The sequence below is a fragment of the Pseudomonas syringae genome (genome assembly GCF_021605415.1).
In the GTDB taxonomy this organism is placed as follows: Bacteria; Pseudomonadota; Gammaproteobacteria; order Pseudomonadales; family Pseudomonadaceae; genus Aquipseudomonas; species Aquipseudomonas syringae_S.
In genome coordinates this window covers 1-56,139 of sequence record NZ_WKEQ01000034.1, presented here as the reverse complement: position 1 = coordinate 56,139, position 56,139 = coordinate 1, and the positions used below count along the sequence as shown (strand labels likewise).

At 58.5% G+C, this 56,139-nt stretch carries 52 protein-coding genes (1 of these 52 only partly in view); 19 read left to right on the top strand and 33 right to left on the bottom strand.

All coding sequences use genetic code 11. The features are described 5' to 3' along the window. Window positions 1-146: the 3' portion of a hypothetical protein gene (locus tag GIW69_RS21075; RefSeq protein ID WP_236484714.1), read on the top strand. It extends 61 nt beyond the left edge of the window; only the last 146 of its 207 coding nucleotides appear in the window; its start codon lies beyond the left edge, outside the window; the stop codon is at window positions 144-146. A gap of 52 nt (window positions 147-198) precedes the next feature. Here GIW69_RS21075 and pdeM read toward each other — a convergent pair whose 3' ends face one another. The 11 genes from pdeM to GIW69_RS21020 form a co-directional block, all read right to left on the bottom strand. Next, complete coding sequence (pdeM, locus tag GIW69_RS21070; RefSeq protein WP_236484713.1) at window positions 199-855, bottom strand: ligase-associated DNA damage response endonuclease PdeM; 657 nt, start codon at window positions 853-855, stop codon at window positions 199-201. Then, window positions 852-3,341: a ligase-associated DNA damage response DEXH box helicase gene (locus GIW69_RS21065; protein WP_236484712.1), complete on the bottom strand. Its 2,490-nt coding sequence runs from the start codon at window positions 3,339-3,341 to the stop codon at window positions 852-854. Before GIW69_RS21065 ends, pdeM begins: the two co-directional genes overlap by 4 nt. A 151-nt stretch (window positions 3,342-3,492) precedes the next feature. Next, window positions 3,493-4,257 (bottom strand): ATP-binding cassette domain-containing protein, encoded by a 765-nt coding sequence (locus GIW69_RS21060; protein WP_236484711.1) that lies wholly within the window; start codon window positions 4,255-4,257, stop codon window positions 3,493-3,495. Window positions 4,258-4,270: 13 nt separating this feature from the next. Then, complete coding sequence (locus GIW69_RS21055) at window positions 4,271-5,389, bottom strand: succinylglutamate desuccinylase/aspartoacylase family protein (protein ID WP_236484710.1); 1,119 nt, start codon at window positions 5,387-5,389, stop codon at window positions 4,271-4,273. Between the two features lie 12 nt (window positions 5,390-5,401). Next, window positions 5,402-6,112, bottom strand: a complete 711-nt coding sequence (locus GIW69_RS21050; protein ID WP_236484709.1) for an ABC transporter permease — start codon at window positions 6,110-6,112, stop codon at window positions 5,402-5,404. Beyond that, window positions 6,109-6,837, bottom strand: a complete 729-nt coding sequence (locus GIW69_RS21045) for an ABC transporter permease (protein ID WP_236484708.1) — start codon at window positions 6,835-6,837, stop codon at window positions 6,109-6,111. The genes GIW69_RS21050 and GIW69_RS21045 overlap by 4 nt, the downstream gene beginning before the upstream one ends. A 56-nt stretch (window positions 6,838-6,893) precedes the next feature. Continuing rightward, a complete protein-coding gene (locus GIW69_RS21040; protein ID WP_236484707.1) occupies window positions 6,894-7,676 on the bottom strand; it encodes a transporter substrate-binding domain-containing protein in 783 nt (260 codons plus the stop codon). Window positions 7,677-7,935: 259 nt separating this feature from the next. Next, window positions 7,936-9,624, bottom strand: a complete 1,689-nt coding sequence (locus GIW69_RS21035; protein ID WP_236484706.1) for an ATP-dependent DNA ligase — start codon at window positions 9,622-9,624, stop codon at window positions 7,936-7,938. After that, window positions 9,621-10,655, bottom strand: a complete 1,035-nt coding sequence (locus GIW69_RS21030) for a ligase-associated DNA damage response exonuclease (RefSeq protein WP_236484705.1) — start codon at window positions 10,653-10,655, stop codon at window positions 9,621-9,623. Before GIW69_RS21030 ends, GIW69_RS21035 begins: the two co-directional genes overlap by 4 nt. A gap of 179 nt (window positions 10,656-10,834) precedes the next feature. Then, entirely contained in the window at window positions 10,835-13,285 is a 2,451-nt protein-coding gene (locus GIW69_RS21025; protein WP_236484704.1) for a penicillin acylase family protein, read from the bottom strand. Window positions 13,286-13,423: 138 nt separating this feature from the next. Continuing rightward, the gene (locus GIW69_RS21020) at window positions 13,424-14,068 is read right to left on the bottom strand and encodes a glutathione binding-like protein (protein WP_236484703.1); all 645 of its coding nucleotides are present in this window, start codon (window positions 14,066-14,068) and stop codon (window positions 13,424-13,426) included. 146 nt (window positions 14,069-14,214) lie between these two features. Between GIW69_RS21020 and GIW69_RS21015 the strand changes: the two genes are divergently transcribed. Beyond that, the gene (locus GIW69_RS21015; protein WP_236484702.1) at window positions 14,215-14,772 is read left to right on the top strand and encodes a cysteine hydrolase family protein; all 558 of its coding nucleotides are present in this window, start codon (window positions 14,215-14,217) and stop codon (window positions 14,770-14,772) included. A gap of 200 nt (window positions 14,773-14,972) precedes the next feature. On the opposite strand, the gene GIW69_RS21010 is transcribed toward GIW69_RS21015, so the two are convergent. The 3 genes from GIW69_RS21010 to GIW69_RS21000 form a co-directional block, all read right to left on the bottom strand. Then, entirely contained in the window at window positions 14,973-15,182 is a 210-nt protein-coding gene (locus GIW69_RS21010; RefSeq protein ID WP_007906737.1) for an SEC-C metal-binding domain-containing protein, read from the bottom strand. 5 nt (window positions 15,183-15,187) lie between these two features. Further along, window positions 15,188-15,673, bottom strand: a complete 486-nt coding sequence (locus GIW69_RS21005; protein WP_236484701.1) for an LEA type 2 family protein — start codon at window positions 15,671-15,673, stop codon at window positions 15,188-15,190. Window positions 15,674-15,766: 93 nt separating this feature from the next. After that, window positions 15,767-16,240, bottom strand: coding sequence for a YchJ family protein (locus tag GIW69_RS21000; protein WP_236484700.1), 474 nt, complete (start codon window positions 16,238-16,240; stop codon window positions 15,767-15,769). Window positions 16,241-16,692: 452 nt separating this feature from the next. Here GIW69_RS21000 and GIW69_RS20995 point away from each other — a divergent pair, with 452 nt between their 5' ends. Further along, window positions 16,693-18,018 (top strand): hypothetical protein, encoded by a 1,326-nt coding sequence (locus tag GIW69_RS20995; RefSeq protein ID WP_236484699.1) that lies wholly within the window; start codon window positions 16,693-16,695, stop codon window positions 18,016-18,018. Window positions 18,019-18,286: 268 nt separating this feature from the next. Here GIW69_RS20995 and GIW69_RS20990 read toward each other — a convergent pair whose 3' ends face one another. The 5 genes from GIW69_RS20990 to GIW69_RS20970 form a co-directional block, all read right to left on the bottom strand. Then, a complete protein-coding gene (locus tag GIW69_RS20990; protein WP_236484698.1) occupies window positions 18,287-19,396 on the bottom strand; it encodes a hypothetical protein in 1,110 nt (369 codons plus the stop codon). 682 nt (window positions 19,397-20,078) lie between these two features. After that, on the bottom strand, window positions 20,079-20,585 hold the full coding sequence (locus GIW69_RS20985) for an HNH endonuclease (protein WP_236484697.1): 507 nt from the start codon (window positions 20,583-20,585) through the stop codon (window positions 20,079-20,081). 151 nt (window positions 20,586-20,736) lie between these two features. Then, a complete protein-coding gene (locus GIW69_RS20980) occupies window positions 20,737-21,339 on the bottom strand; it encodes a hypothetical protein (protein ID WP_236484696.1) in 603 nt (200 codons plus the stop codon). Between the two features lie 28 nt (window positions 21,340-21,367). Beyond that, window positions 21,368-22,660, bottom strand: coding sequence for a site-specific integrase (locus GIW69_RS20975; protein WP_236484695.1), 1,293 nt, complete (start codon window positions 22,658-22,660; stop codon window positions 21,368-21,370). Between the two features lie 227 nt (window positions 22,661-22,887). Then, window positions 22,888-23,385, bottom strand: a complete 498-nt coding sequence (locus tag GIW69_RS20970) for a DUF6231 family protein (protein WP_236484694.1) — start codon at window positions 23,383-23,385, stop codon at window positions 22,888-22,890. Window positions 23,386-23,584: 199 nt separating this feature from the next. Between GIW69_RS20970 and GIW69_RS20965 the strand changes: the two genes are divergently transcribed. The 4 genes from GIW69_RS20965 to GIW69_RS20950 all read left to right on the top strand — a co-directional run bounded on the left by GIW69_RS20965 (window position 23,585) and on the right by GIW69_RS20950 (window position 26,284). Then, window positions 23,585-24,280: a PA1041 family peptidoglycan-binding anchor lipoprotein gene (locus GIW69_RS20965; protein ID WP_236484693.1), complete on the top strand. Its 696-nt coding sequence runs from the start codon at window positions 23,585-23,587 to the stop codon at window positions 24,278-24,280. A gap of 88 nt (window positions 24,281-24,368) precedes the next feature. Further along, entirely contained in the window at window positions 24,369-25,091 is a 723-nt protein-coding gene (locus GIW69_RS20960) for a PA1041 family peptidoglycan-binding anchor lipoprotein (RefSeq protein ID WP_236484692.1), read from the top strand. 160 nt (window positions 25,092-25,251) lie between these two features. Then, the gene (locus GIW69_RS20955; protein ID WP_236484723.1) at window positions 25,252-25,533 is read left to right on the top strand and encodes a DUF1145 domain-containing protein; all 282 of its coding nucleotides are present in this window, start codon (window positions 25,252-25,254) and stop codon (window positions 25,531-25,533) included. Next, window positions 25,526-26,284 (top strand): collagen-like domain-containing protein, encoded by a 759-nt coding sequence (locus tag GIW69_RS20950; protein WP_236484691.1) that lies wholly within the window; start codon window positions 25,526-25,528, stop codon window positions 26,282-26,284. The genes GIW69_RS20955 and GIW69_RS20950 overlap by 8 nt, the downstream gene beginning before the upstream one ends. A gap of 40 nt (window positions 26,285-26,324) precedes the next feature. On the opposite strand, the gene GIW69_RS20945 is transcribed toward GIW69_RS20950, so the two are convergent. Beyond that, window positions 26,325-26,789, bottom strand: coding sequence for a CopD family protein (locus tag GIW69_RS20945; RefSeq protein ID WP_236484690.1), 465 nt, complete (start codon window positions 26,787-26,789; stop codon window positions 26,325-26,327). Window positions 26,790-26,887: 98 nt separating this feature from the next. Here GIW69_RS20945 and dinG point away from each other — a divergent pair, with 98 nt between their 5' ends. The 6 genes from dinG (at window position 26,888) to GIW69_RS20915 (ending at window position 35,470) form a co-directional block, all read left to right on the top strand. Beyond that, window positions 26,888-29,032: an ATP-dependent DNA helicase DinG gene (gene dinG, locus GIW69_RS20940; protein WP_236484689.1), complete on the top strand. Its 2,145-nt coding sequence runs from the start codon at window positions 26,888-26,890 to the stop codon at window positions 29,030-29,032. 95 nt (window positions 29,033-29,127) lie between these two features. Next, window positions 29,128-31,617: a beta-galactosidase gene (locus GIW69_RS20935; protein ID WP_236484688.1), complete on the top strand. Its 2,490-nt coding sequence runs from the start codon at window positions 29,128-29,130 to the stop codon at window positions 31,615-31,617. 137 nt (window positions 31,618-31,754) lie between these two features. Next, entirely contained in the window at window positions 31,755-32,900 is a 1,146-nt protein-coding gene (locus tag GIW69_RS20930; protein ID WP_236484687.1) for a serine hydrolase domain-containing protein, read from the top strand. Between the two features lie 113 nt (window positions 32,901-33,013). After that, entirely contained in the window at window positions 33,014-34,111 is a 1,098-nt protein-coding gene (locus tag GIW69_RS20925; protein ID WP_236484686.1) for an OmpA family protein, read from the top strand. Window positions 34,112-34,135: 24 nt separating this feature from the next. After that, window positions 34,136-34,783, top strand: a complete 648-nt coding sequence (pdxH, locus tag GIW69_RS20920; RefSeq protein WP_236484685.1) for a pyridoxamine 5'-phosphate oxidase — start codon at window positions 34,136-34,138, stop codon at window positions 34,781-34,783. Window positions 34,784-35,005: 222 nt separating this feature from the next. Further along, window positions 35,006-35,470, top strand: coding sequence for an outer membrane lipoprotein (locus GIW69_RS20915; RefSeq protein WP_016771369.1), 465 nt, complete (start codon window positions 35,006-35,008; stop codon window positions 35,468-35,470). Between the two features lie 146 nt (window positions 35,471-35,616). Here the strand turns inward: GIW69_RS20915 and GIW69_RS20910 are convergent, their stop codons facing one another. The 3 genes from GIW69_RS20910 to nhaA form a co-directional block, all read right to left on the bottom strand. Continuing rightward, window positions 35,617-35,865, bottom strand: a complete 249-nt coding sequence (locus GIW69_RS20910) for a pyocin S6 family toxin immunity protein (RefSeq protein WP_236484684.1) — start codon at window positions 35,863-35,865, stop codon at window positions 35,617-35,619. Between the two features lie 21 nt (window positions 35,866-35,886). Further along, complete coding sequence (locus GIW69_RS20905; RefSeq protein ID WP_236484683.1) at window positions 35,887-37,074, bottom strand: S-type pyocin domain-containing protein; 1,188 nt, start codon at window positions 37,072-37,074, stop codon at window positions 35,887-35,889. Between the two features lie 120 nt (window positions 37,075-37,194). Then, window positions 37,195-38,382 carry a Na+/H+ antiporter NhaA gene (gene nhaA / locus GIW69_RS20900; RefSeq protein ID WP_236484682.1) on the bottom strand — a complete coding sequence of 396 codons (1,188 nt, stop codon included), beginning with the start codon at window positions 38,380-38,382 and terminating at the stop codon, window positions 37,195-37,197. Window positions 38,383-38,633: 251 nt separating this feature from the next. On the opposite strand from nhaA, the gene GIW69_RS20895 reads away from it, so the two are divergent. Further along, window positions 38,634-39,728, top strand: coding sequence for a PLP-dependent cysteine synthase family protein (locus tag GIW69_RS20895; protein WP_236484681.1), 1,095 nt, complete (start codon window positions 38,634-38,636; stop codon window positions 39,726-39,728). Between the two features lie 92 nt (window positions 39,729-39,820). Here the strand turns inward: GIW69_RS20895 and GIW69_RS20890 are convergent, their stop codons facing one another. The 3 genes from GIW69_RS20890 to GIW69_RS20880 all read right to left on the bottom strand — a co-directional run bounded on the left by GIW69_RS20890 (window position 39,821) and on the right by GIW69_RS20880 (window position 42,893). Continuing rightward, on the bottom strand, window positions 39,821-41,434 hold the full coding sequence (locus tag GIW69_RS20890) for an NAD(P)/FAD-dependent oxidoreductase (RefSeq protein ID WP_236484680.1): 1,614 nt from the start codon (window positions 41,432-41,434) through the stop codon (window positions 39,821-39,823). A gap of 95 nt (window positions 41,435-41,529) precedes the next feature. Next, on the bottom strand, window positions 41,530-42,183 hold the full coding sequence (locus GIW69_RS20885; RefSeq protein ID WP_236484679.1) for a hypothetical protein: 654 nt from the start codon (window positions 42,181-42,183) through the stop codon (window positions 41,530-41,532). A gap of 110 nt (window positions 42,184-42,293) precedes the next feature. After that, entirely contained in the window at window positions 42,294-42,893 is a 600-nt protein-coding gene (locus tag GIW69_RS20880; RefSeq protein WP_236484678.1) for a short chain dehydrogenase, read from the bottom strand. Window positions 42,894-42,997: 104 nt separating this feature from the next. On the opposite strand from GIW69_RS20880, the gene GIW69_RS20875 reads away from it, so the two are divergent. After that, a complete protein-coding gene (locus tag GIW69_RS20875; RefSeq protein ID WP_236484677.1) occupies window positions 42,998-43,912 on the top strand; it encodes a LysR family transcriptional regulator in 915 nt (304 codons plus the stop codon). A 266-nt stretch (window positions 43,913-44,178) separates the two neighbouring features. After that, window positions 44,179-44,409, top strand: coding sequence for an acyl carrier protein (gene acpP / locus GIW69_RS20870; RefSeq protein ID WP_236484676.1), 231 nt, complete (start codon window positions 44,179-44,181; stop codon window positions 44,407-44,409). Between the two features lie 97 nt (window positions 44,410-44,506). Here acpP and GIW69_RS20865 read toward each other — a convergent pair whose 3' ends face one another. The 5 genes from GIW69_RS20865 to GIW69_RS20845 all read right to left on the bottom strand — a co-directional run bounded on the left by GIW69_RS20865 (window position 44,507) and on the right by GIW69_RS20845 (window position 49,509). Continuing rightward, window positions 44,507-45,208: an ABC transporter ATP-binding protein gene (locus tag GIW69_RS20865; protein WP_236484675.1), complete on the bottom strand. Its 702-nt coding sequence runs from the start codon at window positions 45,206-45,208 to the stop codon at window positions 44,507-44,509. After that, window positions 45,209-45,976 (bottom strand): high-affinity branched-chain amino acid ABC transporter ATP-binding protein LivG, encoded by a 768-nt coding sequence (gene livG / locus GIW69_RS20860; protein ID WP_007918535.1) that lies wholly within the window; start codon window positions 45,974-45,976, stop codon window positions 45,209-45,211. Beyond that, window positions 45,973-47,229 (bottom strand): high-affinity branched-chain amino acid ABC transporter permease LivM, encoded by a 1,257-nt coding sequence (locus tag GIW69_RS20855; RefSeq protein WP_236484674.1) that lies wholly within the window; start codon window positions 47,227-47,229, stop codon window positions 45,973-45,975. Before GIW69_RS20855 ends, livG begins: the two co-directional genes overlap by 4 nt. Further along, a complete protein-coding gene (livH, locus tag GIW69_RS20850; protein WP_236484673.1) occupies window positions 47,226-48,149 on the bottom strand; it encodes a high-affinity branched-chain amino acid ABC transporter permease LivH in 924 nt (307 codons plus the stop codon). The genes GIW69_RS20855 and livH overlap by 4 nt, the downstream gene beginning before the upstream one ends. 232 nt (window positions 48,150-48,381) lie before the next feature. Then, entirely contained in the window at window positions 48,382-49,509 is a 1,128-nt protein-coding gene (locus GIW69_RS20845) for a branched-chain amino acid ABC transporter substrate-binding protein (RefSeq protein WP_236484672.1), read from the bottom strand. A gap of 351 nt (window positions 49,510-49,860) precedes the next feature. Here GIW69_RS20845 and GIW69_RS20840 point away from each other — a divergent pair, with 351 nt between their 5' ends. After that, window positions 49,861-50,166 (top strand): DUF2288 domain-containing protein, encoded by a 306-nt coding sequence (locus GIW69_RS20840; protein ID WP_236484722.1) that lies wholly within the window; start codon window positions 49,861-49,863, stop codon window positions 50,164-50,166. A gap of 314 nt (window positions 50,167-50,480) precedes the next feature. On the opposite strand, the gene GIW69_RS20835 is transcribed toward GIW69_RS20840, so the two are convergent. Beyond that, entirely contained in the window at window positions 50,481-52,682 is a 2,202-nt protein-coding gene (locus GIW69_RS20835; RefSeq protein ID WP_236484671.1) for a hypothetical protein, read from the bottom strand. 196 nt (window positions 52,683-52,878) lie between these two features. Between GIW69_RS20835 and GIW69_RS20830 the strand changes: the two genes are divergently transcribed. Beyond that, window positions 52,879-53,775 (top strand): NAD(P)-dependent oxidoreductase, encoded by an 897-nt coding sequence (locus tag GIW69_RS20830; protein WP_236484670.1) that lies wholly within the window; start codon window positions 52,879-52,881, stop codon window positions 53,773-53,775. 38 nt (window positions 53,776-53,813) lie between these two features. On the opposite strand, the gene GIW69_RS20825 is transcribed toward GIW69_RS20830, so the two are convergent. Then, a complete protein-coding gene (locus GIW69_RS20825) occupies window positions 53,814-54,182 on the bottom strand; it encodes a YkgJ family cysteine cluster protein (RefSeq protein ID WP_236484669.1) in 369 nt (122 codons plus the stop codon). 302 nt (window positions 54,183-54,484) lie between these two features. Here GIW69_RS20825 and GIW69_RS20820 point away from each other — a divergent pair, with 302 nt between their 5' ends. Next, window positions 54,485-55,834 carry a spinster family MFS transporter gene (locus tag GIW69_RS20820; protein WP_236484721.1) on the top strand — a complete coding sequence of 450 codons (1,350 nt, stop codon included), beginning with the start codon at window positions 54,485-54,487 and terminating at the stop codon, window positions 55,832-55,834. The last annotated feature ends 305 nt before the right edge of the window (window positions 55,835-56,139 follow it).

Genomic DNA, 56,139 nt, shown 5'->3' with positions numbered 1-56,139 from the left:
TATTGGCCTGGTCCTTGTTGGCACATCCCATGGGCATGGCCGGTGGAATTCCGGGCCAGCCTGATCCTGATACCCCAAACGAACAACCGACCGAACCTGGTGAACCGACGTTGCCGGATGAGCCGCCACCCGCGCCAGTCGCCTGATCGGTACGGTGCATGAAGTGAATGGCCAGTCAGTTGATGCCTTGAGGAGGCTTCAACTGACTGGCCATATTTCGCTGTCGCCAATGACAAAGATCCGACAGTTGCTTTCCTTCTCGACCGGATAACCACCGGTAAACGCCCCGAACGCCGGAAGCAGGCTGATTGCTTCGCCCAACCTGAAACACGGCAGGCGCAAGCTTTGCCTGCCTTTGCCGTGCAGGCGATACACCGGATGTACATGGCCCGCCAGAACATGGCGCTCTGGATGTGGATCCGGTTCGTGTTGCAACGAAAAAGGGCCGAGCAAGAAAGGCTCCGGCACCACGCGGATATTCAGGGACGTGGGCGGATCACCTGCTCGTTTGTCGTGATTGCCCCGTATCAATGTCATCGGCAGGTCGGCATGCCGCGCTCGCCATTGCGCCAGAATCTCCAATGTTTGCGCAGCATGCGAGCCAGGGCCATGGAGGAAGTCGCCGAGAAACAGTAGTTGCCGGCAGGGCAGCCTCTCCAGCAGGCGATCAAGCACGGCGACGTTGGCTGAAGTCGTGCCCTGGGGCACCGGTTGTCCAAGGCTGCGATAAGCAGCGGCTTTGCCGAAATGCACATCGGCGATCATCAACGCTTGCTGCGCAGGCCAATACAGCGCTTTCTCAGGCAGCAGCCAAAGGTCTTCACCAGCCAGGCGCACCGGGTAGGCCGCGCTCATGGTTTTTTGCCTGTGTCAGCGGATTTCTCCAGATCGCTGACCATGCGTCTGATCCGGTCGGCAAGTTTTTCTGAACTCATGCTCTCGCGCATGCGCTCCACCAACAGTGGAAAGGCCAAGGGTGTAGGACGTTTGATCAGGTGCAAGTTCAGTTTCATCCGGTTGATCCGTTCCAATGTCTGTTCCAGACGACGAATATCCAATTCTTCCCGTAGGACTTCTTCCCCGGCTTGGGCGAGCAACAGGTTGCCGGCGTCATATTGTTTGAACACTTGAAAAAACAGGCCGCTGGATGCTTGCACCTGACGGGTGCTCTTCTGCGATCCCGGGTAGCCGCCAAAAATCAGTCCGGCAATGCGCGCAATTTCACGAAAACGCCGAAGGGCCAATTCTCCGGCATTCAGGCTGGCAAGTACGTCCTCTAACAGGCGATCCGGACTAAGCAGCGCCTCGTTAAATTGTTGCGTCCAGTCAACGGGCGTGGCGCTGAGCAATTCCAGACCGTAGTCGTTGACCGCAATCGAAAAGGTCAGTGGCTGGCGTTGACTGATACGCCACGCCAGCAAGCTGGCCAGCCCCAGATGCACCTGACGGCCGGCAAACGGGTAGAGGAACAAGTGCCAGCCTTCACGGGATTTCAGCGTTTCGACCAGCAAGCTTTCAGCGGTGGGCAGGTTCGACCATTTCGCCTGAGTTTCCAGCAGCGGACGCAACGCCCGCATTTCGGGCCCGACGAAGTCGCCTCGGGCCGCTGCGCTGAAGCGTTCGACCACCGCTTCTGCGAGTTCGTTGGAAAGTGGCATTCGCCCGCCATTCCAGCGCGGCACCGCCGCTTTTTTCGCCGTACTGCGTTTGACATAGGCGGTCATGTTTTCCACGCGCACCAGTTCCAGCAAACGCCCGGCGAACAGAAAACCGTCGCCAGGTTTGAGACGGGCGATAAAGCCTTCCTCGACGCTGCCCAATTGTTTGCCGCCACCGCCCTTGCTCCAGAATTTCAACTGAATGCTCGCGTCGCTGACGATAGTGCCGACGCTCATGCGGTGGCGGCGCGCCAATCGCGCATCGGGCACGCGCCAGACACCCTGCTCGTCCGGTTCGACCCGGCGGTAATCCGGATACGCCGTCAGAGATAGTCCGCCATGGCGTACGAAAGCCAGGGCCCATGCCCAATCTGCCGGCGTGAGGTCGCCATAGGCCCAGGCGCCACGGACTTCTGCGTACAGCTCGTCGGGCAGAAACCCACCGCCGAGCGCCATGCTGACCAAGTGTTGCACCAGCACATCCAACGGTTTGTGCGGTGACAGGCGCGGTTCGATTCGCCGCTGCCCCACGGCATCACCGGCCGCCGCCGCTTCGATCAACTCAAGGCTGTGAGTCGGCACCAGCGTCACCCGAGAGGTGCGGCCCGGCGCATGGCCAGAGCGCCCGGCGCGTTGCATCAGTCGGGCGACACCTTTGGCCGAGCCGATTTGCAGCACGCGCTCCACCGGCAGGAAATCCACGCCCAGATCCAGGCTTGATGTGCAGACGACCGCTTTCAGTTGTCCGTTTTTCAGGGCCTGTTCAACCCAGTCACGGGTGTCGCGCGACAGCGAGCTGTGGTGCAAGGCGATCAATCCGGCCCAGTCTGGCCGCGCTTCCAGTAACGCCTGATACCAGATTTCCGATTGCGCCCGCGTGTTGGTGAAGACCAAGGTACTTGCGCTGGTCTCCAGTTCGGCGACCACTTGCGGCAGCATTTTCAGGCCGATGTGCCCGGCCCAGGGAAACCGCTCGATGGTCGGTGGGAGGAGGGTGTCGACCTTGAGTGATTTTTCGTTTGTGCCCTGAATACTCACGCCGCCACCTTGTGGGATCAGCACTTCTTCGGCGTGGGCTTGGTTACCCAGCGTCGCGGAAATACCCCACACGATCAGTTCGGGATGCCAGCGGCGTAAACGGGCCAGGGCCAGTTGCAGTTGCACGCCGCGTTTGTTGCCGAGCAATTCGTGCCATTCATCCACCACGACCATGCGCAACGTCGACAGCGCGGTGTGCGCGTCGGCGCGGGCGAGCATCAGCGTCAGGCTTTCCGGGGTGGTGATCAGCGTGGTCGGCAAGCGTCGACTTTGCCGGGCACGTTCGCTGCTGTTGGTGTCGCCGGTGCGCAGGCCGATACTCCACGGGATCTGCAAGTCATCCACCGGTGCTTGCAGGGCACGGGCAGTGTCGGCGGCGAGGGCGCGCATCGGGGTTATCCACAGCACTGTCAGCGGTTCGGCGACTGGTTTGCGTTTGCGTGGTGCTTCGATGGCAGTGGCGGCTTTCGCGAAGCGATTAAGCGCCGCGAACCACACCGCGTAGGTTTTACCGGCGCCGGTGCTGGCGTGAAGCATTCCGGACTCACCGCGTTTAACCGCTACCCACAATTGTTTCTGAAAGGCGAACGGCTTCCAGCCACGGGCGCTGAACCAGAGTTTTGCGAAGTCGGGGGATGTCACCATGCCTGCCGCGTGCGCCTGAAGGGGTTCCTTCAGTGACCGCGCCGACAGGTCAAAGGTTTAACCTTACCCCTGTAGGCGTTGCCGAAGGCTGCGATCTTTTGATGTTGCTTCTATAAAAAACAGATCAAAAGATCGCTGCCTGCGCAGGGGATTATTTGAGGTTGCCGCTGAGGAATTGCTTCAGGCGTTCGCTTTTGGGATTGCCAAGCACTTCTTCGGGCGCGCCTTCTTCTTCAACCAGGCCCTGGTGCAAAAACAACACCTGGCTCGACACCTTTCGGGCGAAGCTCATTTCGTGGGTCACCATGATCATGGTGCGGCCTTCTTCAGCCAAACCCTGAATCACCTTGAGCACTTCGCCGACCAGTTCCGGGTCGAGGGCTGAGGTCGGTTCGTCGAACAGCATGACTTCCGGCTCCATCGCCAGTGCCCGGGCAATCGCCACCCGTTGCTGCTGGCCGCCGGAGAGAAACGCCGGGTATTGATCGGCGACCCGCGCCGGCAAGCCGACCTTGTCCAGATAGCGGCGGGCACGGTCGTCGGCTTCGGCCTTGCTGCAACCCAGCACGCGGCGCGGGGCCATGGTGATGTTTTCCAGTACGGTCATGTGGCTCCACAGATTGAAATGCTGGAAGACCATCGCCAGACGCGTGCGCAGGCGTTGCAGTTCATCCGGGTCGGCGACGTGCATGCCGTGGCGGTCGCTGATCATGCGGATCGCCTGGCCGTCGAGACTCATGGCGCCGTCGTTGGGTTGTTCGAGAAAATTGATGCAGCGCAAAAAGGTGCTTTTGCCCGAGCCGCTGGCGCCGATCAGGCTGATCACGTCGCCGGTATTGGCCTTGAGCGAAACGCCTTTGAGCACCTGATGGTCGCCATAGCTTTTGTGCAGGCCTTCAACGGTCAGTTTGTACATGGGGCTTGCATCCTCAAGGCGAAAGTAGGTAGCCGCTGCGATAGGCTTCGGCGCCCGCGACGTGGGCGATCACCATGCCGGCGGTGGCCATGCGTCGCAACGAGCGCGCGTACATCAGGCCGGCAGCGGTGCAATGAACAGGTGTGACCCGGTCGCTGATCGGGTCGATGATTTCAGCGATCAATTGCCCGGCTTCCAGCACTTGCCCAGGCGTGGCGGTGTACACGAGCAAGCCGCCAACCGGCGTCACCACCGGCTCGACCCCGGCCAGCGGTGTGGCCGGGAACGGCAGCGGCGGCAAGGCCTTCGGTTCGCCGACGATCGCGCCGAAGTGAACCAGATAATCGATCAATGCCTGGCAATCCCGGCTCGCAACCGGATGACTGACGTCGCCCTGACCGCGCAATTCCACGGTCACCGAAAAACTGCCGAGGGGAATGTCGAAGTGTTCGCCGAAGCGTTCCTGCAATTGCCACCACAACAGTGTGAAGCATTCATCGAACGACTGGCCGCCGGAATCGGTGGCCAAGAGGCTTGCCTGTGAATCGATATAGCGCGCCAGCGGCTCGACCTGCGGCCAGGCCTCCGGCGTGGTGTAGAGGTGAGCGACAGCTTCGAAGTCGCAGTGCAAGTCCAGCACCATGTCGGCATCGCAGGCCAGCCGTTGCAAGGTCAGTCGCTGGGATTGCAGCTGAGTGGCAGCGGTTTGGCGGGCGAGGGCGTTGCGCAGGCTGGTGCGGATCAGTTCGAGGTTGCGCTGCGAATCGTCGCCGAGTTGGGCCTGGATCTCGTTGCCGATTTCGTCGCTGAGGTCGAGGAACCAGCGATTGAAATTCTGTCCACTCTCCAGCTCGTAACGACCCAGCGGCACGTCCATCAGAATCTGTTCGAGGCCGACCGGGTTCGCAACCGGCACCAGCACGATTTCGCTGCGCAGGCGGCCGGCGGCTTCCAGCTCCGCCAGACGTTGCTTGAGGTGCCAGGCGACGAGCATGCCGGGCAGCTCATCAGCGTGCAGCGAGGACTGGATGTAGATCTTGCTTTTGGTCTTCTCCGGGCCGAAGTGAAAGCTGTGAATCTGTCGTGCGGTGCCCGGCAGCGGGGCCAGCAAGTCATGAATCTGGTGGCGCATTACAAAATTGTCCTAGTGAGTCGGCCCGAGAAACGCCAGCCATCGGCGTTCGGCAAGGCGAAACAGGCCGACCAGCGCAAAGGTAATGGTCAGGTAGATCAGCGCGGCGATGCCGAACGACTGGAAGGTCAGGAAAGTCGCCGAGTTGGCGTCCCGCGCGACTTTCAGAATGTCTGGAATGGTCGCCGTGAAGGCCACGGTGGTCGAGTGCAGCATGAGGATCACTTCGTTGCTGTAATAAGGCAACGAACGGCGTAGGGCCGAGGGCATGATCACGTAGGCATACAGCTTCCAGCCGGTCAGACCGTAGGCCTTGGCTGCTTCGACTTCACCGTGGTTCATGCTGCGAATCGCCCCGGCGAAAATCTCCGTGGTGTAGGCGCAAGTGTTGAGGGAGAACGCCAGGATCGTGCAGTTCATCGCATCGCGAAAGAAGCTGTCGAGCAACGGTTGTTCACGCACGGCGGCCAGGCTGTATATGCCGGTGTAGCAGATCAGCAACTGGATATAGAGCGGCGTGCCCCGGAACAGGTAGGTGTAGAACTGCACCGGCCAGCGGATGTAGAAGTGTGGCGAAACCCGGGCGATCGACAGCGGAATCGAGACGATGAACCCGAAGAAGATCGAGGCGCTGAGCAGCCACATCGTCATCGCCAGACCGGTGATGTTGTTGCCGTCGCTATAAAGGAACGGTCGCCAGTATTCCTGCAAGAGTTCGATCATCGGACGGCCTCCCGGGCACCGGCGGCGTAACGGCGTTCGAGCCGGCGCAGGATGAAGTTGGAAGCGCTGGTGATCAGCAGATAAATGAAGGCGGCGACGACGAGGAAGTAAAACAGTTGATAGGTGCTTTTGCCGGCGTCCTGCGCAGCCTTGACCAGATCCGCCAGGCCGATGATCGACACCAGTGCAGTGGCCTTGAGCATCACCATCCAGTTATTGCCGATGCCGGGCAGGGCGAAGCGCATCATTTGCGGAAACACCACGAAGCGGAAGCGTTGGCCGCGTTTGAGGCCGTAAGCGGTCGCGGCTTCGACCTGACCACGCGGCACAGCGAGGATCGCGCCACGGAAGGTTTCGGTGAAGTACGCGCCGTAAATGAAACCCAGGGTCAGCACCCCGGCGCTGAACGGGTTGATCTCGATGTATTCCCATTCCATGTAGTCGGTGAGCGACGTCAGCCAAGTCTGCAAGCTATAGAAAATCAGCAGCATCAGCACCAGATCCGGCACGCCGCGAATCAGCGTGGTGTAGAGCTGGGCGGGCAGGCGCACCAGTTTGACTTTTGACAGCTTGGCACTGGCGCCGAGCAGGCCGAGCAACACGGCCACCAGCAGCGACAACGCCGATAATTTGATGGTCATCCAGGTGCCTTGCATCAGCAACGGGCCGAAGCCTTTCAGGCTGAACGCGGAAAGCCCCAGATTTTCTAAGAGGGTGTCGAACATAAATCAGAACCTGATCGAGTGAAAAAGGCGCCCACCTGGCGATGGGCGCCGAGGCATTATTTGCCGCTGTACAGGTTCAGGTCGTCAAAGTGTTTCTTCTGGATGGTGGCGTAGGTGCCATCATCGTGTAACGCTTTGATACCTTTATCCAAAAGCGCTTTCAGCTCGGTGTTACCTTTCTTAATGCCGATGGCGGTTTTGGAAGGCAGCAATTCGCTGTCGACCGGTTTGCTGACTTCATAGTCACCGCCCTGTGGCGACTTCAAGAAGCCCAGTTCCGCTTGCAGCATGTCCTGGATCGAAGCGTCGAGACGACCCGAGGTCAGATCCGCGTACACCTGATCCTGGTTGGCATAGGCCTGGGTTTTCACACCGGCCTTGTCCAGCACGGCTTTGGCATAGGCTTCCTGAATGGTGCCCTGCTCGTAACCGACAGTTTTGCCCTTCAGCGAAGCGGTGGTTTCGTTCAGGCCGGAACCCTTTTTGAACACGAAAGAGGTGGGGCCGGAAAACAGCTCGTTGGAGAAGTCGATGACCTTCTCGCGGGCCGGGGTCTGGGTCATCGACGAGATCACGCCGTCGAATTTATTCGCCTTGAGACCTGGAATCATGCCGTCGAAATCGCTTTCGACCCATTTGCACTTGACCTTCAGCTCGGCGCAGATCGCGTTCCCCAGATCAATGTCGAAGCCCACCAGGCTGCCGTCAGCCGCTTTCGACTCGAACGGTGCGTAGGAAGGATCAACGCCAAAACGCAGCTCTTTGTATTCCTTGGCCATCGCCGAACCGGCGGCCATGCACAACGCCAGTGCAGAAAGAGTCAGTATTGCTTTTTTCATTATTCAATCCCTAAGAACCAATATGAGCGCTTGTGGCGCAGATTTATTGTGTTACTGGAAAGCGTCAGACCAATAGAAAGTAGCAATTTCCGAACCAGAGTGCCGAACAAGTGTTTTAAAAGGAAGCAGCTTTGCCGTTGCGCGATATTCGCGCACAAAGCCGGGCGCCGAAAAATCAGCGCACCGAGATTGTGCGAATGATGTTTGCCGAGATCGTTCCCACGCTCTGCATAGGACCGAGCACTGTGGTGCGGGTGGGTCAGGCCAGCAGATCCTGCAAGGTTGCCAGGCTGTCGGCTTCTTCGACGGTTTTGTCCTGGCGCCAGCGCAGCATGCGCGGGAAGCGCACGGCGATGCCGCTTTTATGGCGGCGGGAGAGGGCGATGCCTTCGAAGGCCAGTTCAAACACCAGACTCGGCGTAACGCTGCTCACCGGGCCGAATTTTTCCACGGTGGTCTTGCGTACGATGCTGTCGACCTTACGCATTTCTTCATCGGTCAGCCCTGAATAGGCTTTGGCGAACGGCACCAACGTGCGTTGGCTGGATTCCGGCGGGCCGTCCCACACCGCAAAGGTGTAATCGCTGTACAGACTTGCCCGGCGACCGTGACCGCGCTGGGCATAGATCAACACCGCATCGACGCTGAACGGGTCGACCTTCCATTTCCACCAGACGCCCATGTCCTTGGTGCGCCCGACGCCGTACAGCGAATCCCGGGCCTTGAGCATCATGCCCTCCACGCCCAATTGCCGTGAGGCTTCACGCTGGCGGGCGAGGTCGTGCCAGTCGCTGCCGGTGAGGACAGGCGAGAGCAACAGCGCCGGATGACGGGCGTTTACAACGACCTGTTCCAGCTGCTCGCGACGACGGGATTGCGGCTGATTGCGCCAGTCGTCACCTTGCCATTCGAGCAGGTCGTAGGCGAGCACGGCCACTGGCACTTCATCAAGAATCTTGCGATCGAGGGTCTTGCGGCCGATGCGCTGTTGCAGCAACGCGAACGGCAGTACCGCCGGTGGCTCAGTCGATTGCGGATTGAAAGCATCTTCGGTGGTGGGGTGCGGGTTTTTCCACGCGACGATTTCGCCATCGATCACGGTGCCGTCGGGCAACGCCTGGGCAAAGCTGTCGAGCTCGGGAAAGCGTTCGGTCACCAGCTCTTCACCGCGCGACCAGACCCAGAGTCGCCCATCCCGTTTAACAATTTGGGCGCGAATGCCATCCCATTTCCACTCGATCTGCCAGTCGGCGGCCGGGCCGAGCACGGCCTCAAAATCGTCCACCGGTTGCGACAGCGCATGGGCAAGAAAAAACGGGTAAGGCTGGCCGCCGCGTTCAGCGTGTTCGGTAGCGGATTCCGGGGCGATCAGTTTCAGATAGCGTTCAGCCGTCGGCCGGTGGGACAAATCCGTATAACCGACCAACCGTTGCGCCACGCGTTTGCTGTCGAGCCCGGCCATGGCCGCCAGCGCTCGGGTCACCAGCAGTTTTGAAACGCCGACGCGGAAACTGCCGGTGATCAGTTTGATGCACAGCATCAGGCTCGGGCGATCCAGTTGCGCCCACAACGACGGCAACTGCCGGGCCAGATATTCAGGTGTTTCGCCACGCAGCGGCAGCAGTTTGTCTTCGATCCATTCGGCGAGGCCGGCGCTGGAACTGTGCGGGTTTTCCGGCAGCACCAGTGAAATGGTTTCCGCCAGATCACCAACCGCCTGATAACTTTCCTCGAACAGCCAGGCTTCCAGTCCCGAGACCGATTGCGCCAATTCTCGCAACACCCGCACGGGCACCAATTGCCGTGGTCGCCCGCCACACAGGAAATACACGGCCCACGCCGCATCCTGAGGGTCGGCTTGAGCGAAATACGTTTGCATGAACGCCAGTTTGGCGTTGCTCGACGTGGTCGCATCGAGTTCGGCGTACAACCCGGCGAATGCCTTCATGGCTGTACCTCGGCCACCACCGGTTCAGCGGCGAGGTTGTCTTCTTCGTCATCGCCATATTCGGTGGTGAAACCCTGGGCATCCAGCCCTTGTTCACGCAGATGCCGCACCAGCACGCCGACCGAACCATGCGTCACCATCACCCGCTCGGCGCCAGTCTGACCGATGGCCCAGAGCAGGCCGGGCCAGTCGGCATGATCGGACAGGACAAAACCGCGATCCACCCCGCGCCGACGCCGTGTGCCGCGCAGACGCATCCAGCCACTGGCGAAGCCGTCGCTGTAATCACCGAAGCGGCGCACCCAACTGCCGCTGGATGTCGAGGGCGGAGCAATGACCAGAGCCTGGCGCATCATCGGGTCGTTCTTTTTGACGTCGCCTGCGTAAATCGTCGGCGGCAAATACACGCCCGCTTCGCGGTACACCCGATTCAATGGCTCGACAGCGCCATGGGCGAGGATCGGGCCGAGGGTTGCATCGATGCCATGGAGAATCCGCTGAGCCTTGCCGAAGGAATAGCAAAAAAGCACGCTCGCCTTGCCGGCAGCAATGTTCGCTTGCCACCACTGATTGATCTCGGCGAACACCTGCGCTTGCGGTTGCCAGCGATAGATCGGCAGGCCGAAGGTCGATTCGGTGATAAAGGTATGGCAGCGAACAGGCTCGAAAGGCACGCAGGTGCCATCCGGCTCGACTTTGTAATCGCCCGAGGCGACCCAGACTTCGCCGCCGTATTCCAGGCGCACCTGTGCCGAACCGAGGACATGGCCGGCGGGATGGAAACTCAGGGTGACGCCGTGGTGGGTCAGGCGTTGACCGTAATCGAGGGTTTGCAGGTTGATGTCCTGTCCCAGTCGTGCCCGCAGAATGCCTTCGCCCGGGGCGGCGGCGAGATAATGGCTGTTGCCGGTGCGGGCGTGATCGCCATGGGCGTGGGTAATCACCGAGCGTTCGACCGGCCGCCACGGATCGATATAGAAATCGCCGGCGGGGCAGTACAACCCTTCGGGGCGAGCGATAACAAGATCCATGTCGTCACCGGAATGGGGGGCTTGTTAGGTATGAGGTTGGCGCGGGACTGGAAGTTCTATTGATTGTTTCGGCGGTAATCCCAGGAGCGAGCCTGCTCGCGATAGCGGACTGAATGACGCATTCGTGTTGAATGTTTCATCGCTATCGCGTGCAGGCTCGCTCCTGCAAGGGAGGTGATTTACTTGCCAGGTGTCAGCGTCAACCGCGTCTTGCCATACACCCGGTCAAAATTCTGCGGCTGCATCGGCAAGCCGATGTATTGCCCCTTGAGCCACGGATCGATGCCATTGAGGTAATTCGGGCTGACCGGATTGCCCGATTGCCCCACGCCGTTCTGCCCCATCAACGGCTCGCTCTGGCTGAAATCGACGATGAAGCGTGTCGCAGGCGCTCGATTGACGGCGAAGTCCTGACCCCAGGCAAACGCGGCAGTGTTCAACGTGGTGTGATCCCCGCCCGCCGCCACAGGCCCGCGTACAGTCTGGCCGCTGGCATTTTTCCAGCTGTAGCTGTGCAACTTCCCCCACTGCCAGGCACGGCGGTCACCGCCCAACAGGCTGTCGCCAGCGGTAATCGCCGCCGCCAGGCTGCGGGCCAGGATCGCCGGTTTGTCTTCTTTCTGCGTGGTGCGGACATCGTCCCAGAACGGGCTGTCCTCGCGGCTAAGCAAGTGATCGGCTTGTGCTGCGTAGGACAAGTCGCCATTGGCAATAAACGCTTTCCACGCCGGACTCGATTCCGGGCCGAGTTCGTCGAGGAAGATCTGCTTCATGCTTTCCTGCAGGAACAGCTCGTAAATCGCCGCATCCGCCGAAGTTGGCGCGAGTTTGCCGTCAAACGCGGTCAACCGAGTGAAGGCTTCGCGAGCCTTGGCGCGATCGGATTCAGGCAGTGCGTCAATCGCCTGTTTCAGCGGCTGCGCCATACCCGGTGCTGTAAACATTTTTTTCAGTTTTGCGGCAAACGTCGTGGTCTGGTCGTACTGCATGGCGATCACACTGCGACCGTCGTGCTTTCCGCTGCCGGCCAACTCGGCCAGGCGTTCGCCACGCTCCGGTGCTGCCCACGAGTTGGACAGTTGCATACCGTAACCGTGGGGGATGACCCGCTGGTTGGCGGTGCCGAGCCAGCCTTGGGCCGGATCCTGATCGTAGGGGTGCAGCATCGGATCGGCATAACCGTCCCAATCGTAACGACCTTCCCAGCCCGGCGATGGCAGCAGACCTTCGCCTTCACGGCGGTTGGGGAAGCGCCCGGTGACTTGCCAGCCGATATTGCTGGCATCGGCAAACACAATGTTGAGGGCGATGGCGCGGATTTCCCGGCTCGCATCCGAGGCGCGTTCGGCACTCTGGGCGCGGGTCAGATCGAAAAAGGCATCGAGGGATTTGTCGTCGGTGAAGCTCGGGATCTGCAAGGCCAGACCGAAACCGCTGCCCTGCGCCGCCGCTTGGGCGCTGTTGAGCAGCGCGCCGTGACGGGTTTCGTACACCGCTTCACGAATCGGCCGCTGGCCTTTGACGAAGTAGGTTTCGTTGCGCACCGCCAGCGGCTGCCATTTGCCGTTGACCTCGTAAGTGAGGCTGCTGCCCTGACGACGGATTTTTTCCAGAAACAGATCCTGGTTGTCGCCAAACACGCTGGTGGCGCTCCAGGCGACTTTGCCGTTGAAACCGCCAAGCACCATCGGCAGACCGGCGACGGTGACGCCGGCAGCCTGATATTTCGGTGCGCGGATCTGCACGAAAGTGAACAGCGACGGTGCGGCCAACGGACCATGGCTGTCACTGGCGAGCAGGCTTCTACCGCTACGGCTGCGTTGCGGGGCGATGGCCCAATTGTTCGACGACGGCGTGCCGAACAGATTCATGACGGCCAATTGCTGGGTGGCACTGTTCAGTTCAGTCAAACCGGGGATTTGCCCGTTGAGCTTTACCCCTTGCAGCTTGTCGGCCTCGGCCAGCGGCAGGTTTTCATCCGGGGCGGACGGCGACAGCCAGGCGAGTTTGTCAGTGGTCACGGTTTGCGCGAGCACCAACGAGGCAATTTCTTCCGGCAGGTTGGCCGACTGGCTGAAATTCAGCAGGGCAAAGATCAGCGCCGAGTCTTCCGGCTTCCAGTATTCGGGCTTGTAACCGCTGCTGGCCAGATCGCCCGGCAGTTTGTCGGTGTAGCGGAACAGGTAAGCGTTGACGCCCCGCGCATAAACTTCGAAGAAACGCTTGAGCCGTGGCGACGATGCCTTGTACAGCTCGCTGGCGCTTTTCTTCAGGTTGACGGCGCGCATGTAACGGTCGGCGTCGAGCATCGAGGCGCCGGACATTTCCGCCAGACGGCCCTGAGCGAGCAAGCGCAGGGTGACCATCTGATTGATGCGATCACTGGCGTGTACATAGCCGAGGGAAAACAGCGCGTCGTGGAAGCTGTTGCTCTCGATCAACGGCATGCCCATGGCATTGCGTCGCACCGATACATTCTGCGCCAGGCCCTTGAGCGGCTGCACGCCGGAGGTGGGTACAAGGGTGTCCTGAGCGTTCCAGGTCTGGCAACCGGTCAGGCTCAAAACACCGGCCACTGCTGCGGCAACGCCGAACCGGGGAAGAAAATGTGTGAGGGCTGGCGAGGCCATGGCAAAGCTCCTGCGGGGGGTAGCGTCAGTAAAGGCGCTACGTTAGTGAGCAGGAGGAGGCCGCGCAAGCGCGGCGAGCGGTTATTTCTCGCCACTGATCGTTCCCACGCAGAGCGAGGGAACGAGGGTCGGCAAGGATCAGGGTTTTGGCGGATTGATCTTCTGTACCAGCGCGTATGCTTTCACGGTCGCAGGACGCTCCTTGATGTGATTGAACCAACGCTGTACATGAGGAAAGTCCTCAAGATTCTGGCTCTGCCACTGGTGAGAAACGATCCACGGATAAATCGCCATGTCGGCAATGCTGTATTCGCTGCCGGCAACGAATGCGTTGTTCGCCAGTTGTGTGTTCAATACGCCGTAAAGCCGCGCGGTTTCATCGATGTAGCGCTTGATCGCGTAGGGGATTTTCTCGGGGGCGAACTGGCTGAAATGATGATTCTGCCCCGCCATCGGCCCTAATCCGCCCATCTGCCAGAACAGCCATTGCAATGCCACCTGCCGCCCGCGCAGATCCTTGGGCAGGAACCGGCCGGTTTTTTCCGCCAGGTACAAAAGAATCGCGCCGGATTCAAACAGCGACAACGGCTCGCCGCCGTCGGCCGGTTCATGGTCGACGATGGCCGGGATGCGGTTATTCGGGGCGATTTTGAGAAAGTGCGGCTGGAACTGTTCACCCTGACTGATGTTGATCGGATGAACCTTGTACGGCAGGCCGGCTTCTTCGAGGAACAGCGAAATCTTGTGACCGTTGGGGGTCGTCCAGTAATACAGGTCGATCATCGGAAACTCCAAATCAAGGAACAGCTTGCGGATAGACAGCAGACGCTCGCGTCAGGTCGACCCTTTTGCGTTCGATCGCTTGCCTGCTAACTGGAAGTGATGCTGAACTGCCGACATTTCAATGACTCGTCCGAGAAAAAATCGCCATGGAGCTCAAAGCCAACGCGGCACTGATCATCATCGACCAGCAGAAAGGCATCCTGCATCCGCGTCTGGGGCGACGGAATAATCCTGATGCCGAGGCGAGAATGCTTGATTTGCTTGGCGTCTGGCGTAGCAGCGGGCGCCCGGTCATTCACGTTCAGCACCTGTCCCGCTCACCGGATTCAGTGTTCTGGCCGCAGCAATCCGGGGTGGAGTTTCAGGAACGTTTCGCACCCCGGGACGGTGAATGGCTGATCCAGAAACAAGTGCCGGATGCGTTTTGTGCCAATGAGCTTGAGGCGCGATTGCGTGGACGGGGGATCGAGCAGTTGATCATCATCGGCGTTGCGACCAACAATTCGGTGGAATCCACGGCGCGCACGGCGGGTAACCTGGGGTTTGACGCGTGGGTCGTAGAGGACGCGTGTTTCACGTTCGACAAGGCGGATTATTTCGGCACGCTGCGTTCGGCAGAAGATGTGCACGCCATGTCACTAGGGAATTTGCACGGGGAGTATGCAACCGTAATTCGTAGCGCAAAGATTCTGGCAGCTGGCTGAAACCTGTGGGAGCTGGCTTGCCAGCGATGGCGGTCTGACTGAAAAAGAAATGTGGGATGGGCCGGCCCTATCGCTGGCAAGCCAGCTCCCGCAGGATCGGCAGTGTGCACAAGGGTTGTGACAGACGTCGACCAGAATGGGGGGGCAGGCTTGCCAGCGATGGCGGTATGTCAGGCGAAGAAATTTCTACGCCCGACTCGTCAAGCGCCGTGGCACTTCTTGAATTTCTTGCCGTTGCCGCACGGGCATGGATCGTTGCGGCCGACATCTTTCAAGGCATTGCGCACCGGTTCCTGGTGGGCGTGGCCGCAGTTCGGGCCGTGGACATGGCCATGGTCGTGATCGTGGTGGTCATGATGATCATGATCGTGATTGCAGTCAGGGCCATGGACATGAGGTTGCTGGGTCATCGGGGTCACTCCGGAATTAAATCGGCGGGGATTATCACGCCATTGCGCTCCAGGTGCACGTAGCGGGCGATGAATAAACCGGTTTCCATCTCGCCTTCGAGTCGATAAGGGATGGTCTGCCCCGGTTTTTTCAGCATTTTCACCACATCCCTGACCCTTGGCCACAGGTTGGTGCGGATTGGCACCTTGAAGTAGGCGCTGCGTTTCGGCCCGACCGTGAACCAGTGCTCGTGCTCGCCCTCGGCCAACAGAATGTCCGCCAGATGAATGCGGTATTCGAGACCGCGCACGGTCAGGTCTTCATCGTTGGGGTTGTCGACGCGAAAGTGCAGGATGAAACGCTGCTCAAGCAATTTGGCGCGCACCACTTCGACCTTCACCAAATGCACGGTCGGATCAGGGGCATCATCGCTGAACCATGACGCGCAGCCGCCGAGGCTCACGATCATGAGCAGTGTCAGCAGTTGCAGTGCGCGCAATGGTTTGAGCATGAGGTGTCTCCTTTGGAGAGCCAGTCTAGCCCTAAAAGATCGCAGCCTTCGGCAGCTCCTACAGGTGGGCGCATTCTGCGGTCTTTTGCGCGTTTAACCGAAATACCCCGCACAGCACTTCTTGAATTTCTGTCCGCTCTCACACGGGCAACTGTCGTTACGCCCCAGCTTCAATTGCACGGTCGGATCAATGAAATACCAGCGCCCGGTGTTCTGCACGAACGAGGAGCGTTCACGGTGGCTGTGCTCGCCCTGGCTGTCGTGCCAGCGTGCGGTAAAAGTGACGAAGGCGTGTTCCGGCTTGCCGCCAAACACTTCACAACTTTCCACCTCAAGGCCGAGCCACGTGCTTTGCGCGCTCCAGTCAGTGATCGATTGACGATCCAGGCCCGACTGCTGAGCGGGCAGGGTGGTGCTCACCAGATAATCGATCAACCCCAGCACATAGGCGCTGTAGCGCGAACGCATCAAGGCTTCGGCGCAGGGTGCCGGCAGGCCTGCGTGATAATGGCCGCAGCAGGCGTCCAGCAGATTGCCGCTACCGCAAGGGCAAATGGCTGTACTCATCTCATTACCACCAGTATTTCCCGAAGTTTTCCGGATTGGCCCAGAACTGAAAGGGGGCTGATGGCAGGCCAAGCGTAGCGGGCTTCATAGCGGACCTCAAGGATTCTGGTGACACGAAGGTTACATTAATGGTGACACTTTAGCCTGTCTGTGAGGCTTCGATTGGATTGACCTGCTGAGGCCTTATCACCCGCGCGCGAGGGCACCTGCTGGAGGGTATTGGGGGGAACCTGCGCAGTAATGAATCAATGAGGTGACGGCTCGGAAATTTCTGCCAGATTTCTGCTAACAGCGTGCATGACTACAGACAAAATCCACTGAGCGAGCATTAGAGCATTGCCGGATTTTGCATGACGCTATAGCTTGACTATCAGAATGGCGGTGCGCCATATCAAACCTAAAAATCGGGAGTAGGTCGGTCGCCTTCCCCAATAGAATTAAGGACGAAGCACATGCTCCCCATCGTACCTAAGCCTCCTGCGCCAGTTCTTCCCGCACTCCTCACAACGGTGCTTCCCGCCATAGATTCATTGACGGCAGCACTCGGCATCCCGAGAACCGTATTGGCGAGCGAGGAGGAAATCGAGTATGCGTGGAGGGATTTGCCACGAGAGCTTAGAGATATACCTGCACCATTGCGGGGGGAATTGATCGCGAGAATGTGTGTCGCAGTGAGCACCGGACTGTTCGATAGCGCAATGAACTACATCTGGAACGCTGCTATTCTACAGCTCCGAACTAAAGTGCGAAATTTCGGTCTCCCTATAGTTGCTCAAATTCTTCAGTCCGACTTTGAAGAAAAGCATCTGCTTGAGCTTCAGGATAGCCGACTCCTCGAACTTTCACTAAAGCTAAACTTGGTCAATGAAGACGGTTTCTTCTTTCTCGACCAGTGCCGTGATGTTCGAAACAATTTTTCTGCGGCGCATCCAACTATTGGTACTGTAAACGATCGCGAGTTTACAACGTTCCTCAATAGGTGTGTCCGATACGCGCTTGCAGACGCCTCATCCCCACGAGGTGTCGATATCGGCGCCTTCATCAGCGCAATTAAAGGTGCGCGATTCAATGCGAATCAGAACGGCGTGTGGGTTCAGCGCCTGTCCGAAACTCACGATGCTCAGCGGCAGATGTTAGTAGTTATGGTGCATGGCATCTACTGTGACTCTAAAACGTCTGAGCAATCCCGACTAAACGCATTAGACGTATGCAGTGCTCTAAAGGATGGGTTTACTGCTGATCTTCGATCTGATCTCGTTAATAAGCACAGCGAGTATGCCGCAAAGGGGGACGAGCCTCGACATTCGGCATCGCTACAGTTTTTCGAGAAGCTGGGGCTTTTGGCACTTCTTAACGAATCAGAACAACACGCCATTTTTTATCGGGCAATCGAACGATTGTGGAACGTGCATAATGGAACGAACAACTTCTATAATGAACCTCCTTTTGCCGAGCGCCTTCTGGAGCTTTCAAAACAAGGAGCTATCCCAGAGACAATCCAAGAACAGTTTGTGCAATCAGTTGTCTGCTGCATGATCGGAAATGGATACGGTGTTTCTTGGGCGGCAGTGCCAAGTTATGAGCAGCTCATTCGTTCTTTTTCACCTCGGGAGGTTGCTATGATGATTGGTTCCGCCGCCACCCCAGCAACTACTCTCGCTCGCCGTCTTTCAAGTCATGCTTCGTGTCTACAGCGATTCAAGAAAACCATGAAACTCATAGACCCCGCCAGCGTTCCGGGTAGTGTAAAGGCGGCCTATGACTTCTATATGAGATAAAGCTATCTATTAGTTAACGGAATATTTTTTACCAATTACCGACTGGTCCCACCCTCAATGCCATTTCGAGAGCTCCTATAGACCAGTCGGGTTAGTCTCTGGCACAGTATTTAGGACGCCGATCTCCCTAATTGATTGCATGAAGGGCAGCTTCGCCTATTCGCCTATTCGCGGTCGAAGAGCTGGATTAAAGAGACTATGCGTTTGAAGTCTAAAGAATCCAGTTTGATCCAGCGTTTCACGATCAAGTTCTGGGTAATTTAAAAGCTTACTTGAAGTCCTTCCTGTTAATTAGTGAGATCAAATTATCTTGGATTTGTAAGGCGCTTGTGTGGTTTTCACTTTTGACGGCAAGGGTTGTAATTTTTTGAGCGACCTCATTTAAGCAGATGTTTAGAGTTTCAGTAAACTTCTGTTCGTCCTCCAGTTCGTTCACGCGTTGGGCAGATGAAAATACTTTATCTAATTGGCGGGTCGTCGCCGGAAGTAAATAACTTTTGTTTTCTTCGCGAAGCTCACGTCCAGCAAAATGAACAAAGCTTAAAATTCCCAAGCCTTTAATGAAGTGTCTTGTTTTTAGTTCTCGTTTTTCGGCAGCGAAAAGATATCTTTTTGTCAAGGCTTCCCGCACGAATCGAGAATCGCCGTGGTAGCTTGAAGTCTTCAGCTCAATATTGTTGGTTATTCGTAAAATTAAATTGGCAATGAGCACCGCCCTCTCAATGAAAATATCGAGCGAAAAAATATTGAATCCGTAAGTCGAGCCCTTAAAGATAACGTCGCCTTCCATTGGTTTCGATGTATCAGAGATCATGAGAAGGTCGTAGCTCAAATCTATGAGGTCATTCACTAAAAAATCAATCTCGCCTTCCTTGAAGTCTGAACGTTTCAAAAACTCTTGGAGTCGGTTGAACTTAGAATAAATCATTCCAATGTGATTCAAACCATCATTGTTTTCATCGAGTAACGGTTCCACCTTGAAGGCGCATTTGTGCGGCGAGTTTTCAGGAAAAATTGAGTTGTATAAGTGAGTTGGGTCACGAAATTTGAACGCGTTCCCACAGAGTCTTTCCGACTCACTCAGATGCTCCATGAATAATTTTCTATGGCTGATGTATTGTTCAAACGTCAACGCATCCATTTGGGCCTGTGTGACCTTCTGCATTTCTTTGTTCTGATTATTGAGGTACAGCAGCGTAGCGATCGTTGCCCCGGAACCGACAATAGTGAACACACCACTCAGGAGTGACCCGAAGCTGCTCCAAGCCGTATGGTCGTGGGAAATTGGTCCAAGGTGTACATGGAATTGCCAGAACGTGATACCGGCAAAGGCAGTAACACCGAGACCGAACAACCAGAAAATATGTCTGACGTTCACAGTGGCGCTCCTTACGAAATTTGATGGTGGCATGCTACCAGCACTCCAGAGCTTGGACACATCTAATATCTCCCGAACTGATCTGAGATGACCTGATCGATAGGCAGTAAGGTGTTGGCGTGTTCGGTACTTAGTCCTTCGAGCCTTGAAGTGATTTCATGAATTCTCCTGTGAGTTGGGTTAGAGATATGTTGATGATCTCCAGATCAGTCTCTAACTTACAGGGGTTTTAAGATTTTAAAGTAAAGGTAGAGGTTTTAATTAAAGATAATAATTATAGAGTTGCTCAATGAGTAATCTTTAAGATCTTTAAGTTAAAGGCCCCCGTGCAACTTGAGCAATACACGGTGGCCCCAATCCCGTGCAAGGTCTCTCTGCGGTGTCCTCCATGGACATCGACTAACGAGTGACAATATCAAGCTGCGCTCCTTCCTACTGGAGCCAGACGCTGATGGTCTGCTTACCGGGGACTGTCGAGCGCTTGGCGTGCCTCCCGTGAAGGGCGGTCGCACTGGTCGTCTCAGTTGTCGCGGGTCGGGTCCACAAGGGAGCCCGGTAGGAATCTGGAAGAGCCACAGAGAAACTTATTTTTGGTTTCTGTGGTGTCTCGCAATAGTGAGGGTCTAATAAATCAAAGCGCCATCATATTGACAATAGCGCAAAAACCATGGTCTTGATGCGTTCATGACCGTGCGAACTCTCCGTGTGATTCCTTGCGTCTGCTCCTCAAGTAATTCTGAGCAGCCCTGAGGTTAGCCAGCTCACTGAAATGAGGCTTGCCATTGATCGACACTTGGGCTCGATACCAGCCGTTAGGCAACTTGGAGATTCCTTTTGGAAGATCGGATGACTTTGTGTACCTCTTGGAATTCCATTTGTTTTGTTGCTGGGTACAGGCACGGAGGTTCTCGATATTGTTATTTAGGCAGTCACCATCACGGTGATCGACAACAAGCTCAGCCGGGTCGACTCCAGTGTGCAGGTAGTAGATGACTCGGTGGGTCCGATAGAACTGCCCTTTCAACTGCATACGGTAGTAACCATCGCTGCCGATGCTCACGACAGGACCAACTTTGCCATTGCGGCCAGTTGTAGCTTTTATACGGGACAAGCCCGAGGGGCTCTCTGGGTCGATCTTATAGCGGGCCTGAAGGTCGGTCAGGGATGGCATTGCGGTGAAGCTGATCATAGTGGGTCCTCCTGAGGGTGGTTGGGTGTCTCTCGCAATAGTGAGGACAAAATAAACCGTCTCAGGAATGACCAGAGTGGATCACAAAGTCATGGACAAAAACGCTTCTACGCTGACGGAGCAAGGCCAGGACCCGCGAGACGATTAGATTTCACTTGGATTTGTCTGTTACTGGTACGAAGCGGTTATGAATATCATTAATTAGATTAGTGTACAGCTTTGAAAACCATATAAATGCCTCTTGGTGCTCGTCGGCTTCTTGGTCGCTAACATCAAGCTTGGCAACACTCTGTGGATGAACCAGCCGATGCCGCAACTGAAGCGACATTCTCAACATCCTCCACCCCTTGTGGGTAAAATCTGGACTCCATCCGACATCAAAACACTCAGCAGCAATTCGTAAAGTGTGCTTAATTGTTTTCTCAGTGTCGCAACGCAAGAGTTTAAACACCGTCGATCCATCGAGAGAGACGAGGAAAGTACCTCCGTATAGGAATATGTGGTCTTTTGTCGGAAGGTCGACGCTGCCCAGAGTTGAAGCACAAAGCGTGGTTTCCTTAACGCCATGCACCGTGGCTTCAATATATGCCCAGCATGCCCTGACGAAGCTTCGTCGTATTGCTTGGTTTTTATAGTCGCGGTTCAAAAGCTCAAGTAAGTATTGGGCGTCGTCACACAGAACTCCGTTCATATCCAGAAGTTCGTCCACAGTTTTTCCGAGGACGTGAGAATAAACTTTGAGTTCGTGTGACATTCTGCACCTCGTTCGTTTGAAACGGGCTTTATGATCCCGGTAATTGACTCCTAACCAATGAAAATGCCTTTACGAGTGCATCATGGACCACCCCAACGGGCAGCTTCTGGGTCCTCGCATAGAGGTCGTTGGTGATGTTCCCAGCGCTATGCCCGGTGACGGCCTGCATAATCGCATCTGGAGTTACAGCGGCCTTCATGAGCCCTGAGATGGAGTGTCGAAGCGAGTGGAATGACTGATCACCCCCAGACTTCAGCCCCAGTGGTTCACGTAGGGCTTCATTGAGCGGTTTGTCGAAGTAGTGCTTCTTCTGTGTGAACAGCCTGCCTTGGCTCCCTTCGACCCACTCAAGGAATGCCTCAAGGGAGAACCCATAGGCTCCATCGACCAACGGAACCTGCCTCACGGAGAAAGGTGTCTTCACTGACTTTCCAGTGTTCTCATCCTTATTAATGTCGATGACGGTGATGCCATTCACCTGCTTTACGTCCTCCTTGGTGAGTTGGTAAAGCTCTCCAATACGAACCCCTGTGAGGACCCCGAGGGACAACCCCCAGCGTTTCCAGTTGTCTACAGGTAGGCCATTCGCGTGAGCCATGATGATCGCTACTTGCTCCCGAGACATCGGCTTACGAGTGCTCTCAGCGCCTCGCTCAATCTTCAGTCCTTTATCAAAGGAACGCTCAATATGACCATTGTTTTTGGCCCAATCCATCACGGTAGTGAGTTGGCCCAGTAGCTTGTTAATGGTCAGTGGCTTACGTCCCTTCACAACCTTCTCCTTGAGGGCGACCATATCGGCCCTCGTGTGGGTCCTGATGTCGAGGTTCCCAAGGAGGCCGCTGAGGGTCCGGCAGTTGAAGCCAATCGCTTTCAGAGTGGAGTCGGTGACGTTGCCTTGGCGTTCAGCCACAAAGAGCCCTGAGAGAGTCTCGAAGGTAATGGGCTCATCAGATCGTAATACAGATAGGGACGGAGAAGGGGCTACAGGCGTGCCGCAAGGCAAGTTCTCAATGATCCCCACGAGCCCCTCGGGGCGCCCCTCAAGTCGATCCTGAGCAGCCCTCAGCATCCTTCCCGCCATGCTCACGGCTCGTTGCTGGCTCACATTGAAGGCTCCAGTTGAGCCAGCCTCAGCGAGGTGATTGCACATCTCCTCATAGACCTCCATGTAGAGGCTTCGTGTGTCTTCGCTATGGCCCATCGTCAAGGCTTCCTCAGCGATGTCCTTGATGCGCTCCTTGAGGTCCTCCCACGTCGCCTCAGGGTGGTCGAGGTGGAACTTAGCCAGTGTCAGGAGGATGTCCTTGGAGAACTGCATTGCGGTCGGCCTATCGGTGGAACGAAGGGAGAGGGTAAGGCTACGGGCAGAGCAGCCCCTTGGACGGACTCTGAGGTAGTAGATGCCTGAGCGTCGATAATGCCAGACCGAGAGGTCCTGCAAAGGCTTCTGGTGACAAGGCTGGTGACAGGCTGGTGACACTTGGCCCTGCTCGGGCATAGCGGTGATAGCGTTCATTGTGAGGTAAGCCCTTGATATTCATGGGTTTACCACCAGTATTTCCCGAAGTTTTCCGGATTGGCCCAGAACCGCGAGTTGAGCCAGTCGGGGACTTGTTTGTACTCAAGCAGATCGTAGGTAAACAGCGTCAGTACCTGATCGTCGCGCTGGAACCGCTCGCTGGCTTGCAGGGCCAGGGAATAGAAATCGGTTTCCTGCCAGCCGCTGGCGGGCAGATCCGCCAGCACTGCAATGCGGCTGGCATTAAGGTTTCGGATGCCACCCAAAAGATTCAGGCCATCACGCTTGGGCAAATGTTCCAGGCAATCGACGATCAGCGCCAGATCGAAACGCTGCGCCGCCAGTTCGGCGGGCAAGGCGCCGGGCGCCGCGTGGGCGACATGGCTGTCTGGATGCGCCTGCTTATACGCGGCCAGTGCCGGAAATTCGCTGGCGCCAATCAGCAAAAGACGCGCCGGTGCATAGCGATCCAGCAAAGCGGCCAGTGCCTGTTGCGGCGTGCGGGAAGAAATTGCAGCGTTCATCGAAGCTCCTCAATCAGATCGCCAAGACTAGCGCGCCCGAAGGTTCAGGCCTAGAGCTGTGTCACGGGCAAAGCCTGCCAAAAGTGGCGAACGACTGTGAACACATCCCAAACTGCAATGGCCTATTGCTGGCGGAGATTAAAACTCCGGTCTTTACTCCCTGAATCGGTTTTAAGCCGATCCCTCAGGAGAAAACTAGATGAGCATAGTTCGGACAGCCTTACCCTTGGTGCTGCTCACCAGTGTGTTGACTGGTTGCGCAGGTTTGCAGAAAACCGACTGGCCGACCTGTGCGGCGGTCGGTGGTGTCGTCGGTGCCGGTCTCGGCGCGACCAAAAGTTCGGCGTGGGCCGGCTACGGCGCGCTGGTCGTCGGCGGTACGGCGGCCGCCTATTGCTGGGTGCACGGTGATGGCGACGAAGATGGCGATGGCGTGCCGGACAGTCGCGACAAGTGCCCGGGCACACCGAAAGGCGTGCAGGTCGATGCTGACGGTTGCCCTCCACCGGTTCCAGAGCCAGTGGTTGAAGAAGCTGTCGTGGTCAGGGAGGAAACCATCGTCATTCGTGATGTTCACTTCCAGTTCGACAAAGCCACGCTGACCGGCCCTGACAAAATGGTGCTCGACAAAGTCGCCACGCGCCTGAAACAGGAAGCCGCGAGCGCGCAACTGACCGTGACCGGTCACACCGACAGCGTTGGCAGTGATGCCTACAACCAGAAACTGTCGGATCGCCGTGCCCACTCGGTGGTCAAATACTTGGTCGAAAGCGGCGTGCCGCAAAGCAGCTTTGTGTCGGTCACCGGTGCGGGTGAAAGCCAGCCGGTAGCAGACAACAAAACCGCTGATGGCCGCGCGCAAAACCGTCGTACCGAAATCAAAATCAACCGCTAGCCCCCTCGCATCCGCGGCTTGTGCAGTCGCGGATGCGGGTCTTTACTCCTGTGTAACCGGCATGGGCCGGTACACAGGAGCTTTCACGATGAGGTTTTTTTCACGATCCCTCTTGCCGGTTCTGCTGCTGGGCAGCCTGTTGACCGGTTGCGCCACGCACAGCGATGGCAGCGCCCCTCTCAATCAACGTACCTGGCCGATCTGCAGCCTTATTGGCGGACTCGTCGGCGGCGGTCTCGGCTCGATCGAAAGTGCCGGATGGGCTGGCGGCGGCGCGGCGTTGGGAATCCTCACCGGCGGCCTGATCTGTTACGCCCAGGATGGTGACGAAGACGAAGACGGCGTGTTTGACCGCCGCGACCGTTGCCCTGACACCCCGGCCAATACGCCGGTGGATCATCGAGGTTGTCCGTTGCCGCAATACCCGGTCACCGAAAAACCTGTCGAACCTGCACCGCAAACCGAAGTCATCACCTTGAGCGATGCCGGTAACGTGCTGTTCGATTTCGATAAATCCGACCTCACCCCGGCCGCGGAGAGTCAGCTCGATACGCTGATGGATAAGCTGCGCAATGCCGACGTGGTCAGCATCAAGGTTATCGGCCATACCGACAGCAAGGGTTCGGACGCCTACAACCAGGCGCTTTCGGAACGCCGCGCCAGCAGCGTGGCGGCCTACTTGCTCACGCAGGGTCTGGCGCCGAACAAACTGACCAGCGAGGGACGCGGTGAAAGCGAACCGGTCGCCGACAACGAAAGCGAAGAAGGGCGTGCGCAAAACCGTCGCGTGGCCTTGCACATCAATCGTTGAGTTCGTTCTGTAGGGCGCGTTCTAGAGCTGTCGTGGGATGATTCCCGGCGAATCGGCCGCTTCAGGCGATAACGCAAAGTTTTTCATTTGCGCGCTGGCTTAACCGGCAAGGAAGCCGTTAATGTGCGTCCAAAGAATAATTCTCGACACGGTGGAGCGTATGAAGATGTTGTGGGGGCTAGGGCGCCTGCTGACCCTGGTGTTCTGTTATGTGGTGCTGGTCAATCAGATCGTGCCGTTCGTGCATCCGCTGCATTTGCTGGTCAATCTGGCCGGTGGTCTGTTGCTGCTGATCCATGTGCTCGAAGTGCTGCTGTGCAATCGCAGCCTCAAAGGTCGCCCGCATCCCTGGCGTGACCGGCTGCGCATCCTCGTGTTCGGCGTCTTCCATCTGCAAACCCTCCCGGCTCCGGTCGCTCCGCAGGCTTCTACTCATGCGTAAACTTTGTCTCCTCGCTGCATTCATCAGTCCATTGGCGTGTGCCCAAGTGGTGAGTGTCGAAACCAACTCCCTGATGCGCCTGCCCAACACCGCCAGCACCTTGCAGCTGGAACGGCTCGAAGTGGCCGATTACGGCACATTGCTGATCCCGTCGAATGTTACCGAACTGACCGTCAACGAACTGCATTTGGGGCATGAGGCGCGAATCGCCATCGTGCCGGGTGAGCGGACGCTGGACATGAAAGTCATTCGTGCCGAGCTGTCCGAAGGCAGCCAGATCACCGCGCGCGGTGCGCCGGGTACTTATGAGAAAGCGGCGCGTGCCGGACGGAATCTGAATCTGCAATTCAAGGCATTGCAGGCGCCACAATTGTCGGTGGATGCGCGCGGCGGTGCCGGTGCGCCAGGGTTTGTCGGACTGGATGGCGCCAACGGCGAGGCGCCCGGCTGCACCTGGGGCCAAGCCGGGCGTGGCGCCGATGGCAGCGACGGCAGCGACGGCAAACCGGGCGCGCCGGGTGCGTTGGTGCGTCTGGAACTGCCCCGTGATTATCCGGTTGAGTTGATCAAGGTTGAAGTGGCGGGCGGTGCGGGCGGCGTTGCCGGCCCCGGTGGCAAACCGGGAGCGGGCGGCAAGTCCAAGGGGTGTCTGGTTTATCGGGCCGATGGCGGCAAGAGCGGGCGTCCCGGCGTTGATGGTCAGCCTGGGCCGGCCGGCGCGCCGGGGGCTGTGACCATTCAACGGCTTTAATCCGCGAACGTGATCGTTTCCATGCCGAGCGTGGAAACGGTCACAGCATCGGCCGAGCCGCCGCAATCGCCACCAGCACCAATCCCACAATCAAATTAATCCCCACCACCCGCCGAATCCGTCCCAGCACTGCCGCGCCCGTTGACCAGTCCTTCGCCTGCACCGCCGTGCGCAGTTCGGGCAGCATCAAGCCCTGAATCCGGATGAACAGCGCCGTCATCACGATGTACAAGCCCATCATCACCTGCACATAACGCGGTGCCGTCTCAAAACTGATGTGCTGCAGATGCAACATGCCCACGCCGCTGATCGGCAGCACGATCACCGCGACCCACACCCAGCGAAAAAAACCTTGAAACACTTCCACCCACAGTGTCAGTCGGCCAGGGCCGTCGAGGGCCTTCATGGCCGCGGGGCGCAAGACCATCCAGGCGAAAAACATGCCGCCGACCCATACGAGGGCGGCCAATACATGCAAGGGATAAACGAGGCTGAAAAGTGTCATTGGGGTACTCCGTTCTGCGCGGGATCGATTCGCGGGGTATGATAGCCGCCGATCCGAACCACTGAAAATTTATCCAGCGTTTTAGCGCCCGACACTCAATGATCAGCACCGAACTCAAAACCACGATCCAGGGCGCCTACTCGCGTTTTCTTGAGGCCAAGAGCCTGAAGCCGCGTTACGGCCAGCGCCTGATGATCGCCGAAATCGCGAAAGTCCTCGGCGACATCGACACCGACGACGAAGGCCGGCGCAGTGGCGACCCCGCGATTGTCGCGGTGGAAGCCGGCACCGGCACCGGCAAGACCGTGGCCTACAGCCTCGCGGCAATTCCGACGGCCAAGGCTGCGGGCAAACGTCTGGTGATCGCCACCGCGACCGTCGCGCTGCAGGAGCAAATCGTCTACAAGGATTTGCCCGACCTGATGCGCAACAGCGGGCTGAATTTCAGTTTCGCCCTGGCCAAGGGCCGTGGCCGCTACATGTGCCTGTCCAAGCTCGACATGCTGTTGCAGGAAGGCCACGCACAGACCGCCACCGCGCAATTGTTCGAAGAAGAAGGCTTCAAGATCGAGGTCGATGAGGCCAGTCAGAAGCTTTTCACCAGCATGATTGAAAAGCTCGCCGGCAATAAATGGGACGGTGACCGCGACAGTTGGCCGAATGCCCTGGAAGACGCCGACTGGGCACGTCTGACCACCGATCACAGCCAGTGCACCAACCGTCATTGCCCGAACTTCGGCCAGTGCGCCTTTTACAAGGCTCGCGAAGGCATGGGCAAGGTTGACGTGATCGTGACCAACCACGACATGGTGCTGGCTGACTTGGCGCTGGGCGGCGGTGCGGTGTTGCCGGATCCGCGTGACACCATTTACGTGTTCGACGAAGGCCACCACTTGCCAGACAAGGCCATCGGCCACTTCGCCCACTACACGCGCCTGCGCTCTACCGCGGACTGGCTGGAAACCACCGCAAAGAACCTCACCAAACTGCTCGCCCAACATCCGTTGCCAGGTGATTTGGGCAAGTTCATCGAGCAGGTGCCGGAGCTGGCGCGCGAGATCAAGACCCAGCAGCAGTTCATGTTCACCGCGTGTGAACAGGTCGCGGACTTCAAGCCCGGCGAAGACGTCGAAGGTCGCGAGCGGCCGCGTCATCGTTTTGTCGGCGGCGTGATCCCGGAACACATGCGCGAAATGGGCATCGAGCTGAAAAAGAGCTTCGCCCGTCTGACCGACCTGTTCACTCGCCTGACCGATTTGCTCAAAGAAGGCATGGACGGCGAGGTCAACATCGGCATCGCCAGTAATCAGGCCGAAGAATGGTATCCGCTGTTCGGCAGCCTGTTGTCGCGTTCGTCCGGCAACTGGGAGCTGTGGACCGCCTTCACCGTCGAGGATCCGGAAGACAACCCGCCGATGGCGCGCTGGCTGACCCTCGCCGAGAGCGGTTCGCTGTTCGACATCGAGGTCAACGCCAGCCCGATCCTCGCCGCCGAAATGCTGCGCCGCAATCTGTGGAACGTGGCCTACGGTTCGCTGGTAACGTCGGCGACGCTGACGGCCCTCGGCACATTCGACCGCTTTCGCATGCGTGCCGGGCTGCCGAAAAAAGCCGTCACCGCCGTGGTGCCGAGCCCATTCCATCACGCCGATGCCGGTGTGCTGCGGGTGCCGAATCTGAACGCCGATCCGCGCGATGCTGCCGCCCACACGGCGGCGATCATCCGTGACTTGCCGGATCTGGTTGAAGGTTCACGCGGCACGTTGGTGCTGTTCTCGTCGCGCAAACAGATGCAGGACGTCTTCGATGGTCTGGATCGCGACTGGCGCAAGCAAGTGTTCATTCAAGGCAACCTGTCGAAACAGGAAACCCTGAACAAGCATAAAGCGCGGGTCGACGGTGGTGATTCCAGCGTGCTGTTCGGTCTCGCCAGTTTCGCCGAGGGTGTGGATTTGCCCGGCGCGTACTGCGAACACGTGGTCATCGCCAAAATTCCGTTCTCGGTACCGGATGATCCGGTCGAAGCGGCGCTGTCGGAATGGATCGAAGCCCGGGGCGGCAATCCATTCATGGAAATCTCCGTGCCAGACGCCTCGCTGAAACTTGTTCAGGCTTGCGGCCGTCTGCTGCGTACCGAAGAAGATCGCGGCACCATCACCTTGCTCGACCGGCGCCTGGTCACCCAGCGTTACGGCAAGGCCATCCTCAATGCGTTGCCGCCATTCCGTCGTGAAATATCCTGAGACACCGGTGGGCGGTTTCGCTCGCCGTGCTGTCTATCTCTCTGCCATCGCTTTTCCATTGGCCTTTATTGGTCGTTAGGGAGAACTCCGTTCTTATGATCCGCCGTTCGCTGCCTGCCGTATTTGCCTTGATCTTCGCCGCTCCGTTGCTGGCCGCGCCCGCTGCGCCGCAGACCCTGTTCAACTTCGTGCGTCCGGCCGATGTGGTGAAAGTGGTCACCGAGAATGCCGACCTGCCGCAGGCGAACGCCGAGCAGACGCCAGAAGGTGAGGTGCTGCGCCGGGTGACGTTCAATCCGGTGGCGCGCCCGACCTTGCGTCTGAGCCCGCAGACGGGTGCCTGGGACTGGTCTCAGTCCGGGGCGATGAGCTTGCGCATCCAGAGCGCGATGAACTGGGCAGTGACCGTTTACGTGCAAATCCAGAGCAGCGACGGCAAGACCTTGGTCAGCCGTGTCGATCTACCGGCCGGGCCTGCGCAAACTCTGTTGGTGCCGCTGGTTGCGACCTCGCCGCTGAGCCTGGGCATGAAGGCCGGCCCGCCGATGCCGACTACCATTGACGGTCAGCGCATCTTGTTGGCGAGCAGCAGCGGTGAGCTGGATCGCAGCCAAGTGGTATCGGTCAGCCTGTCGATGGATCAGCCGAAAGCGGCGCAAAGTCTTTTGCTCGAACGCTTCGGTGTGCAAAACATTGACGGTGTGACCCAAGCGGTTTACGGCAATCTGGTGGACGCTTACGGTCAATCGACCAAAGCCAAGTGGCCGGAAAAAGTCAGCAACGACGATCAGCTGAAATCCGCCGCCGCCAAGGAGGAGCAACAGCTGAAAACCTGGCTGGCCGAACGCGATAAATCCTCGCTGGACAAATTCGGCGGCTGGAAAAAAGGGCCGGCGTTCAAGGCCAGCGGATTTTTCCGTACCGAAAAGCGTGACGGTCGCTGGTATCTGGTGACGCCCGAGGGCCATCCGTTCTATTCCCTTGGCGTGAATACGGTCAGCCCGGACGTCAACCGGACTTACGTGAGCGGACGCGAGTGGATGTTCGAGTCCCTGCCAAAACCGGACGAGCCATTTGCCCTGCATTTTGGTGACGGCGACAACCGGGGCGGCAACGGCGCCGACCAGGGCCGGGGTTATGGCAATGGGCGCTGGTACGATTTTTACGCGGCGAACCTGCAACGTCTGTATGGCGAACCGTGCAAACCGGACAGCGACACCAAGGCTGGCGTGGCTGAAGCCGCCAAGGCTGGCGCGGCGGAAGAATCCGCAGCGAAAGCCGCAAAGCCTGCCGTCGTACCCGCCGAAGCCAAATCAGGTGTAGCCGAGGCTGCCCAGGCGGGTGCGGAAGCGGCGACGACTGTCGAGAAAACCACTGAACAGCCAACCGCCACGGCTTGCGAAGCCACCATCGACGAGCAACGCTGGAGCGACCACACCCTCGATCGCCTGCAAGCCTGGGGCTTCAACACCATCGGTAACTGGAGCGCGCCTGCGCTTGGCGATGCCGAACGGGTGCCCTACACCTTGCCGCTGTCGATCGTCGGCGATTACACCAGCATCAGCACGGGCAGCGATTGGTGGGGCGGGATGCCTGATCCGTTCGACCCGCGCTTCGCCATGGCCACTGAGCGCGCCGTGGCCATCGCCGCCCGCGACCATCGCGATGATCCGTGGCTGATCGGCTACTACGCCGATAACGAACTGGCGTGGGCCGGCCCCGGTGACGATCCGAAGGCCCGTTACGGTCTGGCCTACGGCACTTTGAAGATGACCACCGACGTACCGGCCAAACGAGCGTTCCTCAAGCAGTTGCGCGACAAGTACCGCAATCAGGCCGGGTTGTCGAAAGCCTGGGGCATTGACCTGCCGGCGTGGGAATTGATGGAGGACCCGGGGTTCGTGCCGCCGCTGCCCAGCGCCGAACATCCGGAAATCGAAGCGGACTTCAAATATTTCCAGAAAGTGTTCGCCGACACCTATTTCAAGACCATTTCAGACGCGTTGAAATGGCATGCGCCGAACCAGTTGCTGCTCGGCGGCCGCTTTGCCATCAGCACCCCGGAAGCCGTCGCGTCCTGCGCGCAGTATTGCGATGTGCTGAGCTTTAACATGTACACCCTCCAGCCGCAGGACGGTTATGACTTTGCCGCGTTGCGCAGCCTGGACAAACCGGTGTTGGTCAGCGAATTCAACTTCGGATCGACCGATCGCGGCCCGTTCTGGGGCGGCGTGACGCAACTGGCCAAGGAAGAAGATCGCGGCCCGGCGTATGCCAACTTCGTAAAACAGGCGCTGAACGAGCCGTCGATTGTCGGCGTGCACTGGTTTCAGTATCTGGATCAACCGGTGACAGGACGTGTACTGGATGGCGAAAACGGTCACTTCGGTTTGGTCGGCGTGACGGATCTGCCATTCCAGGGGTTTGTCGAGGCGGTGCGCAAGAGCAATCTGCAGGCCGTCGAGCAGATCGGCAAAGCAGCGGAAAAACAACCGGTACATGAAGGCGAGGGCGGTCGCCAGGGCGAAGCCGGGAAAGCGGCGGGGCAGGGCCATGCCGGGGGCCATTCCGGCAACGGCCATTAGATCGCTTGCATGTAGGAGTTGCCGCAGGCTGCGATCTTTTGATCTTGATTACCGCCGGGCCCAAGCCTGTTCCCAAAACCCTCTCGGGCTGGAACAATGCGGGCCACTTTGTAGAGCGTTTTCGCGGGGAGTTGCGAGTGCAGATTCAGGGTCATTACGAGCTTCAATTCGAACCGGTGCGCGAAGCCTTCGCTGCACTGTTCGACGAGCCTCAGGAACGCGGCGCAGCCTTGTGCATTCAGGTCGGCGGCGAAACCGTTCTCGACCTCTGGTCTGGCACCGCCGACAAGGACGGCGCCGAGGCCTGGCACAGCGACACCATCGCCAACCTGTTTTCATGCACCAAAACCTTTACCGCCGTCACTGCGTTGCAACTGGTGGCCGAAGGCAAGCTGCAACTGGACGCCCCGGTCGCCGGCTACTGGCCGGAATTTGCTGCCGCCGGCAAAGAATCCGTCACCCTGCGTCACCTGCTCTGCCATCAGGCCGGTCTGCCGGCCTTGCGCGAATTGCTCGCACCCGAAGCCCTTTACGATTGGCAAACCATGGTCGACGCGCTTGCCGCCGAAGCGCCGTGGTGGACGCCGGGCGAAGGCCACGGTTATGCCGCGATCACCTACGGCTGGCTGGTCGGCGAATTACTGCGCCGGGCTGACGGCCGTGGGCCGGGTGAATCCATCGGCGCCCGCATCGCCAAGCCTTTGGGCCTGGATTTCCACGTTGGCTTGGCCGACGAAGAATTTCATCGCGTTGCGCACATTGCCCGGGGCAAGGGCAATACCGGCGACGCCGCTGCCCAACGCCTGTTGCAGGTGACTATGCGCGAGCCCACCGCGATGACCACCCGCGCCTTCACCAATCCGCCGTCGGTGCTGACCAGCACCAACAAACCGGAATGGCGGCGCATGCAGCAACCGGCTGCCAATGGCCACGGTAACGCGCGCAGCCTGGCCGGGTTCTATGCCGGTCTGCTCGACGGCAGCCTGCTGGAAAGCGAAATGCTCGACGAGCTGACCCGCGAGCACAGCCTCGGCGAAGACAAAACCCTGTTGACCCGCACCCGTTTTGGCCTGGGCTGCATGCTCGACCAGCCCGACGTGCCAAATGCCACCTACGGCCTCGGCCCACGGGCGTTCGGGCATCCGGGGGCGGGCGGTTCCATCGGCTTTGCTGATCCGGAACACGATGTCGCGTTCGGTTTTGTGACAAACACACTCGGGCCCTACGTATTGATGGATCCGCGCGCGCAAAACCTCGCGCGGGTACTTGCCACTTGTCTGTAAAGCACTGTGCAGGGTTCCAGGGCCGGAACCAGATACCGTTTTTCGATTCAAAGCGTCTGTTTATCCGGGCGAATGAGCTCTGATTTTTCATTACTTTATTTTGTGGATTTTCAATGTCATCTAAAAAAACCTTCGCCCTGGCTCTGTGTTTTGCAATCACCGGTTGTGCACAGACCCCGAAAAACGACGCGGACGGCGGTAGCTGGTGGCCGTTCGGTTCTTCCGACAAAGTCGCCGCCAAAGAGTCGGCCCCCGCGCCGCTGAAGCCGGCCGCTACCGAGCCCGTAGCCAAGACTGAAAGCAGCAGCCACTGGTACTGGCCGTTTGGTTCCGACGACACTTCCGCCAAGGCTGACGTAAAATCCGACACGAAACCCGAAGCCAAACCGGTTGCCGTTGCGAAGGCGGATGCCGGTGCAGGCGGCAAATGGTGGTGGCCATTCGGCAGCAAGGATCAGAGCGCCGCCAAAGCCGTGCCAATGCCGGATCCTAAAGTCACTCAGGCCTGGCTCGACGATTACGAGCCGCGCCTGCGCGAAGCGGTCAAGGGCAGCAACCTGCAACTTGAGCGTCGCGAAAATGTGTTGGTCGTGACCGCGCCTGTCGAAGGCTCGTTCAACCCGGATCGCCCGGCCATGTTGCTGCCGGTCACTCTCGGCCCGTTCACCCGTGTAGCCAAAATCCTTGAGGCTGACCCGAAAACCGCCGTGCTGGTGCTCGGACACAGCGACACCTCCGGTTCCGCACCGGCCAACGTCAAGCTGAGCCAGGAACGTGCTCAGGCGATTGCGGCGATTTTTCGCCTCAGCGGTCTGCAACGTGATCGCCTGATGCTGCGTGGCATGGGTTCCGAAGCCCCGCGTGCGGCCAACGACAGTGTTGAAGGTCGCGCCCTCAACCGCCGTGTCGAAATGATGGTGACTCCGCAAAACACCATGGTTGCGCTGCTGAGCAAGTACAACATGCCTGCGCCGAAGCCCGTGACGATGGTGGCTGCACAAGACGTCAAACCAGTCGCCAAACCCGTCACGCCGGCGCCTGCCGCGAAGAAAGCCGCCGTACCGGCCGCGAAAAAAGCACCGGCCAAGAAAGCTGCTGCCAAGGCACCTGCGAAGAAGGCTCCGGCCAAGACCCCGGCGAAGAAAACCACGCCGGCCAAAGCCGCCACGACTGACAAGAAAGTCGCCGCGACCGATACCACCAAGAAGTGATTCGCTAACGAAAAGGACTGCGCCATGACCCAGGCTCTGGCTGATATGCGTCGCGACTACACCCGCGACGGCCTGACCGAGGCGCAAGCCCCGGCCGAGCCGTTCGCGCTGTTCCACCAGTGGTTCGCCGACGCGGTGAAAACCGAACAGGCGCCGGTGGAAGCCAACGCCATGACCCTGGCCACGGTTGATGCGGATGGACGTCCGCATTGCCGCATTCTGCTGCTCAAAGGCCTGGACGCGCAGGGTTTCACTTTCTTCACCAATTACGACAGCGCCAAAGGCCAGCAACTGGCGGCCAATCCGTTTGCCGCCATGACGTTTTTCTGGCCGACGCTCGAGCGCCAGGTGCGCATCGAAGGGCGGGTGGTAAAGGTCACGCCGGCGGAGTCCGATGCTTACTATCAGGTTCGGCCGCTGGGCAGCCGCCTCGGCGCCTGGGCTTCACCGCAAAGCCGTGTCATTAATGGACGTGGTGAGCTGGAAGATTTGCTCAAGGCGACCGAACAACGTTTCACCGACACCCAGCCGCATTGCCCGGAGCACTGGGGCGGCTATCGCTTGCTGCCGGAGCGTATCGAATTCTGGCAGGGCCGTTCGAGCCGTCTGCATGACCGCCTCAACTACCGCGTGCAGGGCGCCGACTGGATTCTTGAACGTCTGGCACCCTAAGCAGTCTACCGACCGGGAGAGCCGGCGCAGCGACACTCAGCCAACAGTCATCCATGAAAAATCCCGAGGTCGATGGCGCAAGATCGGCCATTTGGCGCTACTGTTGGAGGACTTTGCAGGCGCCTGTACCGGGCCTGAATGAAAGCAACTTTATCCGGGCGGCGTCGTGACAGGCGTCAAGCTGCGGAGTTTAATGAATACCTGTCCTTTGGAGTTGATGCTATGCGTAAGTCTGTTCTGCTGGTTGCTTCCTTTTCCACGATGGCGATGTTGCTCACCGGCTGCCAATCGAGCCTCACCGGTGACTCCTACTCCCGTGACGAAGCGCGTCGCGTGCAGACGATTCGCATGGGTACCATCGAATCCCTGCGCCCAGTGAAGATCGAAGGCACCAAAACGCCGATCGGCGGCGCAGCGGGCGCAGTGGTCGGCGGTGTTGGCGGCAGCGCAATCGGCGGCGGTAAAGGCAGCATCGTTGCCGCAGTCATCGGCGCAGTGGCCGGCGGCTTGCTGGGTTCGGCCACCGAAGAAGGCCTGACCCGCACCCAAGGCGTGGAAATCACCGTCCGCGAAGACGACGGCAGCATGCGCGCCTACGTGCAGCAGGTTCAGGAGAATGAAGTGTTCCGCGTGGGCGAGCGGGTGCGGATTTCGACTGTTGGCGGGACGAGCCGCGTTTCGCACTAAGCGGCGAAATGGGTAAAAGAAAACCCCGATCAGGTGAAGCTGGTCGGGGTTTTTTATTTGATCAGGGTTTCGGCGCAACGCCAGAATCAAAAGATTTCAGCCTTCGGTAGCTCCTACAAGGAACGCGCTCTAATGAGTTGTTACTTCTATGCGGCACGGGTGCCGATGAAATATTCAAGACCTTTAGGGAAGTTGGTGTTGAGTAGCTTTTCAGCACTAATCACTTGACTCTCGCTCATTTCAAGTTCGCCTGGCTCCAGCTCTTCCAGGGATTTCGATTCGGTGAGTTGTGCCAGTGCCTGGTTCAACTCGTAGTCTTTGATATTGAGTTCAAACTGCAACGAATCATCTTTTTTTTCATCGGGAAAAAAGCCAGTAATGGATAGGTAGCGCATCTTTACTCTCTCATTAAAAAACTATCTTGGGGTTATTCTGCCCGGTTTCGCTGGCTTGGTTCGCTCACCCGTTATGTGATTAAACTCACCTAGGTGAATCCCTAATTTGTCGTAAATTTCCACGGCACCACTTTTTGAATCCCACTCATATATTCGTCCTTTCTTGTCAAGCCAGCGTGCCCTTCGTTTACCGCCACCTTGCACTGATGCCTTTGATTTGACCCTTTTCGTATCAGAGAAAGCGGGAAGTGTTTCAGGATCGTCATGGTATTTATGGTCGGCTGGCTTGTTCTGCACAACATAAACCGGCCTGACTCCCGATCCCACCGGAAATACAAGAATGAAATCCTTGTAATCCGGCGGATACACTGGATTCACCAGCATGGTATCCGCCGCTTTCGTCGGCGGATAAACCCAAATGTGCGGCGCTTGCGGTGCAGCGTCGAGAGCTGGGATGCCGAGGATGTCAGAGCCGTCGACGGCGGGTGTCCAGATCAGTTCGATGCCGTCGCCCAGATCCGCCACGAATTGATTGTCGTGTTCGTCGAATCCCACGACGTCGACCATTTCCCAGCCACGGTTTGTTCCCGTGTAAAAGCCATAACCTTTGAGGCTGCCGTCGGTCTGCAGCTCGACGCGCAGGCGAACACGCGTGCGGGCTTGTTTGAGGGTTTGCAGTTGATCGTCGGTGTAAAGCGCGCTGTCACCGAGGTTCGATGGCATGAGCAGCCCAACCAGTACCGCCAGAGGAGCGGTTGCAGCACCGATAGCGGCGGCTGGCAATGACCCGATTGCCGAGCCCGCCAGCGCGAAACCGCCCAAGCCCACCGGGATAGCCGTGGCGCCGATTTTCTTTAATGGCATGCCACCGCGTTCATCGACCTCGCGGGCGCCAAGCAGAATCAGATCGCCGTAATCTTTCAGGCTATCGGTCGGCACCATGCCCGAGGGATTCGAGTAATCAATGATCGCGTCCGGCAAGTTGCAGGTCTTGGCGAAAACACATCCGGCGCGCGCAGCCACTTCTTTTTTCGCGCTGACTTCACGACCACGCTCGAAGGCATCTTGCCGTGCCAACATCGCGTCGTATGCTTCTTGCCTGGCGTCACGCTCCGCCAGCTCGGTGGCCGTCATGTAGCGATGAGTCACGTAATGCCCGTCCCCCGACGGTGGATTGGCAACCCGGGGAATATCCTTTTTTCCAGCCACTGACTGTCCTTTCGTTCATGCGTCGGCAACCCCTCGGTAGGGGTTGCACGACGTTAACGAAATGGGCAAATCGTAGCTGTAGGACGCGTCGGTAATGGCGTGAGGATTGTTCTCTGTTTATCAGGACGGCAAGGCAGAGGGCTTGCGACTCGCCGCCGCCGTCACCGCATAACCGATAAACGCCGCCAGAATCGAGCCGGTCAGGATCCCCATGCGATCCATCCCCGCGTATTCGCTGCTGCCGGGTTCGAAGGCGAGTGAACCGACGAACAGGCTCATGGTGAAGCCGATGCCGCAAAGGATCGCCACGCCGAGCACCTGGCCCCAGTTGGCGCCTTGGGGCAGGGCGGCGATGCCGGCTTTGACCGCGAGCCAGGTCAGGCCGAAGACGCCGACAGTCTTGCCCAAGAGCAGGCCGATGGCGATACCCATCGGGACGTAGTGGGTGAAGCTTTCGACGGTCACGCCGCTCAGAGACAGGCCGGCGTTGGCGAAGGCGAACAGTGGCAGGATGCCGAACGCGACCCACGGATGCAGGGCATGTTCAAGGCTGAGCAGCGGCGAAGGCTCGGCATTTTTTGTGCGCAGCGGAATGCAGAACGCCAGGGTCACGCCGGCCAATGTCGCGTGGACACCACTTTTGAGTACGCACACCCAGAGGATGAGTCCGATGATCATGTACGGCCCGAGCTTCACCACGCCCAGTCGGTTCATGGCCACCAGTGCGGCGATACACGCTGCGGCGAGTCCCAAGGACAGGGTCGACAGCGCGCCCGAGTAGAAAATCGCGATGATCACGATGGCGCCGAGGTCGTCGATGATGGCCAGGGTCATCAGGAACAGCTTAAGCGATGCAGGCACTCGCTTGCCCAGCAGGGCGAGTACACCAAGGGCGAAGGCGATGTCGGTTGCGGTGGGAATGGCCCAGCCGGCGAGGGCTGGCGGGTTATCGCGGTTTAGAAACCAGTAGATCAGCGCCGGCACTATCATGCCGCCGATGGCCGCTGCGCCGGGCAAGACGATCTGCGACGGTTTCGACAACTGCCCATCGAGCACCTCGCGCTTGACCTCCAGGCCGATCAGCAGGAAAAACAACGCCATGAGGCCGTCGTTGATCCACAGCAGCAAGGGTTTGGCGATCTTCAACGCGCCTACCTGTGCCACGACAGGGGTGTCGAGCAGCCCTTCGTACAGCCAGGACAGCGGCGAGTTGTTCATGACCAGGGCGAGAATGGCCGCGGCGATCAGTAATAGACCGCTGGCAGCTTCCAGCTGAAAGAAACGTGTGAAATTGCTTCGCAGAGGCAAGGTCGCTCTCCATCGATGAGTCAAATAGGTGGCACACCCTAACCCGTACCGTTAGTTGTTAAAACAAAAGTTATATTCTTTTTTGTTATATGTCGTTACATCGCGCCAAGCTTCGGAGGCAGAGTGAGCCTAGCAGTTGCCCGACGTATTTAACCCCAGCTGTGCCTGTCCGGGATGTAGGTTTTTTCCTAAGCTTCAGGACGAGCCTTCCTTTGAGGCTGACAGCCTTGCGATTCAACGAGAAACCAGCCATGAGCGACAACCGACAGTGGGCCCGCGAGGCCATTCGCATCATTGAAGCGGACTTCCAGCGCAGCGCCGACACCCACCTGATCCCTTTACCGCTCCCGGGTTTTCCGGGCATCGAGTTGTATTTCAAGGATGAATCCAGCCACCCCACTGGTAGTCTCAAACATCGGCTGGCGCGTTCATTGTTCCTTTACGCACTGTGTAATGGCTGGCTGAAGCCCGGCGCGCCGGTGATCGAAGCGTCCAGCGGTTCCACGGCGATTTCCGAGGCGTATTTCGCGCGGATGCTGGGATTGCCGTTCATTGCGGTAATGCCGGCAACCACCTCCAGGGAAAAAATTGCCCAGATCGCGTTTTACGGCGGGCAAAGCCATCTGGTGAAAGATCCGACACAGATCTACGCCGAATCCGAGCGCCTGGCCAAGGAACACGACGGTCACTTCATCGACCAGTTCACCTACGCCGAGCGCGCTACCGACTGGCGGGCGAACAACAACATTGCCGAATCAATTTTCCAACAGATGCGCTATGAGCAGCACCCGCAACCGAGCTGGCTGATTTCCAGCCCCGGCACGGGCGGCACTACGGCAACACTCGGGCGCTACGTGCGCTATCGCCAGCATTGCACCCGCGTGTTGTGCGCCGATGCCGAACGTTCGGTGTTCTTTGATTATTACCAGACCGGGGACGCCAGTCTGCGCCTGGATCATGGCTCGAGAATCGAAGGCATCGGCCGACCACGTGTGGAAGCGTCGTTCCTGCCCAAGGTGATCGATGCGATGGTCAAGGTGCCAGACGCCTTGTCGTTGGCGGCCATGCATTATCTGGCCGGGCGGCTGGGACGGCATGTCGGCGGATCGAGCGGCACCAATCTCATTGGTGCGCTGATGGCGGCGCAACAGATGAAAGCGGCGGGGGAGTCGGGGTCGATCGTGGCGATTCTGTGCGATGGCGGCGAGCGCTATGCCGACACCTATTACGATCAGGCGTGGCTCACCGCGCAGGGGTATGAGTTGAGCGGGTTGATGGCGGCGGTAGCGGCGAGTGCCGAGCGCGGTGAACCTTTGCCGACCAGCGTTCTGCGCGCCAATATCTGAAAGCAAAAAGATCGCAGCCGCGAGAGCGCTTACAGGATGAACCTTAATCTCTGTAGGCGCTGTCGCAGGCTGCGATCTTTTGATCTTGAAACTCAGGCATCCAGGCCAAGAATGTCCCGCGCCACAGCTTCGGCAATCCGAATCCCGTCAACGCCGGCCGACAGAATCCCGCCCGCATAACCCGCGCCTTCTCCCGCCGGAAACAAGCCCTTCACGTTCATGCTTTGCAGCGACGCGTCCCGGGTGATGCGCAGCGGCGACGAGGTGCGCGTCTCAATCCCGGTCAATACCGCGTCGTGCAGCGAATAACCACGAATCTGCTTTTCGAACGCCGGCAGTGCCTCGCGGATCGCCTCGATGGCGAAGTCCGGCAGGGCCAAGGCCAGATCGCCCAACGCCACGCCCGGTTTGTACGAGGGCTCGACTTCGCCCAGTTCGGTTGAAGGAATGTCGTTGATAAAGTCGCCAACCAATTGCGCCGGCGCTTTGTAATCGCTGCCGCCGAGGATGAACGCGTGGGATTCCAGACGTTCTTGCAACTCGATTCCGGCCAGCGGACCACCCGGGTAATCGACTTCCGGTGTGATGCCGACGACGATGCCGGAGTTGGCGTTGCGCTCGTTACGCGAGTATTGGCTCATGCCGTTGGTGACGACACGGTTCGGCTCGGACGTCGCCGCCACCACGGTGCCGCCCGGGCACATGCAGAAGCTGTAGACCGAGCGGCCGTTTTTGGCGTGGTGCACCAGTTTGTAGTCGGCGGCACCAAGTTTCGGGTGGCCGGCGTATTTGCCCAGCCGCGCGCGGTCGATCAGCGACTGCGGGTGTTCGATGCGGAAACCTACCGAGAACGGCTTGGCTTCCATGAACACGCCCCGGCTGTGCAACATGCGGAAGGTGTCGCGCGCGCTGTGGCCGAGAGCCAGAACGACATGTTTAGACTTGAGGATTTCGCCGCTCGCCAGTTCGACGCCGACCAGTTGGCCGTCTTCAATCTGCACGTCGCTGACGCGCTCCTGGAAGCGTACTTCGCCGCCCAGCGCACGGATTTCTTCGCGCATGGCTTCAACCATGCCGGTCAGGCGGAACGTACCGATGTGCGGTTTGCTGACGTAGAGGATTTCTTCCGGTGCGCCAGCCTTGACGAATTCGTGCAAGACTTTGCGGCCGAGGAATTTCGGATCTTTGATCTGGCTATACAGCTTGCCGTCGGAGAACGTGCCCGCGCCGCCTTCGCCGAACTGCACGTTGGACTCGGGATTGAGCACGCTTTTACGCCACAGGCCCCAGGTGTCTTTGGTGCGCTGGCGCACTTCGGTGCCGCGTTCGAGGATGATTGGCTTGAAGCCCATTTGCGCCAGCAACAGGCCGGCGAAAATCCCGCAGGGGCCGAAGCCGACCACGATCGGGCGCTCGCCATGATCGGCCGGGGCGTGACCGACGAACTTGTAGCTGACATCCGGCGCCACGTTGACGTTACGGTCGTCGGCGAACTTGCTCAACACCTTGGCCTCATCGCTGACGTTGAGGTCGATGGTGTAGATAAAGCACAGTTCAGAGGATTTTTTGCGCGCGTCGTAACTGCGCTTGAACAAAGTGAAATCGAGCAGATCATCGCTGGCGATGCCCAGGCGTTGCACGATGGCAATGCGCAGGTCTTCTTCGGGATGGTCGATCGGCAACTTGAGTTCGGTGATTCGTAACATGGCGGGATCCAGGTTCGCGGGGCGCACAACTGCGCCAGGGCGTTTGAAGGCGGCGATTATAAGCCGCCGCGCCGGATTCCGTGAGGCTAAAACCGTCAGTCGTCGCGCGAGCCGCCGAAAGAGCCGCAACCGCGCTGCACCTTGCCGTCGATGCGCAGTTCGGCGCTCATGTGCTGGACGCTGCCGGTGCTGGTGTCGACGCAACGTTGCGGCGCCACCCACAGTTCGATCTGCTGGTTGTTGGCCTCGGTGCTAAGGTTGAAACGTCCGTCGCCCAATTGTTCCTCGACATACGGCACGGCGAGCGGCGGTTGACCTTCGCGGTCGATGACCAGACCTTTGCCGCTGACCTTGACGTTCCATTCGGGGCCATGGCCGGCGGCACGCAGTATCAACAGCTTGAAGTTGGGGTCGTCGCATGCAGTGCCGGAGCGCTCGACGCGGTACAGCTGCGTCAGATCAAGGCTGTTGCCTTCGATTCGCCCGCGCACATCGGCAAACAATTTGCCCTGCTCATCGGCCAGTGTGGCGGCTTCCTGCAAAACGCTGGTACCGCCAATGTCATTGATGACGAGGTTGCGCTGCTCGCCGCACGGCTGAAACAGCAGCTTGCCATCGGCGGCCATCAATTGCCCTTGCATGCGGGTCTGGCCGACATGGGACGCGCTTTCACGCGGGCCATCGAGCAATTGGCAGGCCGCGAACAACGGCAGCAGGGCAACAACCATCAAGGAACGGGCAACACGCATCTTCGGCTCTCCAGACAAGTGCCGCCACGTTACGCAGCCTGTCCGTCAAATGCAAAAGATCGCAGCCTGTCTCCTTGTAGCGGCTGTCGCAGGCTGCGATCTTCTGATCTTCAACCCACGTGAAATGTCTGACCGGTTTGCAACCCTTCGACACTCTTGGCGTAGGCCAATGCCACATCCGCCGCCCGAACCGGCTTGTACCCTCGGAAGTACGGCGCATAGCTGCCCATGGCTTCGAGCACCACGGTCGGGCTGACGGAATTCACCCGCAAACCGCGCGGCAGTTCGATCGCAGCCGAACGCACGAAACTGTCGAGTGCGCCATTGACCAGCGCCGCCGAAGCACCGCTGCGAATCGGATCGTGGCTGAGTACGCCGCTGGTGAAGGTGAACGATGCGCCGTCGTTGGCGAACTCGCGGCCAATCAGCAGCAAATTGACCTGGCCCATCAGTTTGTCGTTCAGGCCGAGGGTGAAACTGTCGGTGGTCATTTCACCCAGCGGGGCGAATGTGACTTTGCCGGCCGCGCAGATCAGTGCATCGAATTTGCCCGTCCTCTCGAACATGCCTTCGATCGAGGCACTGTCGCTGATATCGACGTGGACATCACCGCTGTTGCGGCCGATGCGGATGACGTCATGGCGCTGAGACAGTTCTTTATCCACGGCCGAACCAATGGTGCCGCTGGCGCCGATCAACAGGATTTTCATGGAGCTGTGCCTCGAGTGATTGAACGAGGTTGCAGTCTAGAGTGGTTTTTTCGGTGGATAAGCGTGCTAATGGGCAACCTTTGGTTTTCAAATGGAAACAATCCATGAGCGAAATGGATGATTTGGCGGCGTTCGCGGTGCTGATCGAAGCCGGCAGTTTTACTTTGGCGGCGCAACAATTGGGTTGCAGCAAAGGCCAGCTGTCCAAGCGCATCAGTCAATTGGAGGCGCAGTTCAACGTGGTGTTATTGCAGCGCACCACCCGCCGCTTGAGCTTGACGGCGGCCGGCGCGGCGCTGTTGCCACAGGCCCAGGCGCTGGTTGAGCAGGTGAAGCGGGCGCGGCAGGCTCTGGCGCGATTGAAGGACGATATGGTTGGCCCCGTGCGGATGACGGTGCCGGTGTCATTGGGCGAAACGTTTTTCGATGGGTTGCTGCTGGAGTTCTCTCGGCTGTATCCAGAGGTGCAGATTGAACTGGAGTTGAGTAATCACTATCACGACCTGGCCCGTGAAGGTTTTGACCTGGCGATCCGTAGCGAGGTCGGCAACGACGAGCGTCTGGTGGCGCGCCCATTACTGGCGTGGCAGGAAATGACCTGCGCCAGCCCGGCTTATCTTGAACAGCACGGCGAGCCGACGACGCCGATGGCGCTGGCCGGACACCGTTGCCTGCTCAACAGCCACTACAGCGGTCGCGAAGAATGGCTGTATCACCAGCAACATGAACTGTTGCGGGTGCGGGTGTCAGGCCCGTTCGCCAGCAATCACTACAGCCTGTTGAAAAAAGCCGCGCTGGCCGGTGCTGGCATCGCCCGTTTGCCGTCGTATCTGTTGCAAGCGGAACTGGCAGACGGGCGATTGAAAGGGTTGCTTCACGATTATCAGACCCGGCGCATGCCCATGCTGTTGGTGCATCCGTATCAGGGCGGCTTGCCCAAGCGCACGCAAGTACTCGCCGATTATTTAATTGGCTGGTTCAAGCGCAGCGGCGAGGCGCTGGATCGCCTCCGACAGTAACGCGTAGAGAACACTTGGCCTGTGACCGGCCAACACTGGTTTCTACCGCTTATTGCATTTTTGTTATTAAAACTACTTGGTCATCAGGAACTGATATAGGCACCTGTTATTTCTGACAGTAGCGACGACATTTTCCGGCGTTTATCTTCTGATTAGGCAACAACGATACCTGAGGAGCAGGTTATCAAACGGGTAGAGCTGAATAAGACCTCGTCGGGACTTTCCAGACTTTCGGCTTATTGATGATTCAAAGGTTAGGTGCGGACATGGACAACGCAGATCGTATACGGGATATGGTGGCTGACATTCTTGGCGTGAGAATAGAGGAGGCTAAGGGCCCCTCTAGATTTATTTCAGATCTAGGGGCTGACTCGCTGGATATAAGCGAGTTGGTGATGGCATTCGAGGACGCGTTCGGCATAGAAATTCCGGAGACGGAAGCTGAAAAGATGGTGACCGTTCAAAACGCCATTGATTTTATAAATAGCCGATCATGACGAGAGTACGTGCCGCCAAAGAACAGCCTGTGCATGTTTCTATAGGGATAAGGCACAAAAAAACGGCCCGAAGGCCGTTTTTGTTTAACGCTAAGACTCAACCGCCCAGATACGCCTCGCGCACTTTCGGGTCGGTCAGCAGCGCTTCACCGGTGCCTTGCATTACCACCCGGCCGTTCTCGAGAACGTAGGCGCGGTCGGCGATTTTCAGGGCCTGGTTGGCGTTTTGCTCGACCAGAAACACGGTCACACCGTCCTTGCGCAGTTGTTCGATGATGTCGAAAATCTGCTGGATGATGATCGGTGCCAGGCCCAGCGATGGCTCGTCGAGCAGCAGCAGTTTCGGCTTGCTCATCAGCGCACGGCCGATCGCGAGCATTTGCTGTTCGCCGCCGGACATGGTGCCACCGCGTTGGGCAAAGCGCTCTTTCAGGCGTGGGAAAAGTTCGAGAACCTTGTCCATCTGTTCCTGATAGTCGCCTTTGTCGGTGAAAAATCCGCCCATGGCGAGGTTCTCTTCGACGGTCAGACGGGCAAACACCCGACGACCTTCCGGCACGACCGCGATGCTTTTGCGCATGATCACCGACGAGTCCTGGCCGACGAGTTCCTCACCCATGTAGCGGATGCTGCCGCTGTGGGCCTGCGGCGAACCGCACAGCGTCATCAGCAGCGTGGACTTGCCGGCACCGTTGGCGCCGATCAGCGTGACGATTTCGCCCTGACGAACTTCGACGTTGACGCCGTGCAGAGCCTGGATCTTGCCGTAGAAGGTGGAAACGTTTTCGAACTGCAGCATTTACGCTTCCCCCAGGTAGGCTTTGATCACTTCAGGATTATCGCGGATCTGTTCCGGCGTACCGTCCGCCAGAGGCGTGCCCTGGTTGATCACGACGATGTGGTCGGAAATGCTCATGACCAGTTTCATGTCGTGTTCGATCAGCAGCACGGTCACGTTGTGCTCTTCACGCAGCACGCTGATCAGCGCCTTGAGGTCTTCGGTTTCCTTCGGGTTCAGGCCGGCGGCCGGTTCGTCGAGCATGAGGATCCGCGGACGGGTCATCATGCAACGGGCGATTTCCAGGCGACGCTGCTGACCGTAGGCCAGAGTGCCGGCGGTACGGTTGGCGAACTCTTTCAGGTTGACCTTTTCCAGCCAGTACTCGGCAAATTCCATCGCCTCGCGCTCGCTTTTACGGAACGCCGGGGTCTTGAACAGGCCGGACAGGAAGTTGGTGTTCAGGTGACGGTGCTGGGCGATCAACAGGTTCTCGACCGCCGTCATGTCCTTGAACAACCGCACGTTCTGGAAGGTGCGCACTACGCCTTTGAGGGCGATCTTGTGGCCCGGCAGGCCTTGAATCGGCTCGCCGTCCAGCAGGATGCTGCCACCCGTTGGCTGATAGAAACCGGTCAGGCAGTTGAACACGGTGGTCTTGCCCGCGCCGTTCGGCCCGATCAGTGCAACCACCTGCTTCTCTTTGACGGTCAGGGCCACGCCGTTGACCGCCAGCAGGCCGCCGAAGCGCATGCTCAGGTTTTCAACTTTCAGGATCTCGCGGCTCATTTTCGCAACTCCATGTGTGGGCGTTGCATCGGCAGCAGACCTTGAGGACGCCAGATCATCATCAATACCATCAGGGCACCGAACATCAACATGCGGTACTCGCTGAACTCACGCATCATTTCCGGCAACAGGATCATCACCACGGCCGCCAGAATGACGCCCAGTTGCGAGCCCATGCCACCCAGCACGACGATGGCGAGGATGATCGCCGACTCGATGAAGGTGAACGATTCCGGTGTCACCAGACCCTGACGGGCGGCGAAGAAGCTGCCGGCGAAACCGGCGAATGCAGCACCGAGGGTGAACGCGGACAGCTTGATCACGGTTGGATTGAGACCGAGCGCACGGCAGGCGATTTCATCTTCACGTAGCGCTTCCCATGCACGACCGATCGGCATGCGCAGCAGGCGGTTGATGACAAACAGCGCGGCCAGCGCCAGCAACAGGGCAACCAGGTAAAGGAAGATCACCTTGTTGATCGAGTTGTATTGCAGACCAAAGTATTCGTGGAACGTCTGCAAGCCTTCCGCCGCTTTACGCTCGAAAGTCAGGCCGAAGAACGTCGGTTTCTCGATGTTGCTGATACCGTTCGGACCACCGGTGATGTCGGTCAGGTTGCGCAGGAACAGACGGATGATCTCGCCGAAGCCGAGCGTCACGATTGCCAGATAGTCACCGCGCAGACGCAATACCGGGAAGCCCAGCAGGAAGCCGAACGTCGCCGCCATCAGGCCGGCAATCGGCAGGCAGATCCAGAAGCTCAGGCCGTAGTAGTGCGACAGCAGCGCGTAGCTGTAGGCACCGACGGCGTAGAAGCCGACGTAACCGAGGTCGAGCAGACCGGCCAGACCGACCACGATGTTCAGGCCAAGGCCGAGCATCACGTAGATCAGGATCAGCGTTGCGATGTCCACCGCGCCACGGGAGCCGAAGAACGGCCAGACCAGCGCGCCAAGGATCAGCGCGATGATGATGTAGCGTTGGGTGGTCGGCAGGGTCAGGAAGTTGCTGGCCTTGGCCGGGATCAACGGCATGCCCGGCGAGGATTTCCACGCCTTGCTGATCTGTTGGTTGAACAACACGCGCAGGAACATCAGCACCGAGCAGATGGCGATGGTCGCCAGGATGGCCGGGCTGGTGTTGTGCACTTCCAGGTTGATGCCGACGATAGTCAGTTTCAGACCGAGTACCGGGTAGGCCACGGCCCACACCAGCAAGGCGCTGAACAACGCCTGTTTAAGATTCCTAGTCATACTTTCTCAACCTCCGGACGGCCCAGAATGCCGGTCGGACGGAACAACAGCACCAGAACCAACAAGCCGAAAGCTACGACGTCCTTGTACTGGTCGCCGAAGATATCGGCGCCAAACGCTTCCGCCACCCCAAGCACCAACCCGCCGAGCATGGCGCCGGGAATGCTGCCGATTCCGCCCAATACTGCGGCGGTGAAGGCTTTGAGGCCGACGAGGAAACCGGCGTTCGGGTTGATCACGCCGTATTGCATGCTCAACAGCACGGCCGCGACGGCCGCGAGCGCGGCACCGATGATGAAGGTCAGGGCGATGATGTTGTTGGTGTTGATGCCGAGCAGGTTGGCCATCTTGATGTCTTCGGCGCAGGCGCGGCAGGCACGGCCCAGGCGAGAGCGGGAGATGAACAGCGTCAGGCCGAGCATGGCGATCAGGGTCACCACGAACACCACGATTTGCATGTACGAAATCAGCACTTCATGTGCACCACCTGGCCCAAAGGTAAAGTTGCCCGGGATCAGGTTGGGGATGGATTTGTCCTTGGAGTCTTGCGCGAGCAGAACCGTGTTCTGCAAGAAGATCGACATACCGATGGCGGAAATCAGCGGGATCAGACGGTTGCTGCCGCGCAAGGGGCGGTAGGCGATCCGTTCGATGCTGTAACCGTACGAACTGGTGACGACGATGCTGGCAATGAACGCGGCGGTCATCAACAGCGGAACACTGTCGAGTCCCATCATGGTCAGCCCCGCGATGGCGATGAACGCCACGTAGGAACCGATCATGTACACCTCGCCGTGGGCGAAGTTGATCATTCCGATGATGCCGTAAACCATCGTATAGCCGATGGCAATCAAGGCATACGTGCTGCCAATGGTCAGACCATTAACCAGCTGCTGGAAGAAGTGATAGATGTCAGGCATTACAGCGCTCCTAAAAACCTGATACGCATTTCACTGGTGGAGTCATTTTCCCGCCCGGCCCCATGGATCTATATCCACTTCGAATCCGGGTTTTGCCAGCGAACCGCTGATGACGGTTTTGAGATTTTCAGGTGGGGAGACTGGCGGATCACGCCAGCGCGGCCCAGATACAGTTCTAAAACAAAGCCCACGGCACGCCGTGGGCTTTATTGGCAGTCAGTCAGGCAACGCTTTACTGAGGCGAAGCTTCAGTTTTAGGTTTGCCGAAGTGCCACTCGTAAACCACGAATTTGAAGTCTTTCAGGTCGCCCTTGGCGTCGAAGCTCAGGTCGCCGGTCGGGGTCTTGAAGGTGCCTGCGTGGATGGCTTCAGCCACTTTGGCAGAGTCTTCCGACTTGGCGGCTTCGATACCACCGGCAATGACCTGAACAGCCGAGTAGGCCGGGAACACAAACGGACCGCTCGGATCTTCTTTCTTCGCTTTGAACGCGTCAGCCAGGGCGACGTTGGCCGGATCCTGGTCGAAGGATTTCGGCAGGGTTACCAGCAGACCTTCGGAAGCTTCTTTGGCGATCTGCGAGATCGAGTCGTTACCCACGCCTTCCGGACCCATGAACTTGGCTTTCAGGCCTTTTTCAGCGGACTGACGCAGGATCAGGCCCAGCTCAGGGTGGTAGCCGCCGTAGTAGACGAAGTCGACGTTGGCTTGCTTGAGCTTGGCAATGATCGAGGAGAAGTCCTTGTCGCCGGCGTTGATGCCTTCGAACACGGCAACCTTGGTGCCTTTCTTCTCGAGGGTTTGCTTAACGGCGGTGGCGATGCCTTCACCGTATTGCTGTTTGTCGTGCAGAACAGCAACGATTTTCGGTTTCACGTGATCGGCGATGTAGTTACCGGCGGCAGGGCCCTGGGCGCTGTCCAGACCGATGGTACGGAATACCATTTTGTAACCACGGGCGGTGATGTCCGGGCTGGTGGCGGCCGGGGTGATCATGATCACGCCTTCGTCTTCGTAGATGTCCGAAGCCGGTTGGGTGGAGCTGGAGCACAGGTGACCGACCACAAACTTGACGCCGTCGTTGACGACCTTGTTCGCAACGGCTACCGCTTGTTTCGGATCGCAGGCATCGTCGTATTCAACGGCTTCGAGTTTCTTGCCATCTACGCCGCCCTTGGCGTTGATTTGCTCGATGGCCATTTTTGCGCCACTGAACTGCATGTCGCCGTATTGGGCTACAGGGCCGGTCTTAGGGCCGGCGATACCGATCTTGATGGTATCGGCAGCGAACGAATGGCTGGCAACCCCGGCCAGAACCATAGCGGCAAACAGTTTGGAAATCTGCTTAGTAGCCTTAGTCATAGTGCTCCACTCTTACTGTTGTATTTTTTTAGAGTTCTGGCGCCGTAGCAGCAGAACCGGTCAGATATCTGGCGATACCCTGCGGAAATGCCCCCGACAACTGTACCGGTACAGTGTAGAGCGCCGGTTGTTGAACTGGGAAGCTGGCGCCGGGGGACAAAACAAGAGGGTGTCGCTTTTTTGAATGAAAAAGACAGAATTGCGGCGGGGCGTTCGTGGGGTTATGCCCCAATCGGCAGCATTCCTTGGCGTTCCTGCTCTTTTCGTTCGGTGAAGCCATTTGCAACCGGGTTTTTCTGCGGGACTACCGACGTTATCATTTGCGTCGATTTCTTTTCCGGACAGAAACCCATGAATGAAGAACCTAGCACCCTCTATGCCAAGCTGCTTGGAGAAACGGCATCGATTACCTGGAAGGAGCTCGAACCGTTCTTCGCCAAGGGTGCCCTGTTATGGGTCGACCCGTCGCTGGATTTGATCGCCGCCGCTGAGGCCGTGGCATCGGATGAAGGCGCCAAAGTGGCTGCCTGGCTAGCCGAAGACAAAGTCGCCAAGCTGTCTGAAACGCGGGCGCTGGATCTTTTTGAGCGGGATCCAGAGCTGTGGGCAGTGGTGGTTTCGCCATGGATTCTGATCCAGGAAAGAGCATCACAATAATGCGCGCATCATTTCGGTGCGCCACTGAGGCGGCCGAAAGTGTGTAGCGGAGTAGCGTGATGGCATCTTGCCGTAGAGAAACGCCACAAGCGGACCCGGCATCACGGTGACGTAAACGTAACGGGAACAGTTTATTAAGCAGCCGGCGGGCTGCTTAATTGTTTCTAGATGTTGGAATGTCAGTTTTGTTTTGCTTTGAAGGGCCTCATCGCTGGCAAGCCAACTCCCACAAGTTCTGTGTCGAACGCAATATTAATGATCGGCACGAAACCTGTGGGGCTGGCTTGCCAGCGAAGGGGCGACGCGGTGCAGGATCACACCGAATACGTCTTCCCGGTATGGTTGTTCAGCGAAATCACCTTGGTCTTGCCAATCCGGTGACGGTAAATTTCACGCAGGTACTTGATCGACTTCTTCACGCAATCGCGCGACAAGCGAATGTCGTTGATCGAGACAAACTTCTCTTTGTCGTTAATCAACTCGCGGTACTTCTTCTCGTACATCGGCTTGATCGCGTACCAGTTGGTGTCGAGGATTTTCGCCGGGTTTTCGAATTCGTTGAGCAAATCGTCGATGCGGTCTTCGTCGAATTCTTCGTTGATGATGAAATCGAGGATCGAGTTGTCGAGGGTTTCGTCGAAGCGGTAAGCGTTCTTGGCGAAGCAGCGCTTGATGAAGGCCACGATCAGGGTCAGGAAATCGTCCGACAGGCACGGGCTCTTGGCGATTAACGTGGTCAGCGACAGGTTGGCCGAAGCGCCGATGACCAGCGCGTAACGCTTGAGTGTGGTGTTGGGGAACAGGCTGTTGAGGTGGGTCTTCAACCGGTTCAAATCCATGTACGACAGCTTGTAGTCTTTTGGCAGCGAGACGATCGACACCACCGACGAGCAGTTCTTGAAGAAGTGCAGGTCGTGCAGCGCAGCGGCGTCGTAACCGGAGTTCTTGTACTGCTCCAGCGAGGCGCGATAGCGCTTGGACTCGATCGGCAGCAGGCTGATGCCTTCGATGGCCTGCGTCACTTTGTTGAAGTGGGGGAGGTCGATGGAGCGGAAGAACAGGTCATCAATGTTCAGGCGCTGCGGCTCTTTCTCGAACACCTTGAATTTGTCGCTGCTCGGCGGCGGGGTTTCCGGCACCACGGATTCGGCGTAGGCAATCGCCACCGGGCCGGCGAGGCTCATGAACAGGTCGTTGGCGTCGAGGCGAATGGTTTCGCCGATGTCGATGCCCGCGCGGCGGAAATAGTTCTGGTCGTAGTCGGTCGTGACGGCCTGCGCAGTCAGAATGTTGAAGATCTGCTGCGAGATGTATTGGTTGGCGTGTTTTTCCATCGCATTGACATCGATGTTCTGGATGTTGCCGTCATCGCTTTCTTCGGCGTAACGCATGATGTCGTTGGAGATCAGCATCATCGCGTTCCATGGGCGGATACGGCCCATGACGCTGGCTTCGCTGCTGTCTTCATTGGCGAAGTTGTAGGAAAAGTCCCATTCCTCCGACAGGTATTTGCACAGCAGACGTCCGGCGTTGATGTGCAGCGCCTCGGACATTTCGCTGCGATGGTCGGAGATGTTCGGCAGCACGCAGATGCCACTGGTGAAGATCGGTTCGAAGACAAACGAGTGACCGCTTTTGCCGTCGTGCTCATCCATCGGTTTGGTGTCGAACGTCTTGTTCATGTACGAGTGCTGCTGGGCCAGGCCGAACTCCGAGGCCATGCCGGAACCGGTACCGCCGCCGGCACTGAAGATCGAGAAATACAGGCGCGACTGGTTGGCCTTGATGCCGCAGCTGTCGATCAAGTACGAGTGGATCATTTTCCAGTCAGGGCTGGAGAAGCGCTGGGTGTCCTTGTTGAGGATGATCTTCGCCAGGTACTGGCCGAGGATCGGCGCGTTACCGGCGCCACCGGCGTGGACTTCGGACAAGTCCATGATTTTCATTTTGCTGTAATCGCGCAGGAAACCGCTTTTTTCGCCCTTGCGCGAGAAACGGATGCGCCCGGCGATGTCCTTGTCCAGGTCGCCAAGCATCACCAGCGGTTCAACGAGGAACACTGGTTTGCTGGCCTTGTTCGGGCCGAGCCGCAGGTTGTTCTTGATCCACTGCGCCGGGCTGTAGCCTTTTTCGGCGTAGCGCTTGTCCGGCGACAGGCGATCTTCGTTGTTGAATTCGTTGAGGTAGAACTTGCGGGCGTTGTACACCAGTTCCGCCACGTCCAGCGCAATGTTTGAACCACACCGACCGAGCCCGATCAGGCATACCGACGGAAATTCCTGATCGTTGTGCTGCTCGTTATCGCCTTCCAGACGCGGCGGGCGCGGGAACACCAGGTCACGCAAGCCGTCGAGGTTGTCGAGGATGCGGTCGGTATTGGTTTCGGTGAAGTACAGGTATTGCTGGGTTCCCAGCGGACGCGAGGGGAGCAATGGCTTCATGGACGCGGGGGCGTTGGCCGCCGGGCTCAAAGTCAGATCGGATACCGCAGTGGCCGTTTTATTTTTAGAAGTCATTGTGCGCCATGTACCTGGACAGGGTCGGTTCGACGAGTGCGCTCATCGAGCCTCACGGAATGGGATCTCGCGTCTTTTTGCTGCGCGTATTGGGCCCGGCTTCAGGTGGGTGGCCTGTATATCGTCCGGGGGAATCCTTTCCTGATTGAGGAAGGATCGGCCATTATTCGGCGATCTTTAATCAAAAGGAGGCTAAATGATGTCAACGCTACCTTCGTTGGGGTTCGCCGGAATCGGCCTGATGGGTCTGCCGATGTGCCGACGCCTGCTCGCGGCGGGCTATCCGCTGACGGTGTGGAACCGCAATCCCGAGAAATGCGCACCGCTGGTGGCGGCCGGTGCCCGCCAGGTGAATTCGCCTGCCGAGCTGTGCGAGCACGCCGATGTGGTGATGCTGTGCCTGGCCGATACGGCGGTGGTGCGTGAGGTGGTGTTTGGCTCGGGCGGCGTTGCCGAGGGTGCAAAGAGCGGTCAATTGCTGGTCGATTTCTCCAGTCTGGAACCCACCTCCACACGGGAGATGGCCGCCGAACTGCTGAGTAAAACCGGCATGGGCTGGCTCGATTCGCCGGTGTCTGGTGGTGTGGTCGGCGCCGAGGCGGGAAGTCTGGCAATCATGGTCGGCGGTGACGTGGCGGATCTGGCGCGTGTGCGCCCGGTGCTGCTGAGTCTCGGCCAACGCGTCACGCACATGGGCGGGGTTGGCGCCGGTCAGGTGACCAAGGCCTGCAATCAGATGATCGTGGCCTGTAACGCGTTGGTCATCGCCGAAGTGGTGGCGCTGGCCGAAAAATCCGGAGTCGATGCCAGCCTCATCGCCGAAGCGCTGGCGGGCGGTTTTGCCGATTCAAAACCCTTGCAAATCCTCGCTCCGCAAATGGCGCAAAGCCAATTCGAACCGGTGAAGTGGCACGTGCGCACGCTGCTCAAGGATCTCGACACCGCCGTGAAATTCTCCCGCGAACAGGGTTCGGCCACGCCGATAAGCGGATTGGCCGCACAACTGATGCGCCTGCATGGGGCCCAAGGCTTTCTGCAGAAGGATCCTGCAACACTGGTGCAAATGTATCGCGCGCCAGGCGCGGAGGACTGACCGGACAGGTGCGTTTTCGCTGTTTAGGCTATGACTGCTCAGGCGCTCTGGTCATATGGGATTTCGTTCCAGTGCGACTCAAGCGGCGCCAGACCGAAGGCTGCTCGAGCGGCGTCGCAATCGACATTGTGCTCGCCGCTTTCCCACGATGCTTCGAACTCGCGGCAGGTGCTGGAGCGTTTCTCATAGATCGAACATTGCACCGTGCTGCCGACTTCGCCGGTCAGGGCGGTGCAGCGCACGGGTTTGCAATCGGTGCCAATCATGGCCACGCGGCTGGGCGTGATCTGGGTGACCAGTTCATCGGGCACAATGCCGCCGGCGGAGGTGCATTCTCCCCAGAAAAAAGACACACGGAAATGGGAACAGCAGGCACCGCAATTCAGACACGGACTGACTTCGGACATGGGGAGGCATCAAAGGAGGTGAGGGGGCGGAACCGGACGGAACCGGCGGCTATTCTAGGCTTCGCCAAGCGCTTGGGAAGGGGGGCGGCGAAGTATATTTTCATTGCCGGATTTTTCAGGAAAAGCCCCTGTTTTCGGGCGTCTCTCGACTTATCAAGGGCTTACGTTTCTTTACAGTGCCATGGCCCGGTATCAGGCTGACGAATGATGACAGACAGGCCTCGCGCGGCTGACTAGATTGCAGGTTCCGGGCTCGGATGCGCTGGCAGTGAAGCCCCAATAACAATAAATGAGACGGACCCATACAGAACTCGACCCAAGCGGCGAATGCCTGGCGCATTCTGTTCCTGCTGTTTCTGGCCAACCTGTTCAATTTCTTCGACCGCACCATTCCCGCGATCATCATCGAACCGATTCGCATGGAATGGCACCTCAGCGACTTTCAATTGGGAATCGTCGGCACGGCATTCACCATCGTTTATGCCATCGCCGGACTTCCGCTGGGGCGTATGGCTGACACCGGATCGCGGCGCAAACTGATGGGCTGGGGCCTGGCAACTTGGAGCGCGCTGACGGCGGTCAACGGGCTGGTCGGCAGTTTCTGGACCTTTTTGATAGTGCGCATGGGCATTGGCATCGGCGAAGCCAGTTACGCGCCGGCGGCCAACTCGCTGATCGGCGACCTGTTTCCGGCCCATCGCCGCGCCCGGGCCATGGGCATTTTCATGCTCGGTTTGCCCCTGGGGTTGTTGCTGGCGTTCTTCACCATTGGATGGATGGTTCACGCGTTCGGCAGCTGGCGCGCACCGTTCTTTATCGCTGCGGTGCCGGGGCTGGTGCTGGCGGTGTTCATGTTTTTCATCAAGGAACCGAAGCGCGGCGCGGCGGAAACCGTGCAGGTCTCGCAAGAGAAGGTCGATAAGCCGATCCGGCGGATTCTGGCGGTGCCGACCTTTTTGTGGCTGGTGATGGCGGGGTTGTGCTTCAACTTCGCCACCTATGCCTGCAACTCGTTTCTGGTGCCGATGCTGCAACGTTATTTCCAGATGCCGTTGCAGGAAGCGGCGGTAGCCACCGGGGTGATCGTAGGCGTTACCGGGCTGGTCGGCTTGACCCTGGGTGGCTGGATCGCTGACAAGATTCACCTGCGCGTGGCGAACGGGCGGCTATTGTTCGCGGCGTTCAGCCTGATTATCTCGACGCTGTGCACCGCGTGGGCGTTGCATGCCGGGCGCATTGAGATCGGTGTATTCGTCGCGGTGTTCAGTGTCGGCTGGTTGTTTGCTTACAACTTCTACACCTGCGTTTACACCGCCATTCAGGACGTGGTCGAACCGCGTTTGCGCGCCACGGCGATGGCGTTGTTCTTTGCCGGGTTGTATCTGCTTGGCGGTGGTTTGGGGCCGGTTGTCGTCGGCGGTTTGTCCGATCACTTCGCCCATTCGGCAATGCTGTTGGCCGGCGCTGGCGAAATGACCGAAGCGTTCAAGGCTGTCGGGCTGCATGACGCGATGTACCTGATTCCAGTGGCGCTGTTCTTGACGATGGTGTTTCTGTTTATGGCATCGCGGTGTTTTGTCCGGGATGCACAGCGAATGAAGGATGGGTTGGTGGCGGTGGTTAAGCCTGAAGGTTCGGCGGTGACTGCCTGATTGCTATCGCTGGCAAGCCAGCTCCCACAGTGTCCGGGTCGTCCACACAGGCTGGGGCTGGTACAAAACCTGTGGGAGCTGGCTTGCCAGGTCTCACAGTGTCCGGGTCGTCCACACAGGCTGGGGCGGTACAAAAACCTGTGGGAGCTGGCTTGCCAGGTCTCACAGTGTCCGGGCTGTCCACACAGGCTGGGGCGGTACAAAAACCTGTGGGAGCTGGCTTGCCAGGTCTCACAGTGTCCGGGCTGTCCACACAGGCTGGGGCGGTACAAAAACCTGTGGGAGCTGGCTTGCCAGGTCTCACA

Excerpts from the sequence above, each read along its gene's own strand:
- GIW69_RS21015 (WP_236484702.1), top strand. The coding sequence starts at position 14,215 with ATGGAGCTCAAAGCCAACGCGGCACTGATCATCATCGACCAGCAGAAA.
- GIW69_RS21030 (WP_236484705.1), bottom strand. The coding sequence starts at position 10,655 with ATGGATCTTGTTATCGCTCGCCCCGAAGGGTTGTACTGCCCCGCCGGC.
- GIW69_RS21035 (WP_236484706.1), bottom strand. The coding sequence starts at position 9,624 with ATGAAGGCATTCGCCGGGTTGTACGCCGAACTCGATGCGACCACGTCG.
- GIW69_RS21005 (WP_236484701.1), bottom strand. The coding sequence starts at position 15,673 with ATGCTCAAACCATTGCGCGCACTGCAACTGCTGACACTGCTCATGATC.
- GIW69_RS20980 (WP_236484696.1), bottom strand. The coding sequence starts at position 21,339 with ATGTCACACGAACTCAAAGTTTATTCTCACGTCCTCGGAAAAACTGTG.
- GIW69_RS20910 (WP_236484684.1), bottom strand. The coding sequence starts at position 35,865 with ATGCGCTACCTATCCATTACTGGCTTTTTTCCCGATGAAAAAAAAGAT.
- GIW69_RS21065 (WP_236484712.1), bottom strand. The coding sequence starts at position 3,341 with ATGGTGACATCCCCCGACTTCGCAAAACTCTGGTTCAGCGCCCGTGGC.
- GIW69_RS20935 (WP_236484688.1), top strand. The coding sequence starts at position 29,128 with ATGATCCGCCGTTCGCTGCCTGCCGTATTTGCCTTGATCTTCGCCGCT.
- GIW69_RS20925 (WP_236484686.1), top strand. The coding sequence starts at position 33,014 with ATGTCATCTAAAAAAACCTTCGCCCTGGCTCTGTGTTTTGCAATCACC.
- GIW69_RS20965 (WP_236484693.1), top strand. The coding sequence starts at position 23,585 with ATGAGCATAGTTCGGACAGCCTTACCCTTGGTGCTGCTCACCAGTGTG.
- GIW69_RS20970 (WP_236484694.1), bottom strand. The coding sequence starts at position 23,385 with ATGAACGCTGCAATTTCTTCCCGCACGCCGCAACAGGCACTGGCCGCT.
- GIW69_RS21045 (WP_236484708.1), bottom strand. The coding sequence starts at position 6,837 with ATGTTCGACACCCTCTTAGAAAATCTGGGGCTTTCCGCGTTCAGCCTG.
- GIW69_RS20955 (WP_236484723.1), top strand. The coding sequence starts at position 25,252 with ATGAAGATGTTGTGGGGGCTAGGGCGCCTGCTGACCCTGGTGTTCTGT.
- GIW69_RS20985 (WP_236484697.1), bottom strand. The coding sequence starts at position 20,585 with ATGATCAGCTTCACCGCAATGCCATCCCTGACCGACCTTCAGGCCCGC.
- GIW69_RS20830 (WP_236484670.1), top strand. The coding sequence starts at position 52,879 with ATGATGTCAACGCTACCTTCGTTGGGGTTCGCCGGAATCGGCCTGATG.
- GIW69_RS20890 (WP_236484680.1), bottom strand. The coding sequence starts at position 41,434 with ATGTTACGAATCACCGAACTCAAGTTGCCGATCGACCATCCCGAAGAA.
- GIW69_RS20995 (WP_236484699.1), top strand. The coding sequence starts at position 16,693 with ATGCTCCCCATCGTACCTAAGCCTCCTGCGCCAGTTCTTCCCGCACTC.
- dinG (WP_236484689.1), top strand. The coding sequence starts at position 26,888 with ATGATCAGCACCGAACTCAAAACCACGATCCAGGGCGCCTACTCGCGT.
- GIW69_RS20835 (WP_236484671.1), bottom strand. The coding sequence starts at position 52,682 with ATGACTTCTAAAAATAAAACGGCCACTGCGGTATCCGATCTGACTTTG.
- acpP (WP_236484676.1), top strand. The coding sequence starts at position 44,179 with ATGGACAACGCAGATCGTATACGGGATATGGTGGCTGACATTCTTGGC.
- GIW69_RS20880 (WP_236484678.1), bottom strand. The coding sequence starts at position 42,893 with ATGAAAATCCTGTTGATCGGCGCCAGCGGCACCATTGGTTCGGCCGTG.
- livG (WP_007918535.1), bottom strand. The coding sequence starts at position 45,976 with ATGAGCCGCGAGATCCTGAAAGTTGAAAACCTGAGCATGCGCTTCGGC.
- GIW69_RS20945 (WP_236484690.1), bottom strand. The coding sequence starts at position 26,789 with ATGACACTTTTCAGCCTCGTTTATCCCTTGCATGTATTGGCCGCCCTC.
- GIW69_RS20960 (WP_236484692.1), top strand. The coding sequence starts at position 24,369 with ATGAGGTTTTTTTCACGATCCCTCTTGCCGGTTCTGCTGCTGGGCAGC.
- GIW69_RS20840 (WP_236484722.1), top strand. The coding sequence starts at position 49,861 with ATGAATGAAGAACCTAGCACCCTCTATGCCAAGCTGCTTGGAGAAACG.
- GIW69_RS20825 (WP_236484669.1), bottom strand. The coding sequence starts at position 54,182 with ATGTCCGAAGTCAGTCCGTGTCTGAATTGCGGTGCCTGCTGTTCCCAT.
- GIW69_RS21000 (WP_236484700.1), bottom strand. The coding sequence starts at position 16,240 with ATGAGTACAGCCATTTGCCCTTGCGGTAGCGGCAATCTGCTGGACGCC.
- GIW69_RS20875 (WP_236484677.1), top strand. The coding sequence starts at position 42,998 with ATGAGCGAAATGGATGATTTGGCGGCGTTCGCGGTGCTGATCGAAGCC.
- GIW69_RS21010 (WP_007906737.1), bottom strand. The coding sequence starts at position 15,182 with ATGACCCAGCAACCTCATGTCCATGGCCCTGACTGCAATCACGATCAT.
- GIW69_RS20975 (WP_236484695.1), bottom strand. The coding sequence starts at position 22,660 with ATGCAGTTCTCCAAGGACATCCTCCTGACACTGGCTAAGTTCCACCTC.
- GIW69_RS21055 (WP_236484710.1), bottom strand. The coding sequence starts at position 5,389 with ATGCGCCACCAGATTCATGACTTGCTGGCCCCGCTGCCGGGCACCGCA.
- GIW69_RS20855 (WP_236484674.1), bottom strand. The coding sequence starts at position 47,229 with ATGACTAGGAATCTTAAACAGGCGTTGTTCAGCGCCTTGCTGGTGTGG.
- GIW69_RS20895 (WP_236484681.1), top strand. The coding sequence starts at position 38,634 with ATGAGCGACAACCGACAGTGGGCCCGCGAGGCCATTCGCATCATTGAA.
- GIW69_RS20885 (WP_236484679.1), bottom strand. The coding sequence starts at position 42,183 with ATGCGTGTTGCCCGTTCCTTGATGGTTGTTGCCCTGCTGCCGTTGTTC.
- GIW69_RS21040 (WP_236484707.1), bottom strand. The coding sequence starts at position 7,676 with ATGAAAAAAGCAATACTGACTCTTTCTGCACTGGCGTTGTGCATGGCC.
- livH (WP_236484673.1), bottom strand. The coding sequence starts at position 48,149 with ATGCCTGACATCTATCACTTCTTCCAGCAGCTGGTTAATGGTCTGACC.
- GIW69_RS20865 (WP_236484675.1), bottom strand. The coding sequence starts at position 45,208 with ATGCTGCAGTTCGAAAACGTTTCCACCTTCTACGGCAAGATCCAGGCT.
- pdxH (WP_236484685.1), top strand. The coding sequence starts at position 34,136 with ATGACCCAGGCTCTGGCTGATATGCGTCGCGACTACACCCGCGACGGC.
- GIW69_RS21020 (WP_236484703.1), bottom strand. The coding sequence starts at position 14,068 with ATGATCGACCTGTATTACTGGACGACCCCCAACGGTCACAAGATTTCG.
- GIW69_RS21050 (WP_236484709.1), bottom strand. The coding sequence starts at position 6,112 with ATGATCGAACTCTTGCAGGAATACTGGCGACCGTTCCTTTATAGCGAC.
- pdeM (WP_236484713.1), bottom strand. The coding sequence starts at position 855 with ATGAGCGCGGCCTACCCGGTGCGCCTGGCTGGTGAAGACCTTTGGCTG.
- GIW69_RS21025 (WP_236484704.1), bottom strand. The coding sequence starts at position 13,285 with ATGGCCTCGCCAGCCCTCACACATTTTCTTCCCCGGTTCGGCGTTGCC.
- GIW69_RS20950 (WP_236484691.1), top strand. The coding sequence starts at position 25,526 with ATGCGTAAACTTTGTCTCCTCGCTGCATTCATCAGTCCATTGGCGTGT.
- GIW69_RS20845 (WP_236484672.1), bottom strand. The coding sequence starts at position 49,509 with ATGACTAAGGCTACTAAGCAGATTTCCAAACTGTTTGCCGCTATGGTT.
- GIW69_RS20915 (WP_016771369.1), top strand. The coding sequence starts at position 35,006 with ATGCGTAAGTCTGTTCTGCTGGTTGCTTCCTTTTCCACGATGGCGATG.
- GIW69_RS21060 (WP_236484711.1), bottom strand. The coding sequence starts at position 4,257 with ATGTACAAACTGACCGTTGAAGGCCTGCACAAAAGCTATGGCGACCAT.